The 57,671-nt window shown below is 42.7% G+C and carries 43 protein-coding genes (1 of these 43 running past the window's edge); 34 read left to right on the top strand and 9 right to left on the bottom strand.

Annotated elements, in window-relative coordinates; all coding sequences use genetic code 11:
• The 18 genes from V1L65_RS19285 to serC all read left to right on the top strand — a co-directional run.
• On the top strand, window positions 1-1,188 hold the end of the coding sequence (locus V1L65_RS19285; protein WP_331700865.1) for a S8 family serine peptidase. Its footprint begins 3,918 nt before the window's first position; 1,188 of the gene's 5,106 nt are visible here — the last part of the coding sequence; its start codon lies beyond the left edge, outside the window; the stop codon is at window positions 1,186-1,188.
• Window positions 1,189-1,232: 44 nt separating this feature from the next.
• Window positions 1,233-2,069 (top strand): imm11 family protein, encoded by an 837-nt coding sequence (locus V1L65_RS19280; RefSeq protein WP_331700864.1) that lies wholly within the window; start codon window positions 1,233-1,235, stop codon window positions 2,067-2,069.
• Window positions 2,070-2,099: 30 nt separating this feature from the next.
• Complete coding sequence (locus tag V1L65_RS19275; protein WP_331700863.1) at window positions 2,100-10,292, top strand: RCC1 domain-containing protein; 8,193 nt, start codon at window positions 2,100-2,102, stop codon at window positions 10,290-10,292.
• A gap of 222 nt (window positions 10,293-10,514) precedes the next feature.
• Window positions 10,515-11,651, top strand: a complete 1,137-nt coding sequence (gene mqnC, locus V1L65_RS19270) for a cyclic dehypoxanthinyl futalosine synthase (RefSeq protein WP_331700862.1) — start codon at window positions 10,515-10,517, stop codon at window positions 11,649-11,651.
• Window positions 11,652-11,807: 156 nt separating this feature from the next.
• Window positions 11,808-12,752, top strand: a complete 945-nt coding sequence (gene ytxC, locus V1L65_RS19265; RefSeq protein WP_331700861.1) for a putative sporulation protein YtxC — start codon at window positions 11,808-11,810, stop codon at window positions 12,750-12,752.
• A gap of 470 nt (window positions 12,753-13,222) precedes the next feature.
• Window positions 13,223-15,163, top strand: a complete 1,941-nt coding sequence (gene thrS / locus V1L65_RS19260; protein ID WP_331700860.1) for a threonine--tRNA ligase — start codon at window positions 13,223-13,225, stop codon at window positions 15,161-15,163.
• Window positions 15,164-15,222: 59 nt separating this feature from the next.
• Complete coding sequence (locus V1L65_RS19255; protein WP_331700859.1) at window positions 15,223-15,777, top strand: 3D domain-containing protein; 555 nt, start codon at window positions 15,223-15,225, stop codon at window positions 15,775-15,777.
• A gap of 61 nt (window positions 15,778-15,838) precedes the next feature.
• Window positions 15,839-15,979 (top strand): hypothetical protein, encoded by a 141-nt coding sequence (locus V1L65_RS19250; protein WP_331700858.1) that lies wholly within the window; start codon window positions 15,839-15,841, stop codon window positions 15,977-15,979.
• A 194-nt stretch (window positions 15,980-16,173) separates the two neighbouring features.
• Window positions 16,174-17,256 (top strand): cell wall-active antibiotics response protein LiaF, encoded by a 1,083-nt coding sequence (liaF, locus tag V1L65_RS19245; RefSeq protein ID WP_331700857.1) that lies wholly within the window; start codon window positions 16,174-16,176, stop codon window positions 17,254-17,256.
• Window positions 17,257-17,264: 8 nt separating this feature from the next.
• Window positions 17,265-18,275 carry a sensor histidine kinase gene (locus V1L65_RS19240; RefSeq protein ID WP_331700856.1) on the top strand — a complete coding sequence of 337 codons (1,011 nt, stop codon included), beginning with the start codon at window positions 17,265-17,267 and terminating at the stop codon, window positions 18,273-18,275.
• Window positions 18,276-18,293: 18 nt separating this feature from the next.
• Complete coding sequence (locus tag V1L65_RS19235; RefSeq protein WP_331700855.1) at window positions 18,294-18,953, top strand: response regulator transcription factor; 660 nt, start codon at window positions 18,294-18,296, stop codon at window positions 18,951-18,953.
• Window positions 18,954-19,117: 164 nt separating this feature from the next.
• Window positions 19,118-20,698 (top strand): S1C family serine protease, encoded by a 1,581-nt coding sequence (locus V1L65_RS19230; RefSeq protein ID WP_331700854.1) that lies wholly within the window; start codon window positions 19,118-19,120, stop codon window positions 20,696-20,698.
• A 176-nt stretch (window positions 20,699-20,874) separates the two neighbouring features.
• Window positions 20,875-21,576, top strand: a complete 702-nt coding sequence (locus tag V1L65_RS19225) for a response regulator transcription factor (RefSeq protein WP_331700853.1) — start codon at window positions 20,875-20,877, stop codon at window positions 21,574-21,576.
• Window positions 21,573-23,093, top strand: coding sequence for a sensor histidine kinase (locus V1L65_RS19220; RefSeq protein ID WP_331700852.1), 1,521 nt, complete (start codon window positions 21,573-21,575; stop codon window positions 23,091-23,093). The genes V1L65_RS19225 and V1L65_RS19220 overlap by 4 nt, the downstream gene beginning before the upstream one ends.
• A gap of 50 nt (window positions 23,094-23,143) precedes the next feature.
• On the top strand, window positions 23,144-24,094 hold the full coding sequence (locus V1L65_RS19215; RefSeq protein WP_331700851.1) for a 4-hydroxy-3-methylbut-2-enyl diphosphate reductase: 951 nt from the start codon (window positions 23,144-23,146) through the stop codon (window positions 24,092-24,094).
• Window positions 24,095-24,504: 410 nt separating this feature from the next.
• Complete coding sequence (aroF, locus tag V1L65_RS19210) at window positions 24,505-25,569, top strand: 3-deoxy-7-phosphoheptulonate synthase (protein ID WP_331700850.1); 1,065 nt, start codon at window positions 24,505-24,507, stop codon at window positions 25,567-25,569.
• A gap of 1,701 nt (window positions 25,570-27,270) precedes the next feature.
• Window positions 27,271-28,695, top strand: coding sequence for a type I glutamate--ammonia ligase (gene glnA / locus V1L65_RS19205; RefSeq protein ID WP_331700849.1), 1,425 nt, complete (start codon window positions 27,271-27,273; stop codon window positions 28,693-28,695).
• A gap of 80 nt (window positions 28,696-28,775) precedes the next feature.
• Entirely contained in the window at window positions 28,776-29,861 is a 1,086-nt protein-coding gene (gene serC, locus V1L65_RS19200; protein ID WP_331700848.1) for a 3-phosphoserine/phosphohydroxythreonine transaminase, read from the top strand.
• A 64-nt stretch (window positions 29,862-29,925) separates the two neighbouring features.
• On the opposite strand, the gene V1L65_RS19195 is transcribed toward serC, so the two are convergent.
• On the bottom strand, window positions 29,926-30,645 hold the full coding sequence (locus V1L65_RS19195; protein WP_331700847.1) for a response regulator transcription factor: 720 nt from the start codon (window positions 30,643-30,645) through the stop codon (window positions 29,926-29,928).
• Between the two features lie 128 nt (window positions 30,646-30,773).
• On the opposite strand from V1L65_RS19195, the gene trmL reads away from it, so the two are divergent.
• The 3 genes from trmL (at window position 30,774) to V1L65_RS19180 (ending at window position 33,157) form a co-directional block, all read left to right on the top strand.
• On the top strand, window positions 30,774-31,238 hold the full coding sequence (trmL, locus tag V1L65_RS19190) for a tRNA (uridine(34)/cytosine(34)/5-carboxymethylaminomethyluridine(34)-2'-O)-methyltransferase TrmL (RefSeq protein WP_331700846.1): 465 nt from the start codon (window positions 30,774-30,776) through the stop codon (window positions 31,236-31,238).
• A gap of 116 nt (window positions 31,239-31,354) precedes the next feature.
• Window positions 31,355-31,603, top strand: coding sequence for an AbrB/MazE/SpoVT family DNA-binding domain-containing protein (locus V1L65_RS19185; RefSeq protein WP_331700845.1), 249 nt, complete (start codon window positions 31,355-31,357; stop codon window positions 31,601-31,603).
• Between the two features lie 357 nt (window positions 31,604-31,960).
• Entirely contained in the window at window positions 31,961-33,157 is a 1,197-nt protein-coding gene (locus tag V1L65_RS19180; protein ID WP_331700844.1) for an aminotransferase-like domain-containing protein, read from the top strand.
• Here V1L65_RS19180 and V1L65_RS19175 read toward each other — a convergent pair.
• Complete coding sequence (locus tag V1L65_RS19175) at window positions 33,141-33,860, bottom strand: DUF2161 family putative PD-(D/E)XK-type phosphodiesterase (RefSeq protein WP_331700843.1); 720 nt, start codon at window positions 33,858-33,860, stop codon at window positions 33,141-33,143. The two genes, V1L65_RS19180 and V1L65_RS19175, sit on opposite strands and share 17 nt — an antisense overlap.
• A gap of 245 nt (window positions 33,861-34,105) precedes the next feature.
• On the opposite strand from V1L65_RS19175, the gene V1L65_RS19170 reads away from it, so the two are divergent.
• Both V1L65_RS19170 and V1L65_RS19165 read left to right on the top strand, forming a co-directional pair.
• The gene (locus V1L65_RS19170) at window positions 34,106-36,001 is read left to right on the top strand and encodes a PrkA family serine protein kinase (RefSeq protein WP_331700842.1); all 1,896 of its coding nucleotides are present in this window, start codon (window positions 34,106-34,108) and stop codon (window positions 35,999-36,001) included.
• 80 nt (window positions 36,002-36,081) lie between these two features.
• Window positions 36,082-36,612 (top strand): YhcN/YlaJ family sporulation lipoprotein, encoded by a 531-nt coding sequence (locus tag V1L65_RS19165; protein WP_331700841.1) that lies wholly within the window; start codon window positions 36,082-36,084, stop codon window positions 36,610-36,612.
• Between the two features lie 74 nt (window positions 36,613-36,686).
• Here V1L65_RS19165 and V1L65_RS19160 read toward each other — a convergent pair whose 3' ends face one another.
• A complete protein-coding gene (locus V1L65_RS19160; protein WP_331700840.1) occupies window positions 36,687-37,490 on the bottom strand; it encodes an AraC family transcriptional regulator in 804 nt (267 codons plus the stop codon).
• A 162-nt stretch (window positions 37,491-37,652) separates the two neighbouring features.
• Between V1L65_RS19160 and V1L65_RS19155 the strand changes: the two genes are divergently transcribed.
• Window positions 37,653-38,420, top strand: coding sequence for a sugar phosphate isomerase/epimerase family protein (locus tag V1L65_RS19155; protein ID WP_331700839.1), 768 nt, complete (start codon window positions 37,653-37,655; stop codon window positions 38,418-38,420).
• Window positions 38,421-38,497: 77 nt separating this feature from the next.
• A complete protein-coding gene (locus V1L65_RS19150; RefSeq protein ID WP_331700838.1) occupies window positions 38,498-39,562 on the top strand; it encodes a Gfo/Idh/MocA family protein in 1,065 nt (354 codons plus the stop codon).
• A 146-nt stretch (window positions 39,563-39,708) separates the two neighbouring features.
• Here the strand turns inward: V1L65_RS19150 and V1L65_RS19145 are convergent, their stop codons facing one another.
• The 4 genes from V1L65_RS19145 to V1L65_RS19130 form a co-directional block, all read right to left on the bottom strand.
• A complete protein-coding gene (locus V1L65_RS19145) occupies window positions 39,709-41,157 on the bottom strand; it encodes a SpoVR family protein (RefSeq protein WP_331700915.1) in 1,449 nt (482 codons plus the stop codon).
• Between the two features lie 104 nt (window positions 41,158-41,261).
• Window positions 41,262-42,182 (bottom strand): GGDEF domain-containing protein, encoded by a 921-nt coding sequence (locus V1L65_RS19140; RefSeq protein ID WP_331700837.1) that lies wholly within the window; start codon window positions 42,180-42,182, stop codon window positions 41,262-41,264.
• A 388-nt stretch (window positions 42,183-42,570) separates the two neighbouring features.
• A complete protein-coding gene (locus V1L65_RS19135; RefSeq protein WP_331700836.1) occupies window positions 42,571-43,143 on the bottom strand; it encodes a hypothetical protein in 573 nt (190 codons plus the stop codon).
• Window positions 43,140-44,030 (bottom strand): hypothetical protein, encoded by an 891-nt coding sequence (locus V1L65_RS19130; RefSeq protein WP_331700835.1) that lies wholly within the window; start codon window positions 44,028-44,030, stop codon window positions 43,140-43,142. Before V1L65_RS19130 ends, V1L65_RS19135 begins: the two co-directional genes overlap by 4 nt.
• Between V1L65_RS19130 and V1L65_RS19125 the strand changes: the two genes are divergently transcribed.
• Both V1L65_RS19125 and V1L65_RS19120 read left to right on the top strand, forming a co-directional pair.
• Entirely contained in the window at window positions 43,999-45,846 is a 1,848-nt protein-coding gene (locus tag V1L65_RS19125; RefSeq protein WP_331700834.1) for an ABC transporter ATP-binding protein, read from the top strand. The genes V1L65_RS19130 and V1L65_RS19125 overlap by 32 nt on opposite strands.
• Entirely contained in the window at window positions 45,839-47,728 is a 1,890-nt protein-coding gene (locus V1L65_RS19120) for an ABC transporter ATP-binding protein (protein ID WP_331700833.1), read from the top strand. The genes V1L65_RS19125 and V1L65_RS19120 overlap by 8 nt, the downstream gene beginning before the upstream one ends.
• 158 nt (window positions 47,729-47,886) lie before the next feature.
• Here the strand turns inward: V1L65_RS19120 and V1L65_RS19115 are convergent, their stop codons facing one another.
• The gene (locus V1L65_RS19115) at window positions 47,887-48,672 is read right to left on the bottom strand and encodes a Cof-type HAD-IIB family hydrolase (protein ID WP_331700832.1); all 786 of its coding nucleotides are present in this window, start codon (window positions 48,670-48,672) and stop codon (window positions 47,887-47,889) included.
• A 345-nt stretch (window positions 48,673-49,017) separates the two neighbouring features.
• Here V1L65_RS19115 and V1L65_RS19110 point away from each other — a divergent pair, with 345 nt between their 5' ends.
• The 7 genes from V1L65_RS19110 (at window position 49,018) to V1L65_RS19080 (ending at window position 56,207) form a co-directional block, all read left to right on the top strand.
• The gene (locus V1L65_RS19110; protein WP_331700831.1) at window positions 49,018-50,334 is read left to right on the top strand and encodes an ABC transporter substrate-binding protein; all 1,317 of its coding nucleotides are present in this window, start codon (window positions 49,018-49,020) and stop codon (window positions 50,332-50,334) included.
• A gap of 79 nt (window positions 50,335-50,413) precedes the next feature.
• Window positions 50,414-51,298: a carbohydrate ABC transporter permease gene (locus V1L65_RS19105; RefSeq protein ID WP_331700830.1), complete on the top strand. Its 885-nt coding sequence runs from the start codon at window positions 50,414-50,416 to the stop codon at window positions 51,296-51,298.
• Window positions 51,298-52,140 carry a carbohydrate ABC transporter permease gene (locus V1L65_RS19100; protein ID WP_331700829.1) on the top strand — a complete coding sequence of 281 codons (843 nt, stop codon included), beginning with the start codon at window positions 51,298-51,300 and terminating at the stop codon, window positions 52,138-52,140. Before V1L65_RS19105 ends, V1L65_RS19100 begins: the two co-directional genes overlap by 1 nt.
• 31 nt (window positions 52,141-52,171) lie before the next feature.
• On the top strand, window positions 52,172-53,710 hold the full coding sequence (locus tag V1L65_RS19095) for a DUF4127 family protein (RefSeq protein WP_331700828.1): 1,539 nt from the start codon (window positions 52,172-52,174) through the stop codon (window positions 53,708-53,710).
• 47 nt (window positions 53,711-53,757) lie between these two features.
• Window positions 53,758-54,468 (top strand): N-acetylmannosamine-6-phosphate 2-epimerase, encoded by a 711-nt coding sequence (locus V1L65_RS19090; protein WP_331700827.1) that lies wholly within the window; start codon window positions 53,758-53,760, stop codon window positions 54,466-54,468.
• A complete protein-coding gene (locus tag V1L65_RS19085; protein ID WP_331700826.1) occupies window positions 54,446-55,270 on the top strand; it encodes a MurR/RpiR family transcriptional regulator in 825 nt (274 codons plus the stop codon). The genes V1L65_RS19090 and V1L65_RS19085 overlap by 23 nt, the downstream gene beginning before the upstream one ends.
• 25 nt (window positions 55,271-55,295) lie before the next feature.
• Complete coding sequence (locus tag V1L65_RS19080; protein WP_331700825.1) at window positions 55,296-56,207, top strand: ROK family protein; 912 nt, start codon at window positions 55,296-55,298, stop codon at window positions 56,205-56,207.
• 116 nt (window positions 56,208-56,323) lie between these two features.
• Here V1L65_RS19080 and glsA read toward each other — a convergent pair whose 3' ends face one another.
• Window positions 56,324-57,274 carry a glutaminase A gene (glsA, locus tag V1L65_RS19075; protein ID WP_331700824.1) on the bottom strand — a complete coding sequence of 317 codons (951 nt, stop codon included), beginning with the start codon at window positions 57,272-57,274 and terminating at the stop codon, window positions 56,324-56,326.
• Window positions 57,275-57,671: the final 397 nt, after the last annotated feature.

Here is a 57,671-nt window from a genome sequence, read left to right as displayed (position 1 = left end):
GAAAGATTTTGGTCAACTATAGATCCAACAGATTGGGACGATAATAAATCTATAATTGACAATATTCAAGAATTGGCAAGTGATGTAGGAATGATACCTGTAATAGGTGAATGGGGCGATGGATTTAATGCAGTTACGTATTTAATAAGAGGGAAGTACGTTGATTCAGTAATATCTGCTGCTTCATTATTCCCCTTTATGGATTGGATTATAAAAGGGGGAAAAAGAATAAGGGTTTCTGGATTAAAAAAGTATACCCCTACGTATGCTAAAAACCCATGTAATTGTTTTGCGGAAGGAACTACAGTACTAACAAATAATGGACATGCAAATATTGAAAATATTAAGATAGGAGATTTAGTATTATCAAAGAATGAAATTACTGGGGATTTAGCATACAAAGAAGTAGAGAATATATTTGAAAAAACTGCATCGGAATTATATGTTATTAATGCTGGTGGAATTGATATATCAACAACGTACAATCACCCTTTTTGGGTGGTGGATAAGGGATGGGTAATTGCAGAAGACTTAGTTGTTGGAGATCAATTACAAACGAGTAATTCAGAGTTAGTCAAGATTGATAATATTATTGTGAAACAGCAATCAGCAAAGGTATATAATCTAACAGTAGCTGATTATCATACTTATTTTGCAACTGAATTAGAAATATTCACACATAATCTTGATTGTTATAATTACGATATTAATAAATTGTCTACAACACTAAGCAAAGCATATCCAAAAAGTGCAACTCCCAGTACTATTTTAGGTAGTGAGCTAACAAAATCAGGATATTCTAAACCGAATATTTCTCAAAATGGTATTACAAATTGGGAGGCACATCATATTGTTCCTGCTGGGGATAAAAGGTTTCCAAGCGCAGTTCGGGCAAAGACAATACTAGAGAAGTATAAAATTGATGTCAACTCATCTGCAAATGGAATATGGCTCCCTGTTAAGAAGGGGCACGTTTCAGTAGATGTTGTAATCGATGAAACTACTCAAGTAATTTTGAAAACTGCGACACATAACGGAGGACATACACAAAATTATTATGAATATGTATTGAAACAAATAGAAAAATACGATGGTCATCCGAACGCACAACAAGAAATAGTGAAAGCTCTTCAGAAGATAAGAAATGACTTGTTATCTGGAGAAATTGTAATTGGCAAATTAAAATAGATTTGTGAAATTAAATATATTTAAAGAATAGGATGATAATCTAAATGAAAGTATGGGAAATGAAATCTGATTTAAAAACTCTAGTAATAATGCCTTTAATTTATTTAGAAGATAATGTTGATTTCAGCATATTGGATGAATACAGTAGTAAAATAAGATTCGATGGATCATTTGTTAATGATTGGAAACCATTCGAATTTGTTTCATCACATAGAAAAAAAAGCAAAAGCGACATTGTTTATATAAGAAGTGGAACTCCTGTTTTTACAAAGAACGCAAAAGAAAAACTTTCACCTTATATTTCTGATGCAGTCCAATTCCTTCCCATTGAACATGAATTAGAGCTTTATTTGGTTAATGTTATAAATGTAATAGATGCAGTAGATTTTAGCCGATCTATATGCAGTGATTATTCAATAAAAGGGTTTAGCGAATTTGAGAAAATTATATTTTATGAGGATATCGTTAAAACTCAGATGATTTTTAAAATTAAAGAAAATTCAATAAATTATGTATATGTTACTGATGCTTTTAAAGAAATTGTTGAACGATCTAAACTAAAAGGTTTTGAATTCATAGAAGTATGGGATTCTGAGATGACAACGGAAATAGAAGCAGGGATGAAAAGAACATTTAAAGATGCAGTAGACCAAAATAGTCAGTTTGATGAGAACTCTTTGGATTGGAATAATGCTTACCTGTTAGTAGAATCAGATAAAGCGGTTGCAAGTGGTGAATGGAAACTTCAGAAAGATAAAAATGGGCAGATTATATTAGGACGTCTTACAGTAAACTTATCCTATGTATGGATGGATCCTGATTATTATCCTCCTATTGTACTAACATTAAAATGGAATGAAGTTGAAAAATCAGATATCTAATACGCTTGTTATTATATGGAGGGGTTAAGCTTGAAAAGAAGTATAAGCATTATGTTAATAGTTGCTATGCTATTAATAATGATACCTAATCAAATATGGGCGGCTTCGGACACGGAGCCCCCCGTTACTACAATAATACTTACTGGGAATCAGGGAAGTAATGGCATTTATTATGATAAGGTAACTATTGAGTTAATAGCATCAGATAATAATTCTGGTGTTTCCAGAATACAGTATCGCCTCAATAATGGTTCATGGAATAATTATTCAGGGAAAATTAATCTTGTTGATAGTAAAGTTTATAAAATTGATTATCAGTCAATTGATAATAATAATAATATTGAACCTTTTCAAACTAGTACCTTTACGATTAAACCTGATTTATCATCTCCTTCAACATCTATTTTTTTAAACGGAGATTTAGGTGAAAATTCCTTTTATATTGGACCAGTTTCAGTACATTTTACTGCAATTGATCATCAATCGGGCATTGATTATACAGAGTATAGCCTGGATCTAGGAGTCACATGGAAAAGGTATGTATCAACTTTTACAGTTGATGATCCGGAAGAAAATGTTATATATTATCGCTCAAAAGATAAAAGCGGGAATATGGAAAAAGTAAAGAAAACGAAAGTTAATATGGATACGCTGCCACCTTCCTCACCAGATATTATATTAGACCCAGATGATTGGACAAATTTAGATGTTCTGGTCAGTATAGCACATGGTATTGACGAAGAAAGTGGAGTTAAGAAGTCGCAATATCGAATTGGGCCAAGTGAATTGTGGATTGATTATGTAGATCCTTTTACTATTAGTGAGCCTGGAAAAGTTGTTTTTGCACGATCTATTGATAATGCTGGAAATATTAGTGATGAGAATTCAATTGAGGTAAAAGTAGATCGTAACAATCCTAGTGAGCCGGAGATAGCCTTAAGATACGAATCTGATTGGACTAATGAAGAAGCAGTTGTTTACATAACAGGTAGCTCCGATGAAGAGAGTGGCTTTAGAAGATATGAGTTTAAAATTGACGAAGGAGACTGGCAACATTACGCGGGACCAATTTTTATCGAAGAAGAAGGGATATATAACATATCTGCTAGATCGATGGATTGGGCAGGTAACTACAGTTCTGTTGTTCAAAAAATAGTAAGATATGATGGAACTGCACCAACACCTCCAACAACATTTGAAGTATTAGGACTTAATTATAAACAATTTACTCTTAATTGGAGTGGAGAATACGATAAGATAGGCGTTATAGGATACGATATTTATTTAGATAATGTTAAGATAGCAACTACTAACGAACCTAGGTATTTATTCAAAAATTTAGATGCCAACAAAGAATATCAAATTGAAATAATTGCATTTGATGAAGCTGAGAACTATTCAAGTAAAAGTAGTATATTTGTTGTGGAAACGCTATCTAAGCCAAAACTTGTAAATTTGAATTATAACAAAGCAGGAATGTTCTATTTAAATATGGACGGAACTGTTATTTTCTGGAGAGATTCAGGAGTGACCCAAAAAGTTCCAATTAATGATGTTGTTGAAATTAAAGCATCAGAATACGCTACCTCTATAGTAGTTAAAAAAAAGGATAACACTCTTTGGGAAATAAGTGATTCCTTGAGCCCGGTTTTTTACGAAAACTCTCAAGATGTTGAAGAAATAAATCTCGATAGTGGTATTCATATTATAAAAAAAGATGGTACTGTGTGGAAATATAATGTCAATACTAAACAATTCGAAAAAATACCCAACTTAGAAAATATAGTGTCATTGACAGTTGAGTCGGGTTACTTGCTTGCTTTGGATAAAACCGGTGTTGCATGGGGATATGGTGTTAATTTTAGGGGTCAATTAGGAGATGGAACTATTGAAACTAGAGCGACTCCGGTTAAAGTATTAACAAATCAAAAGTTTAAAAAGTTATATACTCGAGGTGAAATTAGTGCAGGAATAGGTTTAGACGGCGGATTATACATGTGGGGGTCACTTCGTTATATGGAGAGACCAGTTGGAAGTGTTCAGTATCTTGCAACACCTGGACGAGTTACTTATGATAATGGACGTAAATATTTGGAGAATGTTGTTGACTTCATTATTTCCCAAGAAAGCTTATGGGCATTAGATGCAACTGGTAATGTATGGGCATGGGGCTATGATGTTGATGGTAGACTGGGATTAGGGGTAATGCCTCCATATGGAACAAGACCAGAAAAAACTACTCCTAATCTTGTTAATTACCCACAAAAAGTGGGAATAGATAACGTTTCGCGTATATTTAAGACTGAAGAAGGAGGCGTGCTCGCTGTTAAGCGTGATGGATCCGTTTGGGCATGGGGCAAAAATAGTACTGGTTATTCAGCAACCGGTGATAAATTGATCAAAATATTGCCAACAAGAAGTATGTATCCGACATTTGAAAGATTTGAGAATAGGGCAGTTAGAGATGGAGAATATCGATATTGGTATTATAATGAACAAAATAATAATGTAGTTCCTTTAGTAATTACAAAGCCAAATGCACCAACTACATTAGAAATTACTCAAATGTCAGACAACAGTTTTCATTTAAGCTGGATAGGACAAACCGATTATAACTATGAGATATTTATAAATAATAAATTAATTGGCAGTACCGCGCAAAATGATTTTTTGATTCAAAACCTACTTGCGAATCAATCCTATGTAGTAAAAGTAAGAGCTGTTAATGAAATGTTATATGTATCTGATTTTAGTGAAGGTATTACGATAGAAACAATTAACGATACACTTTCACCAAGTGTACCGGCCAATCTTTCTACGTATTATATATCTAGTAATAAGATTGGTATTGAATGGGAAGATTCAATTGATAATTTTGGTATTGACCATTATGAAGTTCTTTTAGATTCAGATGTAGTTATACAAACCAAAGGGAATAAATTCTTGTTCAATAATTTACTAAGTGATAATGAGTATACTTTTAAAATCAGAGCTGTTGATTTATCTGGAAATAAATCCGATTTCAGTGATTTATTAATAGTTAAAACCGATGAGTTTAAATATGACTTTAGTAGTAGATTAGCTGTCTCATCGACATCAAATTTTGTCATTTTTGTTAAGGAAGATAATACAGTTTGGTCATGGGGAGCTAATGACTCAGGACAGTTAGGAGATGGCTCACTATTTAGCAGATCAAATATTGCCAAGGTTGAAGGATTGAATGATGTAATTGCTGTTGCTGTTGGAACCTCCCACAGCTTAGCCTTGAAATCAGATGGTACCGTATGGTCGTGGGGCGATAATAGTGCGGGTCAACTCGGAGACAATAGTAATGTATCACGATCAATTCCGCAACAAATTTCAGGTTTGGAAAATATAGAGAGGATTTCTGCGTCTGGTAAAACAAGTTTTGCTCTTCAATCTGATGGTACTTTATGGGCTTGGGGAAACAATAGTTCATATCAATTAGGCGATAAAACTAATGTTAATAGGAACATCCCAACTGCTATAGAAATAACAGATGTCAGTCAAATAATTTCCGGAAATGACGTATCTTTTGTTGTTAAACAAGATGGAACACTATGGGGCTGGGGAGGTAATTATAAGCTCGGAAAAGGCTCTAGCGGTGCACAAGTAGAACCGATAGTAATTCAAGGCTTAAGTAATATTAAGAAAGTAATAGTCGGTGATTCTCACGTATTAGCAATGGAGAAAGATGGAACAGTGTGGTCTTGGGGATTAAATAACTTTGGTCAACTCGGGAGGGATGGTAGTAATCTTATTCCAGGAATAGTAACAGAATTACCAAAAGTAAAAGAAATTGGAATTGGCGCATCTCATAGTCTAGCTGTAAAAGAAGATGGTGGTATATTAGTATGGGGACTTAATCGTTATGGTCAATTTGGTATAGGTAATGTTTCATACTCCTTTACTCTTGTACCTATTAATGAAATAGAGAGTGTTGTATATGCCACGGGAGGGACAGAGTTTAGTGTCTTACTAAAAGAGGATGGCTCCTTATGGACTTCTGGATATAATATTACTGGTCAACTAGCTGATGGTACAATTGAAACAAGACATCAATTTGATCAGGTGAAAGAAAATAACAGTCCTGTTGTTACTCTTAAATATCCTAATGGGACAAAAGAGAATCCTGCTATTACTAATATCACAACTCCGGTTATAAGCTGGATTCAGCAGGATGATGCACTTACCGTATTTACAAATTACCAAGTTGAAATTCGAAAAGAAGACGGAACTTTGTATTTTGATACTGGAGAGGTAGAATGGGCTAATAAAGGAAATAGAGGTACATGGGATTTAATTGAACCTCTTGAAGAAAACGAAAAACTACAAGTGCAAGTACGTGTTAAAGATGGCCGGCTGTGGTCAGAATGGTCAGAACCAGGTTGGATCGAATTGCGCGCAACAGCTGAGAGTTCGATAAGCAGCAGCTCGCAATATTCACTGTTACTTAAACCTAACGGTACGGTATGGTCTTGGGGAGATAACTCATATAGCCAACTAGGCGATGGAACCAAGACTAAACGATCATCAGTGGAACAAATAGAAGGTTTATCGAACGTCATTGCTGTATCAGCAGGAAGCAGTCATGGATTAGCGCTGAAAGCAGACGGGACAGTATGGTCTTGGGGAGGAAATTTCAGAGGACAATTGGGTGATGGTAGTACAACAGATAAGCTGACACCATTTCAAGTACCGAATCTGACAGGAGTGGTTAGTATTGCAGCAGGAGAGTATTCCAGTTTCGCTGTAAAGTCAGATGGGACTGTTTGGGCTTGGGGAGATAATTCCAATTACACATTAGGTGACCAATCTACTACGAACAGGACATCACCCGTGGAGATTAACATTGGAGGGGTCAAGCGAATTGTATCGAATACAGGTACAACCTTTGCAATCAAGATGGATGGAACGGTTTGGGGCTGGGGAAGTAACACAGGTAATAAGTTAGCCAGAGGCGGCGGAGGAGTTATCCATGCTCATACCCAACTAGCTACACTGTCTAATGTAATAGAAATTGCAGTAGGTAATTCTCATGTTTTCGCTTTAAAAGAAGATGGAACACTATGGTCTTGGGGAACGAATACGCACGGTGAACTAGGAATAGGCGGAGCTACAAGCACGCCACAATTTGTTCCTGGAATGACAGATGTGAGATCTGTAAATGCAGGAAGTAATAAGAGTTTGGCTGTGAAAGAAGACGGCAGCGTATGGGTATGGGGATATAATAACAATGGAGAATTAGGAACAGGGAATAAAGTTAAGCAAACGGCTCCATTGCAATTAAGTGGGATAGCAGGGGCAATGCAAGTTTCGGGCAGAGGAAGTTTCAGCGTCTTATTAAAGGAAGACGGTTCTTTTTGGGCTACAGGAAACAACACTTCTGGAGAACTAGGGGACGGAACAAATGTATCGAGACTTGAGTTTGTGCAGGTGAAGGAGAACAGCAGTCCAGTTGTTACTCTTCAATATCCGAAAGGAATGGAAGGAAATCCAACTGTTACTAATATACCAACTCCGGTTGTCAGTTGGAACCAGCAGGATGATGCGTTTACCATATTTACAAAGTACCAAGTTCAAATTCGAAAAGAAGATGGAAGTATGCACGAAGATTCTGGCGAGCAGAATCTGGACAGTTTGGAAGGAACAGGTGGCTGGCGAATAACCTCACCGTTACCGGAAAATGAAAAATTACAAGTACAAGTACGTGTCAAAGATGGCCGACTGTGGTCAGAATGGTCAGAACCAGGTTGGATCGAATTGCGTGCAACAGCAGAAAGTTCAATAAGCAGCAGCACGCAATTTTCATTGGCACTTAAACCAGATGGCACAGTATGGTCATGGGGGGGAAATTCATCCGGTCAGTTAGGCGATGGGACTAAGAATAACAGATCTTCCGCAGAGCAAATAGAAGATTTATCAAGTATCATTGCCGTAGAAGCAGGAAGCAGTCATGGATTAGCGCTGAAAGCAGACGGGACGGTATGGTCATGGGGGAGTAATTTAAGGGGGCAATTGGGTGATGGCAGTACAACAGATAAGCTGACACCATTCCAAGTGCCGAATCTGACAGATGTCGTTAGTATAGCGGCAGGAGAGTACTCTAGTTTTGCAATAAAGTCAGATGGAACGGTGTGGGCCTGGGGGGAAAACAACAGTAACCAGTTAGGCGATCAAACCGTAACGAACAGAACTTCACCAGTAAAAATCAACATTGAGGGAGTCAGGCAGATCGTATCGAATACAGGCACAACCTTTGCAATCAAAATGGATGGAACAGTTTGGGGCTGGGGAAGTAACGCATACAATAAGTTAGCCAGAGAAGGAGGAGGCACTCAAACGTCTCCTACGAAAATAGGTACCCTGTCAAATATTAAGGAAATGGTAGTAGGTTACTCTCATGTCCTCGCCTTAAAAGAAGATGGAACGCTGATGTCTTGGGGAGTAAATGCGTATGGTGAGTTGGGCAGAGTGGGAACCACAGGCCCTACGGTAAGCACGCCACAATTTGTTCCTGGAATGACAGATGTGAGATCTGTAAACGCAGGAAGTAATGAGAGCTTAGCTGTGAAAGAAGACGGCAGCGTATGGGTATGGGGATATAATAACAATGGAGAATTAGGAACAGGGAATAAAGTTAAGCAAACGGCTCCATTGCAATTAAGTGGGATAACAGGGGCAAAGCAAGTCTCGGGCAGAGGAAGTTTCAGCGTCTTATTAAAGGAAGACGGTTCTTTTTGGGCTACAGGAAACAACACTTCTGGGGAACTTGGAGATGGAACAAACGTATCGAGACTTGAGTTTGTGCAGGTGAAGAAAAACAGCAATCCAGTTGTTATTCTTCAATATCCGAAAGGAACGGAAGGAAATTCAACTGTTACTAATATCCCAACTCCGGTTGTCAGTTGGAACCAGCAGGATGATGCGCTTACCGTATTTACAAAGTACCAAGTTCAAATTCGAAAAGAAGATGGAAGTATGCACGAAGATTCTGGCGAGCAGAATCTGGACAGTTTGGAAGGAACAGGTGGCTGGCGAATAACCTCACCGTTACCGGAAAATGAAAAATTACAAGTACAAGTACGTGTCAAAGATGGCCGACTGTGGTCAGAATGGTCAGAACCAGGTTGGATCGAATTGCGTGCAACAGCAGAAAGTTCAATAAGCAGCAGCACGCAATTTTCATTGGCACTTAAACCAGATGGCACAGTATGGTCATGGGGGGGAAATTCATCCGGTCAGTTAGGCGATGGGACTAAGAATAACAGATCTTCCGCAGAGCAAATAGAAGATTTATCAAGTATCATTGCCGTAGAAGCAGGAAGCAGTCATGGATTAGCGCTGAAAGCAGACGGGACGGTATGGTCATGGGGGAGTAATTTAAGGGGGCAATTGGGTGATGGCAGTACAACAGATAAGCTGACACCATTCCAAGTGCCGAATCTGACAGATGTCGTTAGTATAGCGGCAGGAGAGTACTCTAGTTTTGCAATAAAGTCAGATGGAACGGTGTGGGCCTGGGGGGAAAACAACAGTAACCAGTTAGGCGATCAAACCGTAACGAACAGAACTTCACCAGTAAAAATCAACATTGAGGGAGTCAGGCAGATCGTATCGAATACAGGCACAACCTTTGCAATCAAAATGGATGGAACAGTTTGGGGCTGGGGAAGTAACGCATACAATAAGTTAGCCAGAGAAGGAGGAGGCACTCAAACGTCTCCTACGAAAATAGGTACCCTGTCAAATATTAAGGAAATGGTAGTAGGTTACTCTCATGTCCTCGCCTTAAAAGAAGATGGAACGCTGATGTCTTGGGGAGTAAATACGAATGGCGAGTTAGGCAGAGTGGGAACTACAGGTCCAACGGTAAGCATGCCACAACTTATTCCCGGGATGACAGATGTGAAATCATTGAATGCAGGAACCTATAAAAGTTTGGCTGTCAAAGAGGATGGAAGTGTGTGGGTATGGGGATATAATAACAATGGAGAATTAGGAACAGGGAATAAAGTTAAGCAAACGGCTCCATTGCAGTTAAGTGGGATAACAGGGGCAAAGCAAGTCTCGGGCAAAGGAAGTTTTAGTGTCTTATTAAAGGCTGACGGTTCTATATGGGCCACAGGATATAATACTTCTGGGCAACTAGGAGATGGAACCACCCTAATGAGATTTGTGTTTGTTCAAGTTATAGAATAGGGAATTTTATAAAAATTGATTGAAATAATAAATTGAAATTTTAAAGCTTATATAATTGGCCATCCTAAAATAGTAGGGTGGTCATTTTTCTGTTATTCCTTTTTAAGGAGTTTGTATCACATAGGTGACTTCAATCCTTTTTCTATGTTAGTATTAATACAGTTGCAGTTTATATATTCATTACGCTTTTAAAATAAATGAATCAAGTTAAGGAGCTTTGCCATGGCTGGAATCGATCATATACTGGAAAAATCGTTGCGAGGCGAGCGTATCAGCTTTGAGGATACGATGGAGCTGTTAGCTTCCGATGAAATTGAAAAAATGGGGCATACGGCTAATCAGATTATGCTCAAAAAGCACCCAGAGCCGATTACCACATTTGTTGTAGGCCGCAATGTCAATTATACAAATGTTTGTGATGTATACTGCCGTTTCTGCGCATTTTATCGTTCTCCGAAATCCAAAGAAGGCTACGTGCTGGAGGATGACGTTATTTTAAGGAAAATTCAAGAAACGATTGATGTGGACGGGACAGAAATATTAATGCAGGGCGGAACTAATCCGAACTTGCCATTCAGCTATTATACGGATTTATTAAAAAAGATAAAACAACATTTTCCGCAAATTACGATGCACTCCTTCTCGCCTGCTGAAATACAGAAGATGAAAGCTGTTTCAGAAGGATTGTCGCTGGATGAAGTGGTTTCCCAGCTGCATGCAGCCGGCCTTGATTCCTTGCCTGGCGGCGGCGCAGAAATACTGGATGACCGTACGAGAATGAAGATCAGCCGTTTGAAAGGCTCATGGACGGACTGGATGGATGTGATGAAATCAGCGCATCGTCACGGCATGAATACGACGGCGACGATGGTGTATGGCTTGGGCGAGACGATTGAGGAACGGGCTTTACATATGCTGCGCATTCGTGATGCCCAGGATGAATGTATAGCGAATGGCTATAATTCCGAAGGCTTCCTTGCATTTATATCTTGGCCGTTCCAGCCGGATAATACGAATTTGAAGCTGGAAAAAGCAAGTCCGGAGGAATATTTGCGAATTGTAGCGGTTAGCCGCATTATGCTTGATAACATCAAAAACTTCCAATCATCATGGGTAACGATGGGACCAGAGATGGGCAAGCTTTCGCTGCAATATGGCTGCAACGATTTCGGCAGCACGATGATTGAGGAAAATGTCGTATCTGCAGCCGGAACGACTCATAAAGTTAATATTGATTTAATTCTTCAACTGATTCGCGAGGCAGGGAAAATTCCCGCGCAGCGTGATACGAAATATAATATTTTGCGCGTGTTCAATGAGCACGACAAAGCTGAGCGCGACTTTGTTATGCAAAATTAATTTACAAAGCTTGTATGATATAAATCTTAAGCCAAGATTTATGTCCTACAAGCTTTTTTATTTGTTTGCTAAACCAAATTATATACATTCCAAACTCTTCTTCGTATATACCTCGATATTGAACCATATACTTAAACGGTAGAAAGGAGTGAGGTTATGGAACTATTTTGCCTGACGTTACCGAATGAAAATGAAAAATTGGAAAGCTGGGCGAATGATTTACAAAGGCTGCTTATTGACTGTATAAATCGTGATTTACATATACACACCAAGACTAGTCTTAAGAATGACTTGATTTCCTTTGAAATAAACGCTGCTCAGCAAATAAAGTGCAGAGGCAGACTGCCGGATTTTAAGCTTCAAGAGCATGGCGATATCGTATATAAGGGCGCTGCTGACGCTATTGCGCAATTTATTGTAAAAGAGCTTGAGTATATGATGCTTTCCAGCATTATTCAGCGCAAATATTCGCACTACACAAGAGCGGATAAAGAAACTATACTCAAATACAGCAGCAGTATGCTGGCGGGACAGGACTGGGATGGACTAGGCGCTAAATTCCACGAAGCAGATCAAGCAAGGCGCAGAAAAAAAGTTGCAGACGAGGCAGAGCTTTATTTGCAGCTCGAAACAGAAATGAATTTTGCGGGCTTTATTACGTTTCGCCTTGAAGCCTATCGCAAGGAGCTATCCGAAATTGTTGATTATGCGCTTGATGAATTTATGCTCGACAAACAGTACCAGGAGTTTATTTCGCTTCTTAAATATTTTGTTTATTTGCAGGATACTAAAGTTGATCATGTCCATTTGCTCCATAAGGGAGGACAAGAATTCCAGCTGTATGACGGTACCTTCCGATTAATTGAGCCTGAGCATGCAACGGATCGAATTGTAGCCGAGATGATTGAGACAGAGATGAATATTGATGATATGGTCATTAGTTCATTAATTTCTGTATCACCTAAACATATAACAGTTCATACGAAGCATCCGCAGCAGCAGGTAATACGAACCATCGAATCCATCTTTGATCAGCGTGTAACGATATGTCAAAATTGTATCTCCTGCAGCAGTCAGGTTGATGAGATGACGCAATCTTAAGCTGTTGCTATTGACCAGGCGCTTCCGTCCATATATAATTAATGGCGTAGAAAAGCTGTGACAAAGACATGTGCTCGCTAATCGCGATCGGAGCAGAGAGAGGAAACTAGGCTGAAATTTCCTTGCGTATCGCTGGCAAGTATACCACTTTGTAGCTGTACAGTTGAACGGGGCAGATTAGTATCTGCTTATAAGTAAGCTGTACCGGATATCTCCGTTACAGGATATGTGAGGACTGGATGCCTATTATTGGAGCAGATTAAGCAGAGTTTTGCTTAATATTTGCAATTGGCTGAAGTTGAAGCAGGGTGGAACCACGGGTAAAGCACAAGCACTCGTCCCTTTTATGGGATGCGTGCTTTTTTTGTGTCTTCAGAAAGGCTTAAACAGGCAAATCATTAAATGGATGATTCTGCAAAAATCTGTGCGGCAGCATAGAAAGCTGAATATTTTTTAGGAGGATGAAGAAATTGAGTATTAAGGTAACATTTCCAGATGGCGCAGTAAGAGAGTATGACGCTGGAACAACCATTGAAGATGTAGCAGGCTCTATAAGCTCCGGACTTAAAAAAAATGCTATTGCCGGCAAGCTGGACGGTAAAGTTGTAGATATTTATACACCGCTTGAACAGGATGCGGCTGTTGAAATCGTAACGGTTGAATCAGAAGCTGGTCTTGAAGTTTATCGCCACAGTACAGCGCACTTGCTAGCGCAAGCCATCAAACGCATTTATGGCAACAAGACTGTGAAACTGGGTATTGGCCCGGTTATAGAAGATGGCTTCTATTACGATATCGATATGGAGCAGTCGGTTACGCCAGAGGATCTTCTGAAAATTGAAAAAGAAATGAACAAAATCGTTGGCGAGAACTTGCCGATTCGCCGCAGAGTCGTTAGCCGTGAGGAAGCGCTCGAAATCTTCACAGAGCTGGATGACAATTTGAAGCTGGAGCTTATTCGCGACCTGCCGGAAGATTCTATCATTACGCTGTATGATCAAGGCGAGTTTTTCGATCTTTGCCGCGGACCGCATTTGCCTTCTACTGGCAAGATTAAAGCATTCAAGCTATTAAGCGTAGCGGGCGCGTACTGGCGCGGCGATTCCAAAAATAAAATGCTGCAGCGCATTTACGGAACAGCATTTGCTAAAAAATCCGAGCTGGATGAGCATTTGCACTTTCTTGAGGAAGCTAAAAAACGCGATCACCGCAAGCTGGGCAAAGAGCTTGGCATGTTTACATTCTCGCGCGAAGTTGGACAAGGATTGCCGCTTTGGCTGCCAAATGGCTCTAAAGTGCGCAGAACAATGGAGCGTTATATTGTAGATTTGGAAGAGCGTCTTGGCTATGAGCATGTATATACGCCTGTTCTTGCCAACGTAGAGCTGTACAAAATTTCCGGTCACTGGAACCATTACAACGAAGATATGTTCCCGGTTATGGAGATGGATAATGAAGAGCTTGTGCTTCGTCCAATGAACTGTCCGCACCATATGATGGTTTATAAGAGTGAAATGCGCAGCTACCGCGATCTTCCGATCCGCATAGCCGAATTAGGAACTATGCATCGTTATGAAATGTCAGGCGCTTTGACTGGCTTGCACCGCGTTCGGGCGATGACCTTGAATGATGCGCATCTGTTTTGCCGTCCTGACCAAATCAAGGATGAGTTTGCACGCGTGATAAGCTTGATTCAAAAAGTATACGAGGACTTCGGCATTAAGGAATACCGTTTCCGCTTGTCCTACCGCGATCCTCATGATACTGAGAAATACTTCCAGGATGACGAGATGTGGGAAATGTCTCAGCGCATGCTTCGCGAGGTAGTAGAAGAGCTAGGCCTGCCGTTTTACGAAGCGGAAGGAGAGGCTGCGTTCTATGGTCCGAAGCTGGATGTTCAAATTAAAACAGCGCTTGGCAAAGAAGAAACACTATCTACAGCGCAGCTGGATTTCTTATTGCCTGAACGATTCCAATTGGAGTACGTAGGCGAGGACGGCAAAAAACATCGTCCTGTCGTTATCCACCGCGGAATTATTAGTACAATGGAGCGCATGACTGCATTCCTTTTGGAAAACTTTGCAGGGGCGCTTCCGCTATGGCTTGCTCCAATGCAGGCTAAAGTAATTCCAGTATCAACTGCTTATGAAGGGTATGCGGTTAAAGTAACGGAGCAATTGCGTGAAGCGGGCATTCGGGTTGAAAATGATTTGCGCAATGAAAAGCTTGGCTACAAAATTAGAGAAGCCCAGCTGGAAAAAGCGCCATATATGCTAGTAGTCGGTGAAAATGAAATGCAGGCAGGAGCTGTATCAGTTAGAAAAAGAGGCGAAGGCGATTTAGGCGCTATGCCGGTTGAAGAGCTAATTGCAAAGCTTCAGCAGCAAATAGCAAATAAAGATTTGTCCTAGTCTATGAATAAGGCTTGCAGCATAGGGGCATTCTTCTTCTCAAGGAGGAGTGGTCCCTAATGGCTACAAGCTTTTTTTCTGTTCGGAAAGCAGCAGCATTATTTAGCTGCATGCTTTTGACTATTGCAGCCGGCAGCTTTACCGCTGATGCGAATGAGCATAAAGCTTCCGCAAATAGGCTGGACAGAGAGGAGTATCAGCATAGTGATACAGTAATTGAAGTGGTGGCAACCGGATATACAGCCGGTATCGAATCAACAGGCAAAAAGCCTGGCCATCCGCAATATGGCGTTACATTTTCTGGCGTCATGGTATGCCGTGATCAGGTTTCAACCATCGCAGCTGATCCTGCGATATTTCCAATCGGCTCGTTGTTATATATACCGGGCTATGGCTATGGTGTAGTAGCGGACACAGGAGCAGCCATCAAAGGCAATAAAATAGATCTTTATTTCGAAACGATCGACGATGTTTACAGCCAATGGGGCAAGCGAACTGTACAAGTGCAGGTGCTTAAGCGCGGCAACGGCAAGCTGACCCAGCAATGGCTCGATGAGATTAACCGGTCAGTAGAAGTAAATAAGCCAATCCCGCTTTACTTTCTGGAATCTTAAGGCTTGGATGAACAACCAGTTGGGTTGACATACTAAGCCTGTAAGAAGGAGGTGAGTGATAATGGCTAAAAATAAAATAAATAAAGGAACTCAGCTGCAAGTGAATAATCAACAGGAAGAATATGCTCAGGAGTTCGCTTATCAAAATTCCCTGGAAGAAAATAATAAGGCAAAGAAGAAAAAAACATCCAAAACAAAATAACGAGTGCATGCTGGTTCAATATACACAAGAGATTGCTGTTGCAGCAGCTTTATGCTGCGCAATAGCGGTCTCTTTTTTATTTAAATCAGTCTCTAGACTGAGCTATAATTCAATCGGTCGTCCCTTCAATGTTATTGCGGAGTTATATATACTAAAGCTACAATAGCATTAGGAAGCATAAGGAGCTGTTCAGCATGAAAGGAAACGTACTTAGCCGTATATTTACTGGACTTGTTATAATCGGCATCGGTGTAGTGTTTTTGATGCAGCAGACTGGCTATATAACACTATCCATTGGAGAAATAATATCCACATTTTGGCCGGTCATTCTTATTACAATCGGACTGAAGCAGGTATTTGCCCAAGAGTGTAATGGCGGCGGCTGGTGGGGAATATTTATGGTCGCAATAGGCGTTGTTTTCCTCGGAAGAAACTTGGAATGGTTTGATTGGTCAGTCGGCGATATAATCCGTTACCTCATCCCTGTAATTATCATTGGGGTAGGACTGCGCATGATGCTTCGTCCGAAGGCAACACAGCAAAAGCCTGAACAGGACGAGTGGCAATATTATCGCCCATATACAGATCAGCAGGAAGATGTTCCGCCAGCACCGCCGCTTCATCCAGATCCAACAAAGCCTGTAGAACCAGACAGTAAAGAAATGAAAAATGGTTACACTTCTGAGCAAGATGATTATATTCGCTCAGGTGCTGCTTATGACAATAATAAGCATTACCATGACCCGCACGCGAATGCAGCAGGAGATTTTGAAGACGGCTTTAACAAAGAGTCATTTAAGAAATACAAGGCGCAATTCAAGCAATACCGCAGAGATTACAAGCGTGACAAGCATAACCATCACAACCATCACGATGGCTGGTGGGATTACAGCTCCAAGTCAGAAAATCGCAGCAGCTTTATTGGCGACATCCATATTGGCCATGAATATTGGGAGCTTAAGCCGATGAACATTTCCCATTTTATTGGCGACACCGTACTTGATTTGACAAAAGCAAATGTGCCTTCAACGGAAACGCGCATCAATATTTCCTCTTTTATCGGCGATGTTAAAGTATATGTGCCGAATGATTATGAAATTGCGGTACAAGTCGTTTCAAGCGCATTTATCGGAGATGTCAAAATATTAGGCCGGCGCGAGGGCGGTATTTTTACTAATGTAAACATTGAATCGCCGCTATATAGAGAAGCAGAGAAAAAAATAAAAATTGTCGTTAGCACGTTTATCGGCGATGTTCGAGTAACTAAGGTAGGGTGAACGACAGAATGATCGTAAATTTAGTTCGCAGCAGCAAATGGGAGTTAATTGGCTTGTTTATTGCCGGAGCGGCAGTTGCGATGGGCGCGACCTTCGCTCTCTGGCATTATTTGGAGCCGAGAGTCAGCTTGAATGAAGCCAGACTCTACTCCTTTTCCTTGTTTATACTTTTAAGCGGCGGATTTGGCTATTGGATTGCCCAGCGTTATGCTGGACGAATAGAGAGGCTGCACATTGGGCTTAAGCAAATTGTGAACGGGAATTACGAGGAGCGTATTGCAATTGAAGGCCATCACTCCTTTTTGCAGCTGTACAAGCAATTTAATGAGCTGGCAGCAATAATAGAGGAGAAGATGAAGCTGCTTCAGCATATGGGCGAGGAAAGGCTGCAGCAATCAGCCTCTAATGAAGCAGCCGTTCATGAGGAGCGAAAACGGCTTGCCCGTGATTTGCATGATACAGTGAGCCAGCAGCTGTTTGCGATACATATGTGCGCCTCATCGCTTTCAAAGCTGCAGCAGGTTGACGCATCCAGAGCCGAATCGGTATTGGAGCAGCTGGTGCAAATGTCCAATCTGGCACAGAAGCAGATGCGGAATTTCATTGCGCAGCTGAGGCCGATGGAGCTGGAGGGGCGTACACTGCAGGAGGCGCTCGGCAAATGGTTTCCGGATTTTTGCCGGCAAAATAATTTGCAGGGCGAGCTTGAATGGCGGATCAGCTCTACATTAAGTGAAGCGAAGGAGCATCAACTATTTCTTATCGTGCAAGAAGGCATGGCCAATATTGTCAAGCATGCGAAAGCTCAGCATTGCACGCTTACGATTAGCGAGAATGAGCGGCAGGTTGTAATGACGCTGGCGGATGACGGGGCAGGCTTCAAGGTGGAATCGGTGAAGCGCGGCTCTTACGGCTTATCGACTATGCAGGAGCGGGCTCAGAAGTTAGGCGGAGCAGCTGAAATTATGAGCAAGCTAGGCAGCGGAACGAGAGTAAGAATTACTATTCCGAAATTGTAATAAGGAGAATGACAGGCAATGAGTGTACAAAATACGATTAGAGTAATGATAGTCGATGATCATGATATGGTTCGCATCGGCTTGCGCACCTATTTGATGCTTGATCCTAAGCTGGAAGTAATCGCTGAGGCGGATAATGGACTGAATGCATTGGATTGGCTGAAGCAATGTCCTGCGGAAGAGCAGCCCGATATTATTTTAATGGATCTTATGATGCCGCAAATGGACGGAATTGAAGCAACCAAGCAAATTACTGCTTTATATGACCATATTAAAATCGTTATGCTGACCAGCTTCCTGGAGGACGATAAGGTATATGCTGCCATAGAAGCAGGTGCAGTAAGCTATGTGCTGAAAACAGTGTCGGCAGAGGAGCTCGTTTGGGCGATCGAAGGTGCGATTAAAGGAATGCCGGTCATGACCTCCGATGTATCACAAGCACTGACAAGAGGACTAAGACAGCAAGCCGCACTCACCGGCGATGAGGATTTGACTGAGCGCGAGAAAGAGGTTCTGTTCTTAATCGCAGACGGACAATCCAACAAGGAAATTGCTGAGGAGCTTCATATTAGCATTAAAACCGTAAAAACACATGTCAGCAATTTGTTGATGAAATGCGAGCTGGAAGACCGCACTCAGCTGGCAGTACTTGCACATCGCAAAGGCTGGGTCAAATAAATATGGAATGGAACTGACATTATCGGCAGATAATGACCATCAGTTCTTTTTTTTATGTAGTTTTAAAATCCAATTAAGTTTGTTTTAAGGTAGAATGTGCATGATAGATATAGAGATTACAACAACCTAAATTCATATATACAAGTTTGAGGAGGAGAAATACTATGGATGATCAGAACAAAAAAAATTATGACGACTTCTTTCGCAACGAGCCTAAGGATAACTCCAGCAGCAATAATGAGACGAATCGCTTAGATCAAGAACAGCAGCAGGATTATTACGAACAGCGTCAGGAAAGCACAGAGCAAGGGGCAGATACGCCTAAATCGACAGCTTACTATTACTCCTACGGCCCATCTATTAATGAAAAGCCGCAGGAGGCGCCGCAGCAGGATACGGTTAAGCCTTATACTTATGAAGCAAAAGCGCTGATCGATGAGCCGCAGCGCCAGTTCAAAGCAAGCACGAACGGCAGCTGGAAGGTTGTGAAGGAGCCAAAGCGCAGAACATTCCGCTCCATGTTTCTTTCCTTCCTGGCAGGCGCTCTTGTCGTTGGCGGCCTAATGTATGCCGCAGACACGCAAAACTGGTTTACGAATCTGACAGCGCAGCAGCCTGCGTCAAGCGCGGTTCAGGGAGGCGGCGTCACGAATGTTAACGGAGCTGGAAGCAGCTCTTCAACGTCGGCAGCAGTCGTAAGGCCGAATAATATCGCAGAGCTGTCCAAGCAAGCAAGTCCAGCTGTTGTAAAGATTGAAACGTATGTTCAGCAAAACTCGCGAAGAAGCAGCGGCAGTATTTTTGACGATTCCTTCTTCCGTCAATTTTTTGGAGATGACTATCGTTCGGAGACTAATGATTCAGGCGGAGGACAAAGCCAAAGGGTACAGACAGGTATGGGCACAGGCTTTTTCTTTAAAGAAGACGGCCATATTTTGACCAATCAGCATGTTGTCGGCGACGCGGAAGAAATTTTAGTAACTGTGCAAGGCTATGATGAGCCGCTAAAAGCTAAGCTGCTCGGTTCAAGCTATGATTTGGATTTGGCGGTGCTTAAGGTAGAGGGCAAATCGGGCTTTCCAACATTGCCGCTTGGCGACTCGGACAATATTAATATCGGTGATTGGGTAGTTGCGATAGGCAATCCGTACGGCTTCGACCTTACGACGACAGTTGGTGTTATTAGCGCCAAGGAGCGTCCGATTGATATTTCCGATACGCAAGGCGAGAGACATTACAAGCACTTGCTGCAAACAGACGCTTCCATTAATCCAGGCAACTCCGGCGGACCGTTACTTAATATTAACGGAGAGGTTGTCGGCATCAATACGGCTGTAAGCGCACAAGCACAAGGAATTGGCTTTGCTATTCCAACTAGCACGGTCAAAGAAGTGCTGGACAATTTGATAAACAATAAGGAGATTCCTAAAGAGCCAGTGCCGTTTATAGGGGCAGATTTGAGCCCTATAACTGAAAGTATGGCGCAACAGCTTGGGTTGAAATCGACGGAAGGCGCGCTAGTAAAAAATATTTATTATAACACTCCTGCCTTCAATGCCGATTTGAAGCAGTATGATGTTATTATAGGAATAGAAGGCACAAAATATAAAAACCCATCTGAATTTGTAAATGCGATTAAAACGAAAGAGGTAGGCTCAACTGTACAGTTCAATGTTATTCGCGGCGGCAAAGAAATTACAATCGATGTTGTAATTGGCGACAAGAATAAATTTGGAGTGGAGTAATTCGTCCTACAAGAAGAAAAGCTTATTTCGGCGTCCTCTAATACTTTAGAAAAAGCTGCTTTACAGGGTACACTTTTAAAAAATAGACCATTATAATAGAGAAAAAGGTTAGTTAAAAAGGCAAGCGCAGAGAAGGTTCAAGCTCTGCGCTTTTTGCAGCAAATGGAGGAATGGCCTTGAACAGAGCACAAATTGTAGTAGTAGATGATGATGCAAAAATTACTTCCTTGCTTAGAAGAAGCTTGGCATTCGAGGGATACGAGGTCGTTACGGCTGAAAACGGGGCAGAGGGCTTGCAAATATTAATGAAAAAAGAACCTGACCTTATTATTTTGGACGTTATGATGCCGCAAATCGATGGCTGGGAAGTATGCCGCCGTATTAGAGAAAGCGGCAGTACGACGCCGATTTTGATGCTGACAGCGAAGGATGATATTTCTGAACGGGTAAAAGGGCTCGATCTTGGGGCAGATGACTACTTGGTGAAGCCATTCGCCTTGGAGGAGCTGCTTGCGCGTGTACGCGCGCTGCTGCGCAGAAAGACAGACAAGCTGGAGGAAGCAAGCATGCTGTCCTTTGAGGATCTGTCTCTCGATCTAGATTCGCGCGAAGCGATACGCGCAGGCAAGCGAATTGAACTGACGTCCAAGGAATATGATTTGCTGCTGCTGTTTATGCAAAATCCGCGCCGTGTTTTGACAAGAGACAGTATTATGGAAAAAATTTGGGGATATGATTTTAGCGGGGAATCGAATGTGCTTGAAGTATATATTGCAATGCTTCGCCAAAAAGTAGAGGAAGGCGGAGCGGCAAGACTTATTCAAACCGTGCGCGGGACTGGCTATGTACTTCGGGAAAAAGGTGGTTTGGATGGATGACGATCAGGCTGCGGCTGACATTATGGTATTCCAGCTTGCTTGCGGCAACGATGCTGGCACTTGGTGTTTCGATATATTTCTTCATTCAATGGAACACATACGCCGGTGTTAAACAGCAGCTTATTGAACATGTGAATGGCTTGCAAATTTCACAAAGGCTATTTTACGATAAAAAATTGGATTTAAAGCTCGATTTAAACGTACGCCCGAATCCTTTTATGGATGAGAAGGATCTCTTTATTCAACTGATAAATTATCGGGACGGCATTATTAAGCTATCCGACAATTTATTTTCTCAAAACTTTACAATTCCTTATCCGGAGCAAGCGACAAAGCTTGAATCTGGTTTTTTAAAAGTTAAAACAGATATAAATAAACAGAAATTTTCAATGCTTATTTATCAGGTGCCGATTTCTAGCGACGGCCAGATCATCGGCTTACTGCAGGTTGGCGCATTTACCTATAATGAAGAGAAGATGCTCGGCAGCCTGCGCATGATTCTGTTTACATCATCCTTGGTCATGCTCGTCCTTGCTTTTTCTATAGGCTTGCTTATTGCCCGCCAAGCTTTGCGCCCTGTTGAAAGGGTCATTCAGGCAACGAAGCAAATTGAAAAAGGATCGGATCTTAGTGTCAGGATTCCTGCCCAAGGGCCGAAGGATGAATTGCATACGCTTGTAGACACGCTAAATGTCATGCTATCACGCCTGGAGAAGGCATATAATGAGCTTGACGAAGCTTATATGGCGCAGCGCAGATTTGTATCCGATGCTTCGCATGAGCTGCGTACGCCGCTTACAACGATTCGCGGCAATATCGATTTATTGCAGCACATGTGGGGCAGGCTGCAGCAAGATATGAATCCTGTAAGCCAAGCCGCCGCCTATCCATTCGATCCGCAGCACTGGCAAATGTCACAGGAGGCGATGGAGGATATATCCGCGGAAGCGAAGCGCATGAGCACGATGGTCAATGATTTATTGGCGCTGGCTCGCGCTGACGCAGGTTATGTAATGGAGAAGAAAAATTTGCAGCTGCTTCCGCTTGTAGAGGAAGTAGTACGGCGAGCACAGCTGCTGCCGCGCAGCGCGGAATGGCGAATTGATGATTTAACTTTGCTTACGGATGTAACGCTGTACGGAAATTATGAATATTTGCAGCAGCTGCTCTTCATATTTATTGAAAATGCATTTAAGTATACAACTGAAGGCTATGTTGAGCTTGGAGTGAAGAAGACAGGGCAGCATGTCGGAATTATGATCAAGGATACAGGTATCGGCATGAATCCGAACGAGGTTCCGCATGTATTTGAACGCTTTTATCGGGCGGATGAATCACGCGGCGTAACGGTTGGTACCGGGTTAGGCTTGTCGATTGCCAAGTGGATTATTGATGAGCACAGAGGCACGGTAGAAGTCGTGACCGCAGAAGGAAAAGGGACGATCTTTACGATATGGCTGCCGATAGCCTATGCGGAACAAGCTGCTTCGTCTATAATAGAAGAGAATGAGAATTAAATCTGCTGCGGAAGCAGGCATAATAGAAGCAGAAGGAAGCAGGTGTAGGCATGGAAATTGTAAAGATTTCTCCGCGTGGATATTGCTATGGAGTAGTTGATGCGATGGTTCTTGCATTGCAGACGGCCAAAAATTTAGATCTTCCGCGTCCTATTTATATTTTGGGTATGATCGTTCATAATGCTCATGTGACGGAAGCATTTGAGCAGGAGGGCGTCATTACGCTTGACGGTGCGAATCGTCTTGATATATTAGATCAGGTCAATGAAGGTACTGTTATTTTTACAGCCCATGGCGTTTCTCCTGAAGTAAGAAAAATTGCTCGTGAAAAGGGGCTTTCAGTAGTAGATGCCACTTGTCCGGATGTTACGCGTACACATGATTTAATTTCCGAGAAAACGGCGGAAGGCTATCATATCATTTATATTGGCAAGGCAGGCCATCCAGAGCCCGAGGGAGCAATTGGTGTAGCCCCTGATGCAGTTCGATTAATTGAGCGTGAAGAGGAAATAGCCGGGCTTGAATATCCAAGCGGCCAGAAGCTGATTATAACGAATCAAACGACGATGTCGCAATGGGATATACGCCATATTATCGAGAAACTGAAGGAGAAATTTCCGCATGCAGAGGTGCATAATGAAATTTGCCTGGCTACTCAAGTGAGACAAGAGGCTGTTGCTGAACAAGCAGGGACGGCTCAGCTTTGTATCGTTGTAGGTGACCCGCGTAGCAATAACTCCAACCGTTTGGCGCAAGTGTCTGAGGAAATTGCAGGAGTGAAAGCTTACCGAGTTGCTGACGTATCCGAGATTAAGCAGGAGTGGCTGAAAGGGATAGACCGGGTTGCAGTCACCTCGGGAGCATCGACACCGACACCGCTGACGAAGGAAGTCATCACGTATTTGGAACAGTATGATCATAATGATCCTTCAACATGGGAGATTAAACGGACAGTTGATATGAACAAGCTGCTGCCTAAGCTGCGTACTAAGACAGTCTAGCAAAGAAAAAAAACCGCTTATAGCGATGGGATAGCCCATTGCTTGAAGCGGTTTTTTTGTATGTTTATTGTTTGTTCGTCGGCATGCGCGTCTGAGCGGCCAGTGTGAAGAGGAGACCTGCTGAAATAGATTTTTTTAACAAAGACCTCGTATGTAAGGCAGGTTTATTATTTAAATTTCTATTTTGAATGATCTAAGTGTTGACGGAAAAGGAGTAATCGTGTATATTTACTTTATCAAATAAAAGCATAAAAGCATAAAAGCGTAGAAGCGAAGAAGCGTGTACACATAAAAGCGGGCAAGCGAAAAAGTGGATGCATTTATTGTCGTCCTTATTAATCGAAAAATCGAAGAAGAAAAATGAAATAATAATGAGCGCCAAGCAGCGCAATTATAAAGGAGAATGAGTCATGATCGTAGTAACGAAAGCTAATATTTCGGATGAAAGAATTAATGAAATTGTAGATCAAATTCATAAAGCAGGCGTAGAGGCGCATGTATCAAAGGGGACCGATCGCACAGTAATCGGGATTATTGGCAAAGCTGAGCCAACGCTAGCTGAGCATCTTCGCCAAATGAAAGGCGTAGAAAACGTAGTGAAAATTTCAAAATCCTATAAGTTAGCAAGCCGTGATTTCCACCCTGACGATACAATTATTGACATTAAAGGTGTGAAGATCGGTGGCGATAATCTTGTTATTATGGGAGGTCCTTGCGCGGTTGAATCACCTGAGCAAATTGACGAGATTGCACGCCTTGTCAAGGCGGCAGGCGGTCAGGTGCTGCGTGGCGGCGCATTTAAGCCTAGAACAGGCCCATACAGCTTCCAAGGTGTTGGTGTAGAGGGGCTTGTCATGATGGCTGAGGCAGGCAAGAAGCACGGTTTGCTTACCATTACAGAGGTAATGACTCCTGAATATGTAGATGTATGTGCGGAATATGCTGATATTTTGCAGATAGGCACTCGCAATATGCAGAACTTTGATCTTCTTCGCAAGCTTGGAACGATTCAAACGCCTGTATTACTGAAGCGAGGCTTCAGTGCAACGTATGATGAGTTATTAAATGCTGCTGAGTACATCTTGGCGGGCGGCAATCCTAACGTTATGCTATGTGAGCGTGGTATACGTACATTTGAAACATACACGCGCAATACGCTGGATTTGACAGCTATTCCTGTATTGCAATCCTTGAGCCATCTTCCTGTCATTTCTGATCCAAGCCATGGTACGGGCCGCCGAGAGCTTGTTGAACCGATGTCGAAGGCATCCGTTGCAGCAGGCGCTAATGGCTTAATCGTCGAAATGCATACTGATCCAGACAATTCAGCGACTGGCGACGGCGTACAATCGCTATTCCCTGACCAATTCGCCAATCTGCTTAAAGACCTTGAGCAGCTTGCTCCATTGGTAGGCAAACGGTTCGATACGGAAAAAGCCCCAGCGGATGCATTCGTGGAATGGAAAAAGCTGTAGAAGCAAAGCTATCATGCAATTTTAACTATACCAGGTAATTCATATAGCAGTTGCAGACAATTGCTGCTGGCTTACAATTATCCATATAAGCATAGCTCGGAAACATTCTGGGCTATGCTTTAATTTATGGAAGTATCATTGCTGATGTAAGTAAGACAAACGTTTAGCTCGCTGGGAGCATGAACGACTTGTATTGCAAAGAATAAAGTTGATGTTAGAAGTTTGTAAATGTAAATAAGCAAGCTGAAAGCAAGAACGCTGTATGTTACGATGTTACGATGCATGTAAGCTATTGTATGTAAATTAATGAAGGTAAGCACACCGTATGCCCGGACGAGGGACGACAGTTGATCTATGCAAGTATGTGAATTATAAGTAAGTTGTATGTGTGGATGAGGCTGTAAAATATGTTGTGAGTGGATTGTTGTAGATAGGGAGTGTGTATACCGAGTAAATGATTCTAAATGTATTTCTTCAGGCTGTTGAAAAACGCTAACGGAATTGAGACACACTATTGTACGGAAATCAGCTTATTCTAAAATCTAAAGGAATTGAGAAACCTTATTTACTCAAAATCACTACCTAAACGGGGAAAGATCACCTATAGCGCTCCACAGTTCCGTTACAGTTTTAAAACTCCTTTTTATTGCTAAATAGAGCTTCTCAGTTCCGTTACAATTCTAAACAGATGGTATTACGACTTTTGCTCGGTTATTCAACTTCTACAACGAATCGACGGCTTCCGGCTTACTGATTTAGGTGTGTTATCCGGGCTATTTAGCCGTTGCAGAGGTTTTTCAACAGCCTGAGTTTTTCAGGCTGTTGAAAAACCGAAACAATTACTTTGCAACGATGGCAAACTCTATTTTGTGGAAGCGCCGATTTTGAGGTGGCACCGACCAATTGTATATGAAATTTCATATATATTGAGACGTTTTGAGGTGGCACCGACCAAATCTGTATGAAATTTCATATACAATTATGTTTTTTTGGGCATTTCAGCGTATTGTATATGAAATTTCATATACATTGAGACGTTTTGAGGTGGCACCGACCAAATCTGTATGAAATTTCATATACAATTATGTTTTTTTGGGCATTTCAGCGTATTGTATATGAAATTTCATATATATTGAGACGTTTTGAGGTGGCACCGACCAATTGTATATGAAATTTCACATACAATTATGTTTTTTTTGGCATTTCAGCGTAATGTATATGAAATTTCATATACATGGAGACGTTTTGAGGTGGCACCGACCAAATCTGTATGAAATTTCATATACAATTGTGTTTTTTGTGGCATATCAGCGTATTGTGTATGAAATTTCATATACATTGAGACGTTTTGAGGTGGTGCAGACACGCATAGGGTTGTTAAGTTTCGTTATAAGAGAAAAATAGCTGTTTTTATTGAAATAACGCTCGGCTTCGTCAGAAAAGTTACTTTTTCAGTATTCATTTTACAAGTGTGAATGTTCGTATTTACTGTTATGTAAAATGACACTGTTTCTCGAAGGCCATGTCAATGACCTGGAATCTGCGCTTCTTGTTAGCTTATCTGACATAAGAATTATAAATATCTGACATAGCTATTGACGCAGAGGAAAGGGGAGTTTTATAATAACGACATGGTTTTGCAAAAAAATTGAACAATTGAGTTCAAAATTATGCAAACGTTCGGAAATGGAGGAAGTTTTGATGTCAGTTCATAAGGTTTTGGAGCAGATAAAAGAAAAAAACATCCAGTTTGTGGATTTTCGGTTCGTGGATATTGCAGGTCGCGCACATCACATAACACTCCCTGCAACAGAGGTTGATGAGGATACTTTCCATAATGGTGTTGCTTTTGATGGATCCTCAATTTCCGGTTTCCGCAGTGTGGAAGAATCGGATATGGTTATGATGCCTGATATTACATCCATGTTCGAAGATCCATTTACCATGCATCCCACTCTTAACATCATGTGTAGTGTATTTACTCCAGATGGAGTGAAGTATGATCGTGATCCGCGTACGATAGCTCAGAAAGCTGAAGCTTATTTGCAGCAGTCGGGAATCGGAACAACTGCGTTTTTTGCTCCTGAATCTGAATTTTTCGTATTTGACGATGTCCGTTTTGAGAGCTCGATGAACCGTTCTTTCTTCAGTGTTGATTCTGAAGAAGCTGGCTGGAATTCTGGCCGTGAGGAAGAAGGCGGCAACCTTGGTTTCAAGGTAAAAGTAAAAGGCGGCTATGTGCCTGTAGCGCCGATTGATTCCCAGCAGGACATTCGCAGCGACATGGTTGAAACGATGCAGCAGGCAGGTCTTCGTGTTGAGCGTCATCACCATGAAGGCGGTACGGCAGGTCATGCGGAAATCAACTTCCGTTTCGATACATTGACAAAATCAGCTGACAATCTTATGAAATATAAATATATCGTACAAAATGTAGCACGCAAATGGGGAAAGACAGCTACCTTTATGCCTAAGCCGCTATTTGGCGAGAACGGAAGCGGAATGCACGTTCACTCCTCGATTTTTGATGGAGAGAAGCCATTATTCTATGAACGCGGCACATACGGCAATTTGAGCGAGCTGGCCATGCATTATATCGGCGGATTGCTCTATCATGCTCCGGCGCTAATCGCAATTACAAATCCAAGCACGAACTCCTTTAAGCGTCTTGTGCCTGGTTACGAAGCCCCTGTCAACCTCGTGTTTTCCAGAGGCAACCGTTCAGCTGCGGTTCGTATCCCAATCGCTGCAGTAACGCCAAAGGGCTGCCGCATTGAGTTCAGAACGCCGGATTCTACAGCAAATCCGTATTTGGCATTTGCAGCGATGCTGCTTGCCGGACTTGATGGCATCAAGCGCAAGCTTGATCCGACTGCTTTAGGCTTTGGACCTTTTGACAACAATATTTATGAGCTGCCTGATGCAGTAAAACGTGAAATCCGCAGCGTGCCAGGAACGTTGGACGAGGCGCTTAATGCATTGGAGGCCGATTCTGATTTCTTGACAGAAAACGGCGTGTTCTCGCAGGACTTTATTAACAATTATATTTCGTTAAAGCGCCAGGATGCGCGCGCTGTTTCTACTCGCGTACATCCGCATGAATATAGTTTGTATTTTGACTGCTAATCTTTCTGATGGAAGCTTTTAACATTGAACTACATTTGCTAATTTATATAAAATGGATATAGAGAGGTGGAGACTGTACGATGAAACGAGCTTTTAATTTCAATGCCGGTCCGGCAGCGCTGCCGCTAGCTGTTCTAAACAGAGCGCAGGAGCAGTTTGTTGATTATAATGGTGCAGGCATGTCGATTATGGAGATGTCGCATAGAAGCGCCATCTATGAGCAAGTGAACAACGAAGCTCAAGCACTGCTTAAGGAGCTTCTTGCTATTCCGGAAGGCTATCAAGTATTGTTTTTGCAGGGTGGTGCAAGCACGCAGTTTGCTATGATTCCTATGAATCTACTAACTGAAGGCAAGAAAGGCGCTTATATAAACACTGGCGCGTGGGCAGGCAAAGCGATTAAAGAAGCTGAGCTGATCGGTGAGACAGTCATAGCTGCTTCGACAGAGGCGGATAAATTTATGAGAATGCCTGCAGCTTCAGAAATTGTTATTCCCGAGCAAGCCGCATATTTGCATCTTACATCCAATGAAACGATTGGCGGCACTCAATTCAACAGCTTCCCTGTAACGGGCGATGTTCCGCTGGTTGCAGATATGTCCAGTGATATTTTGAGCCGTCCACTGCAAATTGAGCAATTTGGCATGATTTATGCAGGCGCACAAAAAAATCTTGGACCGTCCGGGGTAACTGTCGTTATTATTCGTGATGACCTGGCGGAGAAAAGCCCGAAAAATATTCCGACAATGCTTCGTTACAGCACTCATACGAAAAGCAACTCTTTATATAATACGCCGCCATCCTTCTCCGTTTACATGGTGAAGCTTATGTTGGAATGGATTAAAGAGATGGGCGGAGTTGCCGAGATGGAGAATTATAACCGTCAAAAAACCGATTTGATCTATCAGACTATCGATCAAAGCGGCGGCTTCTACGCTGGCTGCGCGCAAGCTGACAGCCGTTCAAGAATGAATATTACTTTCCGCCTTGCTAATGAGGAGCTGGAAAAGCTGTTCGTTAAGGAATCCGAGCAGCAGGGCTTTGTAGGCTTGAAAGGCCATCGTGATGTAGGCGGGCTTCGCGCTTCTACTTATAACGCAGTTCCGCTTGAAAGCTGCCAGGCGCTCGCGCAATTCATGACAGATTTCCAAAAACGCAACGGCTAATGAAGACAAATACAATCGCCCATACCTTTGGTGAAAGGTATGGGCGGTTCTTGTTGCTTGTTGGCTATACAATTCGGCTTTCTTCACGTGCAGAAGGGTCTATAAGCTTGTAGCCGACATTGCGGATCGTAATGATGAACTCAGGATTTCGCGCATTTTTTTCGATTTTATCCCGCAAATGGCTAATGTGCACGTCAACGATGCGCGTATCGCCGAGGAAATGATAATCCCATACGCCGTGAAGCAGCTGCTGCCGGCTTAGGACGCGGCCTTTATGCTGGCATAGAAACTGCAGCAGCTCAAATTCCTTCGGCGTAATCTCGATTTTATTGCCATCGAGCAGCACTTCTCTTTGTTCGACGAGCACTGAAAGCTTGCCGATCGTAAATGTGGTCTCTTCAGCAATGCCCGGTATGGGATGCAGTCTTCGGAACAAAGCGTTGATGCGGGACAATAGCTCCTGTGTGCTGAAGGGCTTGGTCATATAATCATCGGCGCCGTTATCGAGACCAATAATTTTATCCGTAATGTCTTGCAAGGCGGTAAGCATGATAATAGGGACCGCGTTATTTTGCTTGCGCAGCTCGCGGCAAACCTGGATGCCGTCCATTTTGGGAAGCATAAGATCAAGTATAATAAGATCTGGCCTGAAAGTGGATAAGGTTTCAAATACAGCTTCGCCATCATGTACACATTTGACTTCATAGCCTGCTAGATTAAGATTGAATTGCAAAAGTGTTACGATTGAGGGCTCATCATCTACGACCAATATTTTTTTGGACATCGGTAGCTCTCCTTCACATCCGTTATAGTAATTTCATTATGACGATATAAAATGCGAAGAAGATTAACGTTGCGTAAAGGCAATGTAAAATTGCTGGATAAATAATTAAAAATCGGAGGTGAGGGAAAATGCCATTCCATATTGTTCTGGTCGAGCCTGAAATTCCAGCAAACACAGGTAATATAGCTCGTACCTGCGCTGCAACCGGAGCGCATTTGCATCTCGTCAGACCGCTTGGCTTCAATACAGATGACCGTACGCTTAAACGTGCCGGGCTTGATTATTGGCATGCAGTTCAGGTTCATTACTATGACAGCTTTGCAGAGCTGCAGGAAAAGTACGCGGGCAGCCAATTTTATTATGCCAGCACACGGGCCCAAAAAATATATTCCGACATACAATATAAAGATGGAGATATGTTAGTATTTGGCAAGGAAACGAAGGGGCTGCCGCAGCAGCTTATCGATGAAAACATTGACAATTGTATACGTATGCCGATGACAACGGAAGTAAGATCTTTAAATCTTTCCAACTCCGCAGCCATAATATTGTTCGAGGCTTTACGCCAAAACGGATTTCAATCACTGATTTAAAACACTGTTTTAAAAAATTGTTAAACCCAGAAGGAATTTTTTGATTTCCGTCGAAACATAAGTAGTGCAAAGGTTTCACGACAACTTGCAAAACTAGACATAAAGAGGTGAAAGTGATGAAACCAGCAGGAGTAGTTAGAAAGGTAGACCAGCTAGGACGCATTGTTCTTCCGAAGTCATTGCGCAAACGCTATATGATGAATGAAGGCGATCCTGTTGAAATATTTGTTCAGGCTGATCATATCATTCTAGAAAGATATCGTCCAAAATGTGTTTTCTGCGGCTCGATGAACGAAGTTTCCGAATTCAAAGAACGTGATGTATGCAAAGATTGCATGGTGGAAATGGGTCATCTACGTCGTTAGAAAACAAGGCATCACGAATACTCGGAGCCGTTAATAACGCAATGAAGCTTCCCTGACCACAGCAATCGCTTGGATGGGAAGCTTCATTTGTTTAAAAAAAAGAGTAAACGCAATGGCTTGCTTACAGTCCGCTTGTCTTGTCTTCGTTATACGAGCTAGTAAGGATCGCTGTAAGCATTAGAACGAAAACGGTCATAACAATTACAAAGTTCATAAATCGGACACCTCCACGTTAACTAAGTATATTATAACCAAGAAGTCACAAAAAGAAAACTTTAAAAGTTGTGAACACATTGTTAACATAGAAGGTAGAACTTTAATTACAGAGCAGAGAGTGTGCAAGGAGGAGCAAGCATCATGAATTATCGTTTTTCATCCAGAGTATCGCAATTACAATCGTCAGCGGTAAGAGACATATTAAAGCTGACACAAGGCAAGGACATGATTTCATTCGCAGGCGGCTTGCCTGCTGAAGAGCTATTTCCAGTTGAGGCAGTACGCGCCGCTGCAGACCGCGTATTCACAGCAGGCAAGGGCGCTTTGCAATATGGCTTGACCGAAGGCTATTTGCCGCTGCGCGAGCAGCTTTGTGAACGCATGGCTGCTAAAAACATGTTTATTCAGCCGCATCAAATGCTGCTGACAACCGGCTCGCAGCAAGCGATTGATTTGCTGGTAGGCGTGCTGACAGAGCCAGGCGACACCGTACTGGTTGAAAAGCCGACTTACCTTGCCAGCTTGCAAGTGTTTTCACTGCACGGCCTAAAGGTAGTAGCGGCGGAAAGTGATGAATTCGGCATCATTCCAGAAGCGGCAGCAGAATTGATTGCCAAGCATCAGCCAAAGCTGATGTATGCTGTTCCAACCTTCGGCAATCCAACGGGCCGAGTATGGAGCACAGAACGCCGCAAGCAGGTGCTAGAATTGTGCGTTGCCAATAATATACCCATCATTGAGGATGATCCATACGGAGACATTAAATTTGATGAGGATCAAACGTATCCATCCTTGTTTTCTCTGCAGGAATCCGTTGAAGGCGGCCCTGTTATATATACGAGCACGTTTTCCAAAACGGTTGCGCCAGCGCTGCGCACAGGCTGGGCTATCGGCGACAACCAAGTTATTCGTATGATGGAAAAGGCAAAGCAGGCTGCTGATTTGCATTCTAGTGCACTCGATCAGCAGGTGCTTAGCCAATTGCTGCAAGGATTTGATTTGGATGCGCATATTACTGTCATTTCCCGCGATTATAAAGCACGCATGCTGGAGATGGATGAGCTTCTCCGCCAGCAGCAGGTTCCCGGCTTAACATGGGATCAGCCTAAGGGGGGCATGTTCCTATGGGCGCAGCTGCCTGACGGACTGGATGCCGAAATATTGCTGCGCAGTGCGGTTCAAAAGGGTGTGGCTTTCGTGCCTGGCAGCTCATTCTTTGCGAACGAGCCAATTCGCAACACGATGCGTCTCAACTACACGTACAATACAGGAGAGCGCACAATGCAGGGCATCAAGCGAATGGTTGAAGCGATTGAAGAATTTACAGCTCGCAGCTAGTAATCCATTCCTGCATAACCTCTTTATATTCAATTAATGCCGCTTCTCCCTCAGGGCGAAGCTTGTAGATGCCGCGCTCTACGCGTTCAAACCAGCCGTAATAATTATTTTGCAGCAGCAAGCCGCTGCGTGGATTTTTCGTTATCGCTGCAACCTGTCTTGGAGCTGCAGTTCCGAGCTTATGTATCACATAGGCGCAGCGCAAAGATTTTTCCCTGTAGGCGGTAACAAGCTTGCGGCCAGTGCTGCCGCCTACATTATAATCGCCGCTTCGTTCATTGAATTCACGCAGCAGATTTTGTTGCTTTCTGCGTCTTATGCCGCGCACTGGCGGATCGCCAGGCTCACAGAGCATATCGATGACGGGCGCTTTTGTTTTATAAAAAGTAACGGTGGCAAGGCCTATGCCAAGCAGCCGGCACAGCTCGGTCAGATCGCCAAAGCGCTGATTGTGAGCGCCGCTTTTTTTTCGGTTGCGTTCAACGGCGAGCACTACATCGTAATCCAATCTTAAACGTTCAACTCCTTGCAGCAGCAAGGCAAGGTTGAACGTTTTTTTCATTTCCACAATCACTGTATGTCCGGATTCGGGATGAACCGCAACCAGATCGCAGTGGAGCACTTCACTGCGCACCTGATAACCTAGCTGCTCATAAAAAGCCTTGAGTGGACGGTACAGCTCTTCCTCTTTGCTAACAGCCATTTGTTTCTCCTCTATTCGCATTCATATGTAGCTATTATAGCAAAGGATTGCGAATTCTGGAGAACGAAGTGGAAGACAAAATAAAATAGTGGGCAATTTCCTAGGAAGATAAGCATAGAAATGTAATACTTCATATTTATTTGTTGTGAATGGCTATAGCGGTCGAACGAAGAGGCGAATAGTTCAGTATCCCGATCAAACCTTTTAGGATAGCGGACTTATAAAGCGTTGGGAGGAGGCGCAGCATGGATATTTTCAAGCGGTTGTCGGAGTATCAGGCGGAAAGTGAACGGTTAGCGTGGGTAGGGTCGTTTAAGGATTATATTGAAATATTAAAAAAGGATCCTTCTCCTGCAATGACGGCGCATTCACGTGTCTACGAAATGATTGTTTCTTATGGGGTGGAGCACGTAGATGGCCGTAAGAGATATAAGTTTTTTGAACAAGAAATATTTGGACTGGATCAAACATTGGAGAAGCTGGTAGAAGAATATTTTCATTCATCCGCTCGCAGGTTAGATGTTCGAAAGCGGATTTTGCTATTGATGGGCCCGGTAAGCGGAGGGAAATCCACCATTGTTACGATGCTTAAAAAGGGGCTGGAGCGCTTTTCGCGTACTGACCGCGGTGCGGTGTATGCGATAAAGGATTGCCCTATGCATGAAGATCCATTGCATCTTATCCCGCATGAACTGCGGCCGGAAATTGAGAAGGAGCTGTCCATTCGCATTGAAGGCAATTTATGTCCGTCCTGCCAGTTGAAGCTGCAAACTGATTATAACGGGGTTATTGAGGATGTGCAGGTAGAACGTGTTTTTATTTCCGAAGACAATCGGGTAGGAATAGGCACCTTCAGCCCTTCCGATCCGAAGTCGCAGGATATCGCTGATCTTACCGGCAGCATTGACTTTTCTACGATTTCAGAATATGGCTCAGAATCTGATCCCCGGGCATATCGTTTTGACGGCGAGCTTAATAAAGCGAATCGCGGTTTAATGGAGTTTCAGGAAATGCTCAAATGCGATGAAAAGTTTCTATGGCATTTGCTGTCATTGACGCAGGAAGGCAACTTCAAGGCAGGCAGATTTGCATTAATCAGTGCGGATGAGCTGATCGTAGCTCATACAAATGAAACGGAGTATAAAACGTTTATAAGCAATAAAAAGAATGAGGCGCTGCAATCCAGAATGATCGTCATGCCGATTCCGTACAATCTCAAGGTGTCGGAGGAAGAGAAAATACTGACGAAGCTGATTGGCCAAAGTGATATGAGGCATATCCATATCGCCCCACACGCATTGCGCGCGGCGTCGATTTTTTCAATACTTACCCGGTTGAAGGAAACAAAAAAGCAAGGCATGGATCTCATTAAAAAAATGCGCATGTATGACGGGGAAGAAGTTGAAGGCTTCAAGGATGCGGATTTGGTGGAAATGCAAAATGAATATTTAGAGGAAGGCATGACCGGGATAGACCCGCGTTACGTTATTAACAGAGTATCAAGCGCTCTAATCAAGCAGGATATGTCTTGCATCAATGCGCTGGATGTGCTGCGCGCACTTAAGGAAGGGCTGGATCAGCATCCTTCTATTACGAAGGAGGAGCGGGAGCGGTACTTGAATTATATTTCTATTGCACGCAAGGAATATGACGATTTGGCTAAAAAAGAAATTCAAAAAGCTTTTGTGTATTCGTATGAGGAGTCAGCCCGTACTTTGTTTGATAATTATTTGGACAATATAGAAGCCTATTGCAATTGGACAAAAATAAAAGACCCGCTTACTGGCGAGGAAATGGACCCGGATGAGCGGCTTATGAGATCGATTGAAGAGCAGATCGGCATTTCGGAAAATGCGAAAAAAGCGTTTAGAGAAGAAATACTTATTCGTATTTCCTCTTATTCTAGAAAAGGTAAAAAATTTGATTTTACAAGTCATGAAAGGCTGCGTGAAGCGGTCGAGAAAAAGCTGTTCTCTGATTTGAAGGATATTGTGAAAATTACAACCTCGACTAAAACGCCGGATGAAAGCCAGTTGAAACGAATCAATGAGGTGACGCGCAGATTAATGGATGAGCATGGCTACTGCTCCGTTTGCTCTAATGAATTGCTTCGATATGTCGGAAGCTTGCTGAATCGTTAGTCAAGCCAAGTATAAAAGCGATGATGAATAATTCAAGCATCTCTGCAAATGTTAATAACATACAGACGGAGGTGCTTGAAATGAAACGACAATGGGCGCAGCTTTATACTGCTGCTGCATTAACAAGCCTTATTTTACTTTCTTGCGCATGTGGACAGACGGCAAAAAATCAGTCGATAAACCGAGTGAAGAAGCTGTCAGAGCCGAACACCATCCAGCAGCTTGCTGATGGAACCCCTTATGAGCAGCGTTTTGCTCAACCAAAGGCGACGGAGGATGGGCGCGGACGTATCAATCAAGAGCAAATGAAGCAGGTTGTATTGCGTATGAACGGGATTCAGGCTGCGGAAGTCGTTATGCATAACAACGATGTTCTCGTTGGCATCCAGGTTGATAATAACGGCAAGCAAAAAATGGTTGAGAAGCAGACTCTTTCATCGTTATCCTGGCAATATCCTACGTACAAGTTTTATGTTACCTCGGACGATCAATTGCGCAGCAAGCTGGCAGCTTTCAAAGTGGCTGCTCCTGGCATGCATGCACAATCGGTGAGCCAAGATTTGGGAGCCCTTATAAATGCCATCTCACAGTCGATGGCAGCGCCTAGATAAGATTAAAAAAGCAGGAGCAAGCCGCTGAGCGGAATACTCCTGCTTTTTTATTTTAAAGAAGAGCTATTCTTTAACTAGCTTGGGCTGTACAATTTTTTGTACGTGCTTGGCGACATATCGAAGCGGGAACGGAAAATGCGGTTGAAGTGCGTATAATTCGCAAAGCCGCATTGAAAGGCCACTTCCTGCAAGGTTGTATCTGAAAACAGGATGCGTTCCTGCGCGATCGAGAGCCGAACCTCAATAACATAATCAAATATCGATTGCCTGTAGGTTTCCCGGAACAGCTGGGATGCCCTTGAGACGCCAAGGCCGGCATAGCGGGATATCGCTTCTAGTGTCAACGGCTCCGTCGCATGGCGCTCAATGTACATTTTAATACGACTCGCTATAGTACGTTCGCTTATATTTCCTATACTGAACTCTTGGTTAGCAATGATCCGTTTAATATGAAGCAGCAGGCTTCTGGTCAAATAGGTAAGCAACTCGGGATCAGCATCCTTCACTCTTCGTTTTTCGTACATAAGCATCTTCCAATAATTGATTGTAAACTCATCCACTCCAATATGGACATGAGACAGCTGCTCATAGCCGCTCCACCAGCTTTCCAGCCAGTCAGCTTGAGCTGTATCAACGGTCAGATAGTAATCTGCGCTATACGCCTGCGAATGCTCATCAATCGGTATATGGAGCTCATAGGAGTCATTAGGCTTTACGAGCAGCAAGTCGCCTGGCACTATCGTGTACAGCTTATTGTTGATTAGAGATTGGCTTGTGCCTTCTGCCTGCAGTCTTAAAAGATAATGGCTGGGAAAAAAACTGCGCTTTGAATGAAAGGAACGAAAATGCTTAATATAGTTGGCAGTAACAATATGCAAATGCAGTCCCTCCTGCTATAAGGAATTGGGCTTTGCTGTGAGTGTATAGCAAATCGTAAAATAAGTAAACAATTTCGTAAGAGAGGTAAACGACATATTAGTCATTTGCAGGTATACTGAATAGCAAAAGCAATATTATGGAAGGCGATAGGAGATGAAGAAATGCAGCATAAATTAGCTGTCCAGCTGTACACGCTTCGCGAAGAATGCAGCAAGGATTTCCCGGGCACCTTGAAAGCGCTTAAGGAAATGGGATGGGCCGGCGTTCAGCTTGCAGGTTACCATGGGTATGAGCCGAAGGAGCTTGCTGAGCTGATTTATTCGCTTGGTCTGCAAACAGCAGGCATGCATGTGTCCTACGATCGAATTATTAATGAGCTGGAGCAGGTAGCAGAGGAAGCGCTGCTGTTTAGGACCCGAGATATCATTTGTCCTAGTCTCCCGGCGGATTTGCGCAATGAGGAAGGTTATCGTAAGATTAGGCAACAGTTAAACGAAGCAGCTGCGGCAGTGGCCGATCGTAATTTAAGAATCAGCTATCATAATCATGCTTTTGAATTTGACACGATGATTGAGGCGACGGATGCACTGAATTATTTGTTAGAGCCAGTGCCGGACAACTTGATATTCGCTGAGCTTGATGTGTACTGGATCAAAAAGGCGGGAAGGGATATTGAAAGTTATATTGCCCCTTTTGAGAATAGAATGCCGATTATTCACCTGAAGGATATGACTGACGATGAGGAGCAAATGTTTGCGCCAATAGGAACTGGAAGCATTGCTTTCGACCCGATCATCCGTTGGGGTGAGCAGCATGGCATTGAGTGGTACGTAGCAGAGCAGGATGCTTGCCAGGGAAGCCCTATGAATTGTGTACAGACTAGCTATACGAATCTTATTCAGACTATTCAAACAATTGATAGTAATTAAATGAATTTCACTCTTTATCCTTTACAGGGGTCATGTAAAATATACATTCGTTTATTTAGCATATGGGAGGAAGTAAAATGACTAATAAAATCAGGCTAGGCGTAGTAGGAACGGGCAACATATTTCGACATGCACACTTGGAGCCGCTGCTGGCTCATCCGGAAGTGGAAATTGTAGCGCTCTGCGATATTAATAAAGAGCGCGCAGGGAATATGGCGAGCGAGCACAATATTCCGGCAGTATATACTGATTATAATGAGATGCTTCAGAAGGAACAGCTTGACGCTGTAGATATTTGTACGCCTAACCTGTATCATTCCAAGGTAGCGATTGCAGCTTTGAACGCAGGTTTGCATGTATTTTGCGAGAAGCCTGATGCTGTCAGTCCGGAGGAAGCACAGAAGATGGCGGATGCCGCGAAGGAAAGCGGCAAAGTGTTAATGACGATGCGTAATAACCGTTTTACGCCCAACTCGCAATATTTGAAGGCTTTAATTGCTGACGGCCAGATGGGCGAGCTGTATACAGGCCGCTGCGGATGGATTCGCCGCCGCGGCATTCCGGGCAAGGGCGGCTGGTTTACTACCAAGGAGTTGTCCGGCGGCGGCCCGCTAATTGACCTAGGCGTTCATTTTATCGATTTGACGATGTGGCTGATGGGCAATCCGAAGCCGGTTGCAGTAACCGGCGCGACGTACTGCAAATTTGCGGATAATGAGGTTGCTGATTCCGCTCATAGCAATTTCGGTGAGAAGCAGGAAAACGGCATATTTGACGTTGAGGATTTGGCAATTGGCTTTATTCGGTTCGAGAATGGGGCTACATTGCAGATTGAATTCAGCTGGGCATCCAATATCGGAGAGGAAATGAACTTCATTGAGCTGCGCGGCACGAAGTCCGGCTTCAGCTTGAAGAAGGACAAGCTGGAAATATTCTCAGAGACAGCAGGCCAGCTAATTGATATGAAGCCTGTAATCAAATCGAAAGATATTTCTGCGCATGGCGAGCATTTGAAGCATTTCGTCGATGTTGTGCAGAAGCGTGCAGAGCCGATCCTCACGCCTGAGCATGGAGTAGACATGATCAAAATATTGTCAGCAATTTATAAATCCGCTGAAACGGGCAGAGAGGTAGTATTGTAGTTCTGAAACGAGCAGAAAAAAACAGCTCATGCGATTGAGTGAGCTGTTTTGCTGTCTATACAATATTCTAATGCGATGATACTTGATTGGCTAGTAATGCGCATGACGGAGTGTGGACAGTGTGACCACGAGAGAATGATCAACCGCTATAAAAACTTGCGGTTCGTCTTTTTTCCGTCGCAGCTGAATACGATAGGCTTCTCTTCCACTACAGTTTCAAGATGCACATTTTTTCCCCACAGCTTATAGACGTATGGCAAAGTACGCTCAATATACTTGAGGTCCAGCTCCGTGCCTTCAAATTGGTGAATCAAATAAAGCTCACCGTTGCGATTATAGTCGCCATCCTTCACAAGCATGCTTGGAAAACCGCCGTTAACGCGCGAGGTGACCAGCTGATCTCGTACATGTTCCCACGATTTATCAGTAATCTTCCACTCCGGACCTTTTTTCTCGAAAATATACAAATCAAGCTCACGTACTAGATCCTTTGTCAAATAATTGCGCAGGAAGGAAATGTCGGAGTCCAGTTCCCGCACCTCGAATATTTTTTCGCGTCCCTTTCCCGGCACTCTTCCAAAGCGCTCCTGCACTTCTTTTGTCGGATTGTCCCATCGCTTCTCTATATCTTCAAATATTTTTAGGCCTAAATAGTAAGGATTAAGACTATGCCTTGACGGCACTACTACAGATGAGTTGAGCTTGGCAAATTCAATTGTTTCGTCGCTGGTCAAATCAAGCTCGCGAATGATGCGCTGATGCCAGTAGGAAGCCCAGCCTTCATTCATAATCTTGGTTTCAATCTGCGGCCAAAAATAGAGCATCTCATCCCGCAGCATCGTTAAAACATCTCGCTGCCACTCCTCCAGAACTGGGGAATATTCTTCAATAAACCAGACAAGATCCTTTTCGGGTCTAGGCGGAAACTTCTTGCTTTCCTCATTGCGAAGGGCCTGCTCCTCTTCGCGCTGCACTTCCTCCTTGTCCAGTCGCCATAGATCTTCATAACTGCTGCGAGCTGTAATGGAAGGCTTTTGTCTGCTCTCGCTGCTCATCATTTCAATGTACCGTTTTTTATCGAGCTGATAGGGCTTAATAACTGTAGGATCAACATGCTCCTGAATAGCAAGGATAGCATCGATAAATTGCTCCACTTTCTCTGCGCCATGCTCCATAGCGTATTGATGGATGCGGTCTGCAGTAGCAGACATGCTCTCTACCATATTGCGATTCGTAACGCTAAAGCGCGCATTATTTTTGAAAAAATCAGAATGGGCTAGTACGTGGGCAACAATGAGTTTGTTTTGAATAAGAGAATTTCCGTCTAACAAAAATGCGAAGCAGGGGTCGGAGTTAATCACAAGCTCGTAAATTTTGCTGAGGCCAAAATCGTATTCCATTTTCATTTTATTAAATGACTTTCCGAAGCTCCAATGACTGAAGCGTGTCGGCATGCCATAGGCGCCGAATGTATAAATAATATCTGCAGGACATATTTCATATCGCATTGTATAAAAGTCAAGACCAAAGCCTTGCGCTATCTCGGTAATTTCAGCAATTGCCCGTTCCAGTTGTTTTTGCTCACTCAATAACATCATTGCACCTCTCTCGCAGTGAATTGGAACACGTCATAAATATATATGAGTAATGCAGAGAGGTTATTCAAATACATAACAAGCTTTTTCAGTGGCTTAATCGGCTACATTCCCTTTTTATGCTTTTCTTCATACATATCTTTGTCCGCTTGTTTAATAAGCTGATCAATACTCTCAGTTACACTATCGCCAATGCTGAACCCAAAGCTCGCAGTTACATCAATAGTTATGTTTTCACCATATGGAATCGGCTCGCTTAAAGCGGCTTGAAGCTTAACCGTCAATGCCTCCAAATCGCTTTCACGCAATTTTTCTTGTATGTAAATGATGAACTCATCTCCGCCATAGCGTATCAGCTGATCCGTTTTTCTAAGCTGCGCTTTAAGCCGTGCTGCTGATTCCTTTAGAACGGCATCGCCAGCGGCATGACCGTAAGTATCATTAATTTGCTTGAAGCTGTTGAAGTCGATAAAAATGATGCTGCCTTCCTGTTTCGTTGCCGTTGCTTTCAAATAGGTTAAAAAGCGTTTGTTGTAAAGCTCAGTTAAATCATCTGTTATGTTGGCATGCTCCAGTAAAACAAGATGGGAAATGAGTTGGGCGGCGATGCTTAGGCTTTGCCTCTGATCGATCTCTGACTGGTTTTCAGCAGCTCCATCATAGCTGGAGCCTATAATAACGCTGCTTTGATGAATAGGAAGACGGCATATCGTAAGCGCAATTGCATCGCGCTGCAGCTTTTTTAATAGCATTTGTATTTCGGATGCAGAGTCTGCGGCAGTATAATAAAGGGTATATGAAGATGGATAAGCATGCAGCTTTGAATCTAGTGAAAGTGATAGTCCTGGCAGCTCGCCATCTGGACAGGCCGAAGCTAATTGATCCGATTGTGAATACAGCAAAATATGCTCGTAAGCCGAATGCAAGGACACGAATAATGCGCTGCTTTTTGCGTGATTCAATAATGTGAAAAGCAATGCAGCAGCTTCCTTCAGCGACATAAGCTGCTGTGGCAGCATCAGCATAGCTTATCCCTCCTTTACTATTTCTACTTATTTACATTGCCCTTTTGAATAATGTTGTATGCGAAATATAAAAAAAGATGCCCCCCTTTTAATGGGAGCATCTTGCCGAGAACTTCTATGGGGACAATTAGCGTGCCAAAAATGAAGAAGGTCGCCAGCACCTTATACAGGAAAGGGCGATCTTAGCTGGTCAGACGTTCCGTTATTACGCTCAAAATTGCAGTTTTGAGGCGGCAAAGTGACAGACGTTCCGCTATTGATCCATAAATCGCAGAAAGTGCCCCATTTGGAGCCGTATAGCGGAATGTGTGACCGCGAAATGAAGAAAAATGGCTGTTTTAAGGCAAATAACGGAACGTGTGACCATGTCCATTCATGTGAGCAACTTTCACTCGGCAGTTTGCATCGGCAGCTTGGATACCTGGAATAAAAGTATAACGATGAGAAATACGATAATCAGGTTAACTAATATAATAGCTGTAAGCAATAGTGCAAAACTGCCATCTGCGACTGAGAACATGCCTAGAATTGGAGTAACTATAATGGTGAAAGTGTTGACGATCAAATAAGCATAGCCTCTTTGCCTCGCTTTGTTAGCAATATCCAGACTTTGATTCTGGGAAGCATAGATATAAATGGCACTGCATATGAGGTAAAGATTAATGAGCGACAGTATGCTGTTTAGCATTTGCAAAATGGATCCAAAGCTCAGATCGACTATTTGCGGCCTGGCAGGAAGATCCGAAAAACTTAGCAACAGGTACACAATCAGCATGCCTGCTGAGCAAATCTTAATCCAATTAAACGTATGAATGCCTGTTTGCTCTCGCAGTACATAACTGCCTCTTATAATAAGCAGATAACCAATCCAGTCAGGAAGTATATCAATCCCGTTAATATGAAAATTCAAGATCACTAGCAGCAATCCGAATGCGATCGTCTTAAAAGCTGCAGGCATCATTGGCGGGCCCTCGTTTCTTTTAGCAATTTGGCGATATTGTCGGAATTACGGTTGCCGTAGTATTGAATGAAGCCTGAAGTGTAAATGAAGTTTTCATTGGTAGTATGGTTAATGCCTTCAATAACGATGTTTTGCAGCACGTTCACAGGCTGATGAAAATTTGTAAACTTATATTCCAATCGAAGGGCTTCATCTTTCTCTACCTGAATAGGCAATGGCAGCTCATAAAAGGGTTTGCCGGTCTGAGTGATAACGTTGACATTTCCATCTGCAGGATAACCGTAAATGCCGTCTGCTGTTTCCTTGTTGTTCGCAAGGCTGACAAGCAAATGCTCCTGCAGCAGCTCTGACTCGGAAATGTGAATATGAGTAACTGTAATCGCTTCTTTGGCTCTCCAAATAATAAAGCCTTCGTTATTGGATGAACTGCCGGAACTCATTGATTCCAGCGGATCGTTGTCGTTTCCTTTGGCTGATCTTAATTGCACCTTTCCCAAATCAAACTGCTGCGTGGTGCCGTCCTTGAAGTGCGCCTTTCCCTTGTGGAAGGATTGACCGACAAGTTGTTCGAGCCGAGCTTCATCCGATGTCGTTATCGTAAGCTGGATTTCTTTGAGCAGCTGCTGAGGATAAGTGTCCAATACTCGAATGTCAGACATCTTTGCTATGTTCTCTAACCCTTCAATTTCGACCCATTGCACAGGATTTCGGGTCTCGCTATTTTCTACAAATTGAATAGAAATACCCTCCTGCCAATAGGCTGAATGGTCGGTATATTGCTTCAAAAATATAGGCTCCTGCAGCTGCATTTTATTATTCCATATACCAATTCCAACCGATGAAGTTATAATAAGGATGAGAGCAATTATCATTGGTTGTATTTTCAAGCGCTGTACACCACCTTTGCAACTTACTTTAACTGATTATGCCAATATTTTCAATAAAGACAGAGAGGATCGTGGACGTAAAGCAATGCGAATTATATTCCGTTTTCTAAAAAAATATCGAGCAGCTGCTCTGGTAGCAGTCGGGCTAATGTTTATCGAGCTGATGATCGAGCTGCTGCAGCCTTATATGATTGCCAAAATTATTGATGAAGGCATTGCGGCTTCGAATTTGCAAATCGTGATGCTGTGGGGCGGCGTTTTACTGGCGTGTACTGCTGTTTCATTTGGATCGGGTATTTTGAGCTCGTTTTATTCTGCGCATGTTAGCCAAAGCTTTGGCTATGATTTGCGTGAGAAGCTGTATGAGAAGGTGCAGGCTTTAACCTTTTCCAGCTTTAACCGCTTCGCTGAAGCATCTCTAATAACAAGACTTACAAACGATATTGTACAGCTGCAAAATACTGTGTTTATGGGTCTCAGAATTATGCTGAGAGCACCGCTTTTTGTTCTTGGAAGCGTTGTATTTTCGCTAATAATCAATTTCAAGCTTGCGATATGGTTTGCTGCAGCTATTCCTTTTCTTTTTGTTTTTTTAGTTTGGGTTATGAAGCGCGGGGAGGCACTGTTTCGTTTGGTGCAGCAAAAAGTGGATCATGTTAATAGCGTTCTGCAGCAAAATTTAATGGGGATTCGCCTAGTAAGGCTTTTTTTACGTTCAAAATATGAGGAAGGCCGTTTTTCAAGCACAACAAGCGAGTTGAAGGATCGTACAGTATCAGCGATGAAATTAACGGAGCTTGCTCTCCCAGTCATTTTATTTGTTATGAATATCAGTGTATTGCTTATTCTATGGTTCGGCAGGGCGCAGCTTGAGCTCAGTGAGGCATCGGCAGGAGAAGTGGTCGCTGTAGTAAATTATGCGATACGGACTACTGGCATACTATCGATCATGTCTATGATTGTTGTGAACTTTTCCAGAGCAAGGGCATCCGGCTTGAGAATTGAAGAGGTGATGGAGGCTGAAGAGGAGACGGCACAAGCTGGACTGAAAGATAGCAGCAAAAAAAATGCACAAGGCGAAATTATGTTTGAACAGGTGTCCTTCCGATATCCGGAAACGAATGAAAGAACATTATCAGAAATTTCTTTTCACGCGAGGCCGGGGGAGACGATTGCCATTATGGGCGCTACAGGCTCCGGCAAAACCTCATTGCTGCAGCTGCTTCCGCGATTGTTTGAAATCGAGGAAGGAAGCATATTAATCGATGGACGCAATATCCAGCAATTGAAGCTGCATGATGTAAGAAGCGGGATCGGGTTTGTTCCACAGGAGCTTATCCTGTTTTCCGGCACGATAGCTGACAATATTCGCTGGGGCAAGAAGGAGGCTAGCATGGATGAGGTCATCGAAGCAGCCAAGCTTGCTCAAATCCATGACACGATCATGCAGCTTCCAAAACAGTATGATACGTGGATCGGTCAAATGGGCGTGAATTTATCGGGCGGCCAAAAGCAAAGGGTGACGATTGCGCGCGCCATTATACGCAAGCCATCCATTCTATTGCTGGATGACAGCACGAGCGCCCTTGATGCCAATACTGAAAGAGCGCTGCTAACGGCGTTGAAACAAATAAAATGCACGATACTTCTTGTAACACAAAAAATAAGTACTAATCGCAATGCAGACCATATATTGCTGCTTGATGACGGCAAGCTGCTGGAGCAAGGCACGCATGAGCTTTTATTGGAGAAATCCAAGCTCTATCGTCATATATGTGAATCTCAGCAAAGCAGGGAGGAGCTGAAGCATGCTTAAAAACTTAACAGACCCTTTCAAATATCCGAAGCCGGAAGTCGTGTTCAAGACGACAGAAGCAGGTGAAGTTAAAAACGCAAGCCAGCAAAATGCAGATAAAATAACAGCGGCCAGTAAAGGTACAAAGCGTAAACGCCCAGAGAAGAGCAAGCAAACGCTGCAGCGGATTTGGAGCTATTTGATCGAACATAAAGTAAGATTATTTGCTGTCCTGATCATGATTTTATTAAGCTCAGTCCTCTCCATAGCGGGGCCTTATTTGATAGGAATAGCGATCGACCGATATATTATGGAGCATAGCAGCGGCTTTGTCCTTTTTCTGGTTGGCCTTGCGGCGGTGTATATTTTACAATCCGTAGTTTTATGGTTCCAAAATATTTGGATGATCTCGATTTCTCAGCAAACCGTTTTTAAAATGAGAAAGGAGCTATTTTCCAAGTTTCATAAGCTTTCCATACCTTATTTCAGCAAAAGACAGCATGGCGAGCTGATGAGCCGCATGACTAACGATATTGAAAATGTGAGCAACTCGCTAAACAGCTCCGTTGTCCAAATTTTTTCAAGCGGCTTGCTGCTAATAGGCATAGCCGTTGTGATGATCTCGATCAGCCCATTGCTGACGCTGTTGTCTTTTATTATTGTTCCGCTATTATTTTTAGGCATGAAATGGATAACGAATCGGACAAGCCGCATGTTTAAAACGCAGCAGCGCAACTTGGGCGATATTAATGGTTATGTAGAGGAAACCTTGTCAGGCCAGCGCATCGTCAAATTGTTCTCGCAGGAGCAAAATGTTATCGATCAATTCAAGGAGCGCAATGAGCGAATCCGTGTTTCAGGGTTTTGGGCACAGGCAATTTCCGGCTTTATTCCGAAGCTGATGAACGGTTTGAACAATTTAAGCTTTGCGCTTATTGCTGGAGTTGGCGCTATTCTAGTTATTAACGGGCATGGCATTACAGTCGGAGTTATTATTATGTTTGCTGAATATTCTCGCCAGTTTACCCGGCCGCTTAATGATTTGGCAAATCAATGGAATACGCTGCTTTCTGCTATTGCAGGAGCAGAACGAGTATTTGAGGTGCTGGATGAACCTGAAGAAAATGACGACGAAGCGGACGCAAAGGCTTTGTCAGAAATTAAAGGGCATGTTGAATTTGACAATGTATGCTTCGCTTACGAGGAAAATAATCCATTAATTCACAATATATCGTTTCATGCTGCTGAAGGTGAGATGATAGCTCTCGTTGGGCCGACTGGCGCCGGCAAATCGACGTTGATTCATCTGTTGGCCAGATTTTATAATCCAACGAAAGGAGCCATTAAAATTGATGGCGTTGATATCAGGCTTGTAACTAGAGAAAGCATGCGATCGCATATGGCCTACGTTATGCAGGATCCTTATTTATTCGAGGGTACGATTTATGAGAATATCGTCTATGGACGGATGGATGCAAGTGAGGAGCAGGTTGTGCAGGCAGCTAGACTTGCCAATGCAGACAGCTTTATCCGCCGATTGCCTGGCGGCTATCATACGCGGCTGAAGCTGGGCGGAGACGGCATAAGCCAAGGACAAAAGCAGCTATTGGCGATTGCGCGGGCTATATTGGCCGATCCCAAAATATTGGTGCTGGATGAGGCTACCAGCAATATTGATACGTTTACCGAAATTAAAATACAGGAAGCTCTGCAAAGGCTGATGAAGGGAAGAACTTGCTTCGTCATTGCACACCGCTTGAATACGATAAAGCATGCCGACCGCATCGTTGTCATTCAAGCCGGAACAATTGTAGAGCAGGGAAGCCATGAACAGCTGTTGAAGGCTAAAGGATACTACTATGGACTAATCCATGGCGCAGAAAAAAATAGTGAAGCGATGTAAGCGGCCTGCGGCTGCTCATTCGCCTCACTGTTTTTTTATTTTCTGCCGCTTAGTCTTGCAAGAGTTGGCGGGCTTTGCCTGGAAAATCAGTAATAATGCCCTTAGCTGCCGGAAGGGAATTTGGCTCCTGTATCAAGTTGCTGCAGCCAAGCGTATCGTCATGAATGAATTTTCTCTTTTAGAAGCGAATTGTATTTTTTATTGTGCTCAATTACAAACTGAATCAATTTGGCAACGCCGTCATTTTCATTGGACGCCGTAAGCAGATCAGCATGCAGCTTGACGTAATCAGCAGCGTTTTCCATCGCTATGCCAAGTCCGCATGCCTTCAGCATCGTAATATCATTTTCTCCGTCACCTATTGCTACCGTTTCCTTTAATGAAATGCCTTTATAATTGCAAATTGCTTGAATGCCGCTTATTTTTGAAATGCCCTGCAGCGATATTTCGCGGTTGGTGTCATTCGAACTCGTTACCTCTATCCCTTTAACATCCTTCAGTTTAGTATCCAGCTTCGACAGCAGCTCTTGATTGTTGGTTGCGAAGCCAAATTTAACCCAAATAGAATCCGCATGCCCTTCCATCTTATCCCATGTATCTTTTCGAACAAGCTCTTCTGTGTTATAAGCCCAGTACCAGATATCTTCTAGCTCAAGAGCAATTCCTCTAAGCTGCTCGATTGTTTCCCATGGAATAACATGCCTATGCAGTATCGTAGTTGGCGTGCTCCAAACCTCAGCTCCGTTAGTCGCCACGATCGGGGGGTGAGATGGAAGCACATCAAGATAGGGCTTAATATTTTGAAAGCCTCTGCCTGTAGTAAGCATAATCATGATGCCATGCTTTTCTGCTTCCTGTATCCAATGCCAGTTAGCAGGTGAGATTTGCTTATCGTCAGTTAATAGAGTGCCATCCATATCCATTGCAATTAGCTTGTAAATCAATTTTTTGCCACCTCTGATTAAATGTATTTCATTACAGCAGGAGTTGGAAATACGCTGCGCATAATTAATAAAAAAATTGCCCAGACTATGACCGAAATTCCAGTGCAAATGACTATATTAATAACTATTCTATATGAAAGAAACAGAAAAAACGACAATTTCCCCCGAAAAAAAGCAAAATATTTTCTTGTTTAAGAAAAAAATAAAAAAATATGCTTTTTTGTTGTCGAAAGATGTGCTATATTAAATACATCAACAAGAATCTAGCAGAAATAAAACGTTCTACAACATAGAATGCTAGCATTCTTGCTGAAAGACAACACGATTAAGAAAGGGCGTTTTAAAATGAAAAAGGTTTTGAAAGGGTTTTTACCACTTTTGCTAATCAGTGCTATGGTTTTGGTTGCGGCATGCGGTAACAACTCAGGCAAGCAAGAAGGCGGCAATACTCCAAGCAATAATGCAGGCAACGGCGGAGAATCCAAGCCGCAAGAAGTAACGTTGAACTTCTGGACTATCTCTCTGCAGCCTACATTTAACGATTACATCAACGGTGTAATTGCAGCTTATGAAAACGAGCATCCAAATGTAAAAATTAAATGGCAAGACTATCCAATGGACGCTATTCAAACAAAATTGCTAGCTTCCAGCGCAAGCAACGAAGCTCCGGATGTTGTTAACTTGAATACAGAGATCGCTCTTCAAATGGTGAACGTCGGTGCTTTGGCTGATATTAGCCAATACATTTCAAGCGATGTGGCATCTTCCTATATTGACGGTATTTACAACTCAACAGTACTTGACGGCAAAGCATATGCTTTCCCTTGGTATACTTCAATTCAAGTATTGTTCATGAACAAAGAAATTTTGGAAAAAGCTGGTCTTGATCCAAATAAAGCGCCTGCTACAAGAGACGAGCTTCATGAAATGGCTCGTACAATTAAAGAAAAAACTGGCGTTGCAGGTTATGCAACTGAGTTCACTGCAAAATCTCACCTTGCTAATGAAGGCGTACCAATTCTGACTGAAGACCGTACGGCAGCTGCATTTGCATCTGAGCAAGGTATTGCAGCAGCTGAAGAAATCAAGACGCTAGTTGAAGAAGGCGTAATTATGAAGGAAATTGCGAAGTTTGACGCTCAAGTTCAATTCTATGCGAGTGAGCAAACAGCATTTGTGCTTGCAGGTCCTACATTTATTAATCGCATGAAAACTGCAGCTCAAGATGTTCTGGATAAAACTAAAGTAGTTGCTCTTCCTACAGGTAAAGGCAACGTAAACTATTCTGGCACAATGAACCTTGTAGTACCTTCTGCATCAAAGAACCAGCAGGAAGCAGCAAACTTTGCAGCATACATGACCAATGCTGTTAATCAATTGGAGTTTTCTAAAGTAGCTAACACAATCGCTTCTACTAAAGAATCTTTGAAGGATAAGTTCTTTACAGAATCTGACGGCTCCATCGAAGCAGAAGCTAAAGTTGCAACCGTTTCTGGCCTTGAGCATGCATCTGAGTATACGCTTGGAGTTGCTCGCGTAGCTGATATCAACAGCACAGTTAACGCTGCGCTTGAGCAAATCATTCTTAACAAAGCTGATGCAAAAGCGACATTGGAAAAAGCAGCTGAAGATGTAAACAACCTTCTTAAGCTGGACAAATAATTTGACAGAGACCATACAAGGGGAGTACGAGCTCCCCTTGTATTACTAATAAAGATGTCGATTGAGGTGACGTAAGTTTATGCGTACTAGACGGCTAAATAACGATTCGTTAACAGCTTGGTCTTTTATGGCTCCGGGGCTTTTGGTGCTTGCTATATTCGTTGTCTGGCCCATTCTGTACAGTATACCTTTGGCATTGACCAACTACTCTGTTTTGGGAGAAACGAAGTTTATTGGTTTTACCAATTTTAAACGAGCTTTTAGTGATCCAAGCTTTATTGCCGCTTTAAAAAATTCCGTTTTGTATATTATTATCGTTCCAATTATTCAAATTTTGTCTATTATGATGGCGATTTTAGTAAACACCAAATTGCCAGGCATTAAATATTTCAGAACAGCTTATTACGTACCTGTAGTAACCTCTATGGTTGCAGTAGCATTAATCTGGAATTGGCTGCTTAGTAATAATGGAATTATTAACTATGTGCTCATGGAGCTAGGCATTATTGATCAAAGAGTAGGCTGGCTTTCCAGCAGCAGCACCGCTTTATTTGTCCTTATGTTTATTACCATGTGGAAAGGCTTAGGCTACTACATGATGCTATATTTGGCAGGTCTTCAGGCTATTCCAAATGATATGTATGAAGCTGCTACAATCGACGGCGCCAGCAAATTTCAAGTTATAAGAAAAATTACAATTCCATTGCTGAAACCTTATGTATTTTTCTGCAGCTTGATTTCCTTAATGGGAGCCATTCGGGTTTTTGACGAAATGTTCGTTTTAACAAAAGGCGGCCCAGGAAATGCCACACTGACAACGAGCTTGTACATTTATCAGCAAGGGATCGAGCAATTCAACTTTGGTTATGCATCAGCTCTTGGCTTGATAGTAAGTGTTGTTGTTGGTCTGCTAAGCGTTGTTGTGTTCAAGTTTAATCAAAAGGGTGGTGTCAATCCGTACTAATGAATAATAAAACATTAAAACAACTTACTAAATTCGTTAATTACGGCGTTGGTTATGCTCTATTAATCTTGCTCGCAATCGTTATGATGGGACCGTTCCTATGGATGCTCAGCGCATCGCTCATGCCCGGGAAAAACGTTTTTACATTCCCGCCAGTCATTTTCCCGACATTTATTAAGTTCACGAACTATACAGAAGTTTGGGAATATATGAACTTCCCTAGATATATTGGGAATACGCTGATTATCACAATAATGGGCGTAGTCATTAATATTTTATTGGCCTGCTCTACGGCATATCCGCTTGCCAAGCTGCAGTTCAAGGGCAGAAATGCTGTATTTGCTTTTCTAGTGTCAACGATGATTATTCCATCATCGACTGCAATGATTGTTCATTATTTGACGCTGCGTACATTCGGCGTGCTCGATACGTTTGTCGGTGTTGTTTTGCCGTCGGCCGTAACCGTATTTAACATTTTCCTTATGCGTCAAACGTTTATGGGTGTTCCTGATGATATTCGCGATTCCGGTAAAATCGATGGCGCATCTGAGTTTCGTGTATGGTGGCAATTGATGCTTCCGGTTGTGAAGCCGGGTATTGCTGTTATTACCTTGCTCGAGACGATGGCATACTGGAACAACTTCTTGTGGCCGATTGTCGTATTGAATGATCCGAGTAAATATCCGATCGCTTCTGCGCTAACGTATTTGAATGGACAATTCTCCTACAACTTTGGCTGGATTGCAGCAGGAACAATTATATCAGTTATTCCTATTATTATAGTGTTCTTGTTCACGCAAAAATATTATATGGAAGGAATATCTGGAGCTGTAAAAGGCTGATTACTATAAATACGCACCAGATATTGTGAGGATGGGAAAAGTGAAAATAGCTTATTTGCCACTAGACGAACGACCTTGCAACTACGAATTTCCTTACTTGCTTGCAAGCGGCACTTCGACAGAAGTTGTACGCCCTGACCTTTCAATTATGGGCAAGAAAAAAAAGCCTGGTAATGTGGAAGCGATTGGGCAATGGCTGGAGGAACAGTGCAAGGATGCAGACGGACTAATCGTTTCTATTGACACACTGCTTTACGGCGGCATTATCCCGTCTCGCTTGCATTCGTTAACAGCTGAAGAATGCTCGCTTGCGCTTGAGAAATTGCGATTGCTGAAATCTAGCAATCCAAAGCTCAAAATATTTGCTTTTCATTTAATCATGCGATGCCCTCGTTATTCAAGCTCCGATGAAGAGCCTGATTACTACGAGGACTATGGCCGCGAAATATTTTTGACAGGCTATTTGTCACATCGCAAGCAATTAAATTTAGCAACTGAGCAGGAATTAGAAGAGCTGGCCAGACTTGAAGGCGCGGTGCCGGAGCCATTTATGCAAGATTATTTGGGCAGACGGAGCATTAATATTCAAGCAAACCAAAAAATGCTAGGCTATGTGGAAGAAGGAATCGTGGATTTTCTTATTATTCCGCAAGACGATTCTGCACCATTTGGCTTAACGGCGCTAGATCAGCAAAAGGTGCGAGATAAAATCGCCGAGCATAATATGGAACTGAGAGCTTTGATGTATCCAGGCGCTGATGAGGCGGGCTGTACGCTGATGGCTAGAATGCTGAATGAATTTAACAATGTTACACCATACGTGTATCCGCGTTTGTCAGGAGTTAATTCTGCAGCCATTATCCCTTTATATGAAGATAGACCGTTATTTGAAAGCATTAAATATCAAATATTGGCTGCCGGCGGTCAAATCGCCTCATCAGCGCAAGAGGCGGATTGTGTACTGCTTGTAAATGCCCCGGGCGACCGCATGCTTGAAGCAAACGATCAGCTTCAAACGGATCTCGGCTATCAGGTTATGAGAAATACGATAGAGCTAGTCGAATATGGCAGCTTCATTCAGAAAAGATTTGCAAAGCCTGTAGCTATTGCTGATGTGGCGTATGCCAACGGCGGAGATTTGCAGCTTCTGAAATTGTTAAAGCAAAAAAATATGTTGTTTGATATTGCTGGATATGCCGGCTGGAATACAAGCTCGAACACGCTTGGTACCGTTATAGCACAAATGATGATTTATCATATTTATGGAAACTCGCAAGAGCATCTAAACTTTTTAGCCCTTCGTTATACAGAGGATTTAGGCTATTGCAGCAAAGTACGAAGAGCAGTTGCGTTAGGTGCGGTCAAAGAAAAAGGTTTATCTTATTTTGGAGTGGATGGTGAGAGAGGCAGCATTTCGTCTATTGTTAAGGATGAATTATTACAATTTGTGATAACGAACATTAACGATGAGCGGCATGTCATTCATATTCAAGATGTATATATGCCTTGGAACCGAATGTTTGAAGTAGGGTTATCTGTACGTGTTCAGAGCCAAATTCCGGATCGGTAACAGTAGGTGTAATAATAATTAAAGATTTGATTAAGGTGGAAGTTATAATGAAACTTACTGATCGATTAAAAGATGGAATTGTAGTATCTTGTCAAGCGTTACCGGATGAACCGCTTCATGGTTCTGAAATTATGGCTCGAATGGCGGTTGCTGCAAAGCAAGGTGGAGCTATTGCGATTAGAGCTAACTCCAAGGAAGACATTATAGCGATAAAAAAGGCAGTTCCGCTTCCTGTGATCGGGATCGTAAAGCGAGATTATGAAGGGTCGGACGTCTACATTACTCCTACCTACAAAGAAGTAGATGAACTGCTAGCTGCTGGAGTGGATATGATTGCTTTTGATGCAACAAATCGAAAAAGACCTGAGGACTGTACATTAGAAAGTATGGTAAGCTATATGAAGAATAATAATGTGTATATTATGGCCGATGTGTCTACATTAGAGGAAGCAATTTATGCTGAAAAGCTTGGCGTCGATTGCGTCTCAACGACTTTGTCGGGATATACGCCTTATTCTCCGCAGCAGTCAGGACCAGATTTTGATTTGGTAGAAAAAGCGGTTCATGAACTTTCCATCCCTGTTATTGCTGAGGGTAGAATTAAAATGCCAAGTCAAGTGGACAAAATGTTTGAGGCTGGCGCACATTGTGTCGTAGTTGGAGGCGCAATTACTAGACCCCAATTGATTACACAAGAATTTACCGCTATAGCAAATAGGAGGAGAACTCGGTTCGATGGAGATGAAATTACGGGTTAGCACTTATTATCCATCATTTACAAAATCAGAAAAAAAAGTAGCAGATTGCTTGCTGGAGAGAACGGAAGACATTATTTTCCTATCTGTTACTGAATTTGCTGAGCTTGCCGGTGTAGGCGAGACTACAGTTATGCGTTTCTGCCGGACAATTGGATTTAAAGGCTACCAGGATTTCAAGCTGGCTTTGGCGCAGGATCAAAGTACAAGAAAAAATGAAGAGCATCAACCTTCGACAGACGACTTTACCCAAATCGTGCTTAATGAGACGATTGATATATTGAACAATAGCATGAGCCTTTTGAATCGTGCTGTTTTGGATCAGGCGATTGATGCGATTGATGCTGCAGATCAGGTGCAATTTTTTGGCGTGGGCTCATCGGGTATCATAGCATTGGATGCAAAATCTCGTTTGCTGCGCATCGGACATCGCGCAGAAGCGATGACAGATACGCATTTTCAAGCCATGCTGGCCGTACAAATGAGGAAAGGCGACGTAGCGTTCGGGATCAGCTTAAGCGGAAGCACGCTGGATACGATAGATGTGCTTACCAAAGCAAAGCAAAGCGGGGCGACCGTAATTGCTATGACCAACTATGCCAAATCGCCGATTACTTCGGTAGCTGATATTGTTCTGTTGACAGCGGGTAAAGAATCTCCTTTAGAAGGCGGCTCTATCGGCGCTAAAGTTTCGCAAATGTTTCTTATTGATCTTATATGCGAAGGCTTGGCGCGCAAAGACCACGCGCGTTCTAATGAAATGAGAGAGAAGACAGCAAGAGCGGTCATTAATAAAACCTATTGATTGCATGTATAAAGAGGAGAATATAATGCAAGTAATCGGAATAGATATAGGCGGTACATCGATTAAAGGGATTGTTACAGATGAATCCGGCTCACTATTGGCAAGCTGCAAGCTCCCGACGGATGCTTCCCGCGGCCAAACAGCTATTCTGGAAACAGTCAATCAGGCTATTGTACAGCTCCGCAATGAGTTTCAAGCTGTTCAGGCTATCGGTATCGGATCCGCCGGAAGAATTAATGTCCATACGGGCGAGGTTGTGTTTGCCACGGACAATTTGCCCGGCTGGCAGGGAACGCCCTTGGCAGATATATTAAGCAAGCAGTATCAGCTGCCTGTAGTAGTAGATAATGATGCGAACACTGCTTTGCTTGGCGAAGCTTGGCTTGGCGCTGGCCAAGGGTTCGATAATATTATTATGATTACTCTTGGAACAGGTGTTGGAGGAGCGAATCTAATCGACGGGAAGCTTGTCCGCGGGAAAAATTGGAATGGCGGAGAATGGGGACATGTCGTACTGGTTCCGGGCGGAACGCCTTGCAATTGCGGGCGCATAGGCTGTGTCGAGCAGTATTTATCTGGCAATAGCCTGACAAGAATAGCTTCCGAGCGTGTAGGGAAAGCTTACAAAGACGGCCTTGAGTTTATGCAGGACGTGTATGAGGGCAACTCTGCTGCTAATGAAGTAATGGACCGCTATGTGGAGCAGCTTGCTATTTTTCTTGGCAACCTGCAGCTCGGGATTGATCCGGATGCCTTTATTGTAGGCGGAGGAGTTATTGATTCGAGCGAGAATTGGTGGTACAGGCTGGAGCAGCATATTGACAAGCTGAGGAATAACGGTACGGAGCTTTCCGTTCTGCCTGCCAAGCTTAGCAATGATGCGGGCTGCTTTGGCGCAGCTAAGCTGGCATTGCAATGCATAGCCAGCAATAATTAAAGCTGGAGATATCGTTCAGCTGCCTAATGAGGTAGGCAGTTGAACGATATCTCTTTTAATTTATAATGCTAAGTTTATTTATCCGGCATGACATTGCTGACAGCTATTGTTAATAGTTAAAATATACTCCAATTTCGTTCCTTTGAAATCATTTTAAGCAAATGTACACCAGCGATGCTGTTGCCCTTTGCATTTAATGAAGGCCCTAATACACCTATGCCATAGCGATTTGGGAGCAGAGACAAGACACCGCCGGAAACGCCGCTTTTTGCCGGTAATCCGACTTGAATGGCGAATTCGCCAGAAGCATCATACATGCCGCAAGTAATCATGAACGTTTTTGCGATTTGCACATAACGTTTGGGGACGAGCTGCTTTTTTAGAATAGGATCAAATCCGTTGCAGGCAAGCACAAGCGCCATGCGTGCAAGCTCAGTACAGGTGACAAGAATGGAGCATTGTCTAAAGTATATATCCAATATTTCATCAACATTACCGGTTATTACACGATAGTCTTTTAGGATGTATGCGATCGCCCTGTTCAAATCGGCTGATTCTGCTTCAGAACGGTAGACTGGCATGTCATAGTTCAAATCGGGATTCGCGGCTAAGGTGCGGATAAATTGCAGAATCCGTGCTGATTTTTCTTCCTGGGTACTTCCTTTAACCATAGAAGAGACGACGATCGCGCCAGCATTAATAAGCGGATTAAAGGGAATGCCAGGCTGCACAAGCTCAAGCTCAAGCTTGAGCATAGAATCAAATTTATCGCCGGTCGGCTCCATGCCGACTTTTTCAAACACTTTATTTTCTCCGTGATCCATTAGAGCTAACAGTAATGTGAAGACTTTAGAAATACTTTGAAGAGTGAACGGCTGTGACGCATCACCTGCGCTTATACGCTCTCCCTCAGTATTTACAATATCAATGCCAAGGGCATTGGGAGAAGCTTTGCTCAGCTCAGGTATATATGAAGCGACCTTGCCTTGCAGGGTGAAGGGTATAGCAGCGTCAATCCATCGCGGCAATTCAGTTTTTAAAATATCCCATTCGTTATCGCTTTCCATAAACAGCACAGCCTGCCTTTCATAAAACAAATGATTTTTATATTTTTTTAAAAAAGTTGTTTACAAACAGAAAATATTCGTGTATAGTCTTATTTTGTCAGCTAATTTAAATAAATATTAAAAATTACGTTTTGGAGCACAAATAAATTCGTAATTAAAAATAATATTAAAAATAATTGTTGACAAGATTCGACTTAATATGATATATTCTAATTCCTGGCTGTTACGAAATAGCCTAGGGAATGAAAAAAGAATTTGTTCTTTGAAAACTGAACAACGAGTGAAATGCCCTATTCGTCCTCGGATGAATAGATAAGCAATACACATCATTAGGAAAACCCCGTTTTCCTAATGATGCTAGCAACGAAATGAGCTTTCAAACTTTTTTGGAGAGTTT

This window comes from Paenibacillus sp. IITD108 (assembly GCF_036541265.1).
GTDB lineage: Bacteria > Bacillota > Bacilli > Paenibacillales > Paenibacillaceae > Pristimantibacillus.
This window is presented reverse-complemented; position numbering and strand designations above follow the sequence as displayed.

Bases quoted from the DNA above. Each gene is read 5' to 3' on its own strand.
- V1L65_RS19280 (WP_331700864.1), top strand. From the start codon at position 1,233: ATGAAAGTATGGGAAATGAAATCTGATTTAAAAACTCTAGTAATAATG.
- mqnC (WP_331700862.1), top strand. From the start codon at position 10,515: ATGGCTGGAATCGATCATATACTGGAAAAATCGTTGCGAGGCGAGCGT.
- ytxC (WP_331700861.1), top strand. From the start codon at position 11,808: ATGGAACTATTTTGCCTGACGTTACCGAATGAAAATGAAAAATTGGAA.
- V1L65_RS19255 (WP_331700859.1), top strand. From the start codon at position 15,223: ATGGCTACAAGCTTTTTTTCTGTTCGGAAAGCAGCAGCATTATTTAGC.
- V1L65_RS19250 (WP_331700858.1), top strand. From the start codon at position 15,839: ATGGCTAAAAATAAAATAAATAAAGGAACTCAGCTGCAAGTGAATAAT.
- liaF (WP_331700857.1), top strand. From the start codon at position 16,174: ATGAAAGGAAACGTACTTAGCCGTATATTTACTGGACTTGTTATAATC.
- V1L65_RS19240 (WP_331700856.1), top strand. From the start codon at position 17,265: ATGATCGTAAATTTAGTTCGCAGCAGCAAATGGGAGTTAATTGGCTTG.
- V1L65_RS19235 (WP_331700855.1), top strand. From the start codon at position 18,294: ATGAGTGTACAAAATACGATTAGAGTAATGATAGTCGATGATCATGAT.
- V1L65_RS19230 (WP_331700854.1), top strand. From the start codon at position 19,118: ATGGATGATCAGAACAAAAAAAATTATGACGACTTCTTTCGCAACGAG.
- V1L65_RS19220 (WP_331700852.1), top strand. From the start codon at position 21,573: ATGACGATCAGGCTGCGGCTGACATTATGGTATTCCAGCTTGCTTGCG.
- V1L65_RS19215 (WP_331700851.1), top strand. From the start codon at position 23,144: ATGGAAATTGTAAAGATTTCTCCGCGTGGATATTGCTATGGAGTAGTT.
- aroF (WP_331700850.1), top strand. From the start codon at position 24,505: ATGATCGTAGTAACGAAAGCTAATATTTCGGATGAAAGAATTAATGAA.
- glnA (WP_331700849.1), top strand. From the start codon at position 27,271: ATGTCAGTTCATAAGGTTTTGGAGCAGATAAAAGAAAAAAACATCCAG.
- serC (WP_331700848.1), top strand. From the start codon at position 28,776: ATGAAACGAGCTTTTAATTTCAATGCCGGTCCGGCAGCGCTGCCGCTA.
- V1L65_RS19195 (WP_331700847.1), bottom strand. From the start codon at position 30,645: ATGTCCAAAAAAATATTGGTCGTAGATGATGAGCCCTCAATCGTAACA.
- trmL (WP_331700846.1), top strand. From the start codon at position 30,774: ATGCCATTCCATATTGTTCTGGTCGAGCCTGAAATTCCAGCAAACACA.
- V1L65_RS19185 (WP_331700845.1), top strand. From the start codon at position 31,355: ATGAAACCAGCAGGAGTAGTTAGAAAGGTAGACCAGCTAGGACGCATT.
- V1L65_RS19180 (WP_331700844.1), top strand. From the start codon at position 31,961: ATGAATTATCGTTTTTCATCCAGAGTATCGCAATTACAATCGTCAGCG.
- V1L65_RS19175 (WP_331700843.1), bottom strand. From the start codon at position 33,860: ATGGCTGTTAGCAAAGAGGAAGAGCTGTACCGTCCACTCAAGGCTTTT.
- V1L65_RS19170 (WP_331700842.1), top strand. From the start codon at position 34,106: ATGGATATTTTCAAGCGGTTGTCGGAGTATCAGGCGGAAAGTGAACGG.
- V1L65_RS19165 (WP_331700841.1), top strand. From the start codon at position 36,082: ATGAAACGACAATGGGCGCAGCTTTATACTGCTGCTGCATTAACAAGC.
- V1L65_RS19155 (WP_331700839.1), top strand. From the start codon at position 37,653: ATGCAGCATAAATTAGCTGTCCAGCTGTACACGCTTCGCGAAGAATGC.
- V1L65_RS19150 (WP_331700838.1), top strand. From the start codon at position 38,498: ATGACTAATAAAATCAGGCTAGGCGTAGTAGGAACGGGCAACATATTT.
- V1L65_RS19145 (WP_331700915.1), bottom strand. From the start codon at position 41,157: ATGTTATTGAGTGAGCAAAAACAACTGGAACGGGCAATTGCTGAAATT.
- V1L65_RS19140 (WP_331700837.1), bottom strand. From the start codon at position 42,182: ATGCTGATGCTGCCACAGCAGCTTATGTCGCTGAAGGAAGCTGCTGCA.
- V1L65_RS19135 (WP_331700836.1), bottom strand. From the start codon at position 43,143: ATGATGCCTGCAGCTTTTAAGACGATCGCATTCGGATTGCTGCTAGTG.
- V1L65_RS19125 (WP_331700834.1), top strand. From the start codon at position 43,999: ATGAGAGCAATTATCATTGGTTGTATTTTCAAGCGCTGTACACCACCT.
- V1L65_RS19120 (WP_331700833.1), top strand. From the start codon at position 45,839: ATGCTTAAAAACTTAACAGACCCTTTCAAATATCCGAAGCCGGAAGTC.
- V1L65_RS19110 (WP_331700831.1), top strand. From the start codon at position 49,018: ATGAAAAAGGTTTTGAAAGGGTTTTTACCACTTTTGCTAATCAGTGCT.
- V1L65_RS19105 (WP_331700830.1), top strand. From the start codon at position 50,414: ATGCGTACTAGACGGCTAAATAACGATTCGTTAACAGCTTGGTCTTTT.
- V1L65_RS19100 (WP_331700829.1), top strand. From the start codon at position 51,298: ATGAATAATAAAACATTAAAACAACTTACTAAATTCGTTAATTACGGC.
- V1L65_RS19095 (WP_331700828.1), top strand. From the start codon at position 52,172: ATGGGAAAAGTGAAAATAGCTTATTTGCCACTAGACGAACGACCTTGC.
- V1L65_RS19090 (WP_331700827.1), top strand. From the start codon at position 53,758: ATGAAACTTACTGATCGATTAAAAGATGGAATTGTAGTATCTTGTCAA.
- V1L65_RS19085 (WP_331700826.1), top strand. From the start codon at position 54,446: ATGGAGATGAAATTACGGGTTAGCACTTATTATCCATCATTTACAAAA.
- V1L65_RS19080 (WP_331700825.1), top strand. From the start codon at position 55,296: ATGCAAGTAATCGGAATAGATATAGGCGGTACATCGATTAAAGGGATT.
- glsA (WP_331700824.1), bottom strand. From the start codon at position 57,274: ATGGAAAGCGATAACGAATGGGATATTTTAAAAACTGAATTGCCGCGA.